The sequence below is a fragment of the Nocardia canadensis genome (assembly GCF_032656385.1).
In the GTDB taxonomy this organism is placed as follows: Bacteria; Actinomycetota; Actinomycetes; order Mycobacteriales; family Mycobacteriaceae; genus Nocardia; species Nocardia canadensis.
The window spans coordinates 1,082,356-1,130,037 of record NZ_JAVCWB010000002.1; the positions used below are offsets into that span (position 1 = coordinate 1,082,356).

General features: G+C 68.7%; 42 protein-coding genes, 2 tRNA genes and 1 rRNA gene. 30 read left to right on the forward strand and 15 right to left on the reverse strand.

Features of this window, described 5'->3' with window-relative positions:
* Positions 1-87: 87 nt before the first annotated feature.
* A complete protein-coding gene (locus Q7X29_RS08110; RefSeq protein ID WP_374104908.1) occupies positions 88-906 on the forward strand; it encodes a sulfurtransferase in 819 nt (272 codons plus the stop codon).
* Between the two features lie 105 nt (positions 907-1,011).
* Here the strand turns inward: Q7X29_RS08110 and Q7X29_RS08115 are convergent, their stop codons facing one another.
* Positions 1,012-1,698, reverse strand: a complete 687-nt coding sequence (locus Q7X29_RS08115; RefSeq protein WP_218720969.1) for an HNH endonuclease family protein — start codon at positions 1,696-1,698, stop codon at positions 1,012-1,014.
* Positions 1,699-1,743: 45 nt separating this feature from the next.
* The gene (locus Q7X29_RS08120; protein WP_218720970.1) at positions 1,744-2,106 is read right to left on the reverse strand and encodes a hypothetical protein; all 363 of its coding nucleotides are present in this window, start codon (positions 2,104-2,106) and stop codon (positions 1,744-1,746) included.
* Between the two features lie 200 nt (positions 2,107-2,306).
* Between Q7X29_RS08120 and Q7X29_RS08125 the strand changes: the two genes are divergently transcribed.
* Together Q7X29_RS08125 and Q7X29_RS08130 are read left to right on the forward strand one after the other, a co-directional pair.
* The gene (locus Q7X29_RS08125; protein WP_316573716.1) at positions 2,307-5,132 is read left to right on the forward strand and encodes a DEAD/DEAH box helicase; all 2,826 of its coding nucleotides are present in this window, start codon (positions 2,307-2,309) and stop codon (positions 5,130-5,132) included.
* On the forward strand, positions 5,132-5,881 hold the full coding sequence (locus tag Q7X29_RS08130) for an SWIM zinc finger family protein (RefSeq protein WP_316573679.1): 750 nt from the start codon (positions 5,132-5,134) through the stop codon (positions 5,879-5,881). The genes Q7X29_RS08125 and Q7X29_RS08130 overlap by 1 nt, the downstream gene beginning before the upstream one ends.
* Position 5,882: 1 nt before the next feature.
* On the opposite strand, the gene Q7X29_RS08135 is transcribed toward Q7X29_RS08130, so the two are convergent.
* The 3 genes from Q7X29_RS08135 to icmF all read right to left on the reverse strand — a co-directional run bounded on the left by Q7X29_RS08135 (position 5,883) and on the right by icmF (position 10,716).
* On the reverse strand, positions 5,883-6,290 hold the full coding sequence (locus tag Q7X29_RS08135; RefSeq protein WP_218721209.1) for a DUF3224 domain-containing protein: 408 nt from the start codon (positions 6,288-6,290) through the stop codon (positions 5,883-5,885).
* A gap of 34 nt (positions 6,291-6,324) precedes the next feature.
* Complete coding sequence (locus Q7X29_RS08140; protein ID WP_316573680.1) at positions 6,325-7,413, reverse strand: amidohydrolase family protein; 1,089 nt, start codon at positions 7,411-7,413, stop codon at positions 6,325-6,327.
* Positions 7,414-7,494: 81 nt separating this feature from the next.
* Positions 7,495-10,716 carry a fused isobutyryl-CoA mutase/GTPase IcmF gene (icmF, locus tag Q7X29_RS08145; protein WP_316573681.1) on the reverse strand — a complete coding sequence of 1,074 codons (3,222 nt, stop codon included), beginning with the start codon at positions 10,714-10,716 and terminating at the stop codon, positions 7,495-7,497.
* 135 nt (positions 10,717-10,851) lie between these two features.
* On the opposite strand from icmF, the gene Q7X29_RS08150 reads away from it, so the two are divergent.
* Entirely contained in the window at positions 10,852-11,808 is a 957-nt protein-coding gene (locus Q7X29_RS08150) for a DUF2157 domain-containing protein (protein ID WP_218721207.1), read from the forward strand.
* Between the two features lies 1 nt (position 11,809).
* Here the strand turns inward: Q7X29_RS08150 and Q7X29_RS08155 are convergent, their stop codons facing one another.
* Positions 11,810-12,361 (reverse strand): hypothetical protein, encoded by a 552-nt coding sequence (locus Q7X29_RS08155; RefSeq protein WP_316573682.1) that lies wholly within the window; start codon positions 12,359-12,361, stop codon positions 11,810-11,812.
* Between the two features lie 141 nt (positions 12,362-12,502).
* Here Q7X29_RS08155 and Q7X29_RS08160 point away from each other — a divergent pair, with 141 nt between their 5' ends.
* Positions 12,503-13,297 carry an enoyl-CoA hydratase gene (locus Q7X29_RS08160; protein WP_218721205.1) on the forward strand — a complete coding sequence of 265 codons (795 nt, stop codon included), beginning with the start codon at positions 12,503-12,505 and terminating at the stop codon, positions 13,295-13,297.
* Here the strand turns inward: Q7X29_RS08160 and Q7X29_RS08165 are convergent.
* Together Q7X29_RS08165 and Q7X29_RS08170 are read right to left on the reverse strand one after the other, a co-directional pair.
* Positions 13,294-14,355: an Hsp70 family protein gene (locus Q7X29_RS08165; protein WP_316573683.1), complete on the reverse strand. Its 1,062-nt coding sequence runs from the start codon at positions 14,353-14,355 to the stop codon at positions 13,294-13,296. The two genes, Q7X29_RS08160 and Q7X29_RS08165, sit on opposite strands and share 4 nt — an antisense overlap.
* 25 nt (positions 14,356-14,380) lie before the next feature.
* A complete protein-coding gene (locus tag Q7X29_RS08170; RefSeq protein ID WP_255588551.1) occupies positions 14,381-14,968 on the reverse strand; it encodes a MarR family winged helix-turn-helix transcriptional regulator in 588 nt (195 codons plus the stop codon).
* A 117-nt stretch (positions 14,969-15,085) separates the two neighbouring features.
* On the opposite strand from Q7X29_RS08170, the gene Q7X29_RS08175 reads away from it, so the two are divergent.
* Positions 15,086-15,157 (forward strand) — tRNA-Cys (locus tag Q7X29_RS08175).
* 39 nt (positions 15,158-15,196) lie between these two features.
* Here the strand turns inward: Q7X29_RS08175 and Q7X29_RS08180 are convergent.
* The 7 genes from Q7X29_RS08180 to Q7X29_RS08210 all read right to left on the reverse strand — a co-directional run bounded on the left by Q7X29_RS08180 (position 15,197) and on the right by Q7X29_RS08210 (position 21,510).
* Entirely contained in the window at positions 15,197-16,255 is a 1,059-nt protein-coding gene (locus tag Q7X29_RS08180) for an ABC transporter ATP-binding protein (RefSeq protein WP_218721202.1), read from the reverse strand.
* Positions 16,252-17,808: an ABC transporter permease gene (locus Q7X29_RS08185; protein WP_394358665.1), complete on the reverse strand. Its 1,557-nt coding sequence runs from the start codon at positions 17,806-17,808 to the stop codon at positions 16,252-16,254. The genes Q7X29_RS08180 and Q7X29_RS08185 overlap by 4 nt, the downstream gene beginning before the upstream one ends.
* A complete protein-coding gene (locus Q7X29_RS08190; protein WP_218721201.1) occupies positions 17,809-18,831 on the reverse strand; it encodes an iron ABC transporter substrate-binding protein in 1,023 nt (340 codons plus the stop codon).
* Between the two features lie 124 nt (positions 18,832-18,955).
* Positions 18,956-19,573: an Rv0361 family membrane protein gene (locus Q7X29_RS08195; RefSeq protein ID WP_316573684.1), complete on the reverse strand. Its 618-nt coding sequence runs from the start codon at positions 19,571-19,573 to the stop codon at positions 18,956-18,958.
* 110 nt (positions 19,574-19,683) lie between these two features.
* A tRNA-Arg gene (locus Q7X29_RS08200) sits at positions 19,684-19,756 on the reverse strand.
* Between the two features lie 111 nt (positions 19,757-19,867).
* Positions 19,868-20,611, reverse strand: coding sequence for a DUF305 domain-containing protein (locus tag Q7X29_RS08205; protein ID WP_316573685.1), 744 nt, complete (start codon positions 20,609-20,611; stop codon positions 19,868-19,870).
* Positions 20,611-21,510: a DUF3105 domain-containing protein gene (locus tag Q7X29_RS08210; RefSeq protein WP_218721198.1), complete on the reverse strand. Its 900-nt coding sequence runs from the start codon at positions 21,508-21,510 to the stop codon at positions 20,611-20,613. Before Q7X29_RS08210 ends, Q7X29_RS08205 begins: the two co-directional genes overlap by 1 nt.
* Before the next feature lie 89 nt (positions 21,511-21,599).
* On the opposite strand from Q7X29_RS08210, the gene argS reads away from it, so the two are divergent.
* The 24 genes from argS (at position 21,600) to Q7X29_RS08330 (ending at position 47,678) form a co-directional block, all read left to right on the forward strand.
* Positions 21,600-23,261, forward strand: coding sequence for an arginine--tRNA ligase (gene argS / locus Q7X29_RS08215; RefSeq protein WP_316573686.1), 1,662 nt, complete (start codon positions 21,600-21,602; stop codon positions 23,259-23,261).
* Between the two features lie 34 nt (positions 23,262-23,295).
* Complete coding sequence (lysA, locus tag Q7X29_RS08220; RefSeq protein ID WP_316573687.1) at positions 23,296-24,717, forward strand: diaminopimelate decarboxylase; 1,422 nt, start codon at positions 23,296-23,298, stop codon at positions 24,715-24,717.
* Positions 24,717-26,075 (forward strand): homoserine dehydrogenase, encoded by a 1,359-nt coding sequence (locus Q7X29_RS08225; protein ID WP_316573688.1) that lies wholly within the window; start codon positions 24,717-24,719, stop codon positions 26,073-26,075. Before lysA ends, Q7X29_RS08225 begins: the two co-directional genes overlap by 1 nt.
* A complete protein-coding gene (thrC, locus tag Q7X29_RS08230) occupies positions 26,072-27,166 on the forward strand; it encodes a threonine synthase (protein WP_316573689.1) in 1,095 nt (364 codons plus the stop codon). Before Q7X29_RS08225 ends, thrC begins: the two co-directional genes overlap by 4 nt.
* Positions 27,167-27,191: 25 nt before the next feature.
* Entirely contained in the window at positions 27,192-28,118 is a 927-nt protein-coding gene (thrB, locus tag Q7X29_RS08235) for a homoserine kinase (protein ID WP_218721213.1), read from the forward strand.
* A 340-nt stretch (positions 28,119-28,458) separates the two neighbouring features.
* Entirely contained in the window at positions 28,459-30,540 is a 2,082-nt protein-coding gene (gene rho, locus Q7X29_RS08240) for a transcription termination factor Rho (protein ID WP_316573690.1), read from the forward strand.
* Positions 30,541-30,753: 213 nt separating this feature from the next.
* On the forward strand, positions 30,754-30,984 hold the full coding sequence (rpmE, locus tag Q7X29_RS08245; RefSeq protein WP_022567395.1) for a 50S ribosomal protein L31: 231 nt from the start codon (positions 30,754-30,756) through the stop codon (positions 30,982-30,984).
* 219 nt (positions 30,985-31,203) lie between these two features.
* Entirely contained in the window at positions 31,204-32,283 is a 1,080-nt protein-coding gene (gene prfA / locus Q7X29_RS08250) for a peptide chain release factor 1 (protein WP_218721192.1), read from the forward strand.
* Positions 32,284-32,353: 70 nt separating this feature from the next.
* A complete protein-coding gene (gene prmC / locus Q7X29_RS08255; RefSeq protein WP_316573691.1) occupies positions 32,354-33,250 on the forward strand; it encodes a peptide chain release factor N(5)-glutamine methyltransferase in 897 nt (298 codons plus the stop codon).
* Positions 33,251-33,461: 211 nt separating this feature from the next.
* Complete coding sequence (locus Q7X29_RS08260; protein WP_218721190.1) at positions 33,462-34,127, forward strand: L-threonylcarbamoyladenylate synthase; 666 nt, start codon at positions 33,462-33,464, stop codon at positions 34,125-34,127.
* Between the two features lie 13 nt (positions 34,128-34,140).
* Positions 34,141-35,271, forward strand: a complete 1,131-nt coding sequence (locus Q7X29_RS08265; RefSeq protein ID WP_218721189.1) for an MraY family glycosyltransferase — start codon at positions 34,141-34,143, stop codon at positions 35,269-35,271.
* Between the two features lie 27 nt (positions 35,272-35,298).
* Positions 35,299-35,757: a hypothetical protein gene (locus Q7X29_RS08270; protein ID WP_218721188.1), complete on the forward strand. Its 459-nt coding sequence runs from the start codon at positions 35,299-35,301 to the stop codon at positions 35,755-35,757.
* A gap of 287 nt (positions 35,758-36,044) precedes the next feature.
* On the forward strand, positions 36,045-36,899 hold the full coding sequence (gene atpB / locus Q7X29_RS08275) for a F0F1 ATP synthase subunit A (protein WP_255588549.1): 855 nt from the start codon (positions 36,045-36,047) through the stop codon (positions 36,897-36,899).
* Positions 36,900-36,977: 78 nt separating this feature from the next.
* Positions 36,978-37,226 carry an ATP synthase F0 subunit C gene (locus tag Q7X29_RS08280; protein ID WP_019045404.1) on the forward strand — a complete coding sequence of 83 codons (249 nt, stop codon included), beginning with the start codon at positions 36,978-36,980 and terminating at the stop codon, positions 37,224-37,226.
* 5 nt (positions 37,227-37,231) lie between these two features.
* On the forward strand, positions 37,232-37,789 hold the full coding sequence (locus Q7X29_RS08285; protein WP_218721187.1) for a F0F1 ATP synthase subunit B: 558 nt from the start codon (positions 37,232-37,234) through the stop codon (positions 37,787-37,789).
* 19 nt (positions 37,790-37,808) lie between these two features.
* On the forward strand, positions 37,809-38,621 hold the full coding sequence (locus tag Q7X29_RS08290; protein ID WP_218721186.1) for a F0F1 ATP synthase subunit delta: 813 nt from the start codon (positions 37,809-37,811) through the stop codon (positions 38,619-38,621).
* A gap of 69 nt (positions 38,622-38,690) precedes the next feature.
* Positions 38,691-40,331 carry a F0F1 ATP synthase subunit alpha gene (atpA, locus tag Q7X29_RS08295; RefSeq protein WP_218721185.1) on the forward strand — a complete coding sequence of 547 codons (1,641 nt, stop codon included), beginning with the start codon at positions 38,691-38,693 and terminating at the stop codon, positions 40,329-40,331.
* Positions 40,332-40,393: 62 nt separating this feature from the next.
* Entirely contained in the window at positions 40,394-41,365 is a 972-nt protein-coding gene (locus Q7X29_RS08300) for a F0F1 ATP synthase subunit gamma (protein ID WP_218721184.1), read from the forward strand.
* 24 nt (positions 41,366-41,389) lie between these two features.
* The gene (atpD, locus tag Q7X29_RS08305) at positions 41,390-42,838 is read left to right on the forward strand and encodes a F0F1 ATP synthase subunit beta (protein WP_218721183.1); all 1,449 of its coding nucleotides are present in this window, start codon (positions 41,390-41,392) and stop codon (positions 42,836-42,838) included.
* Positions 42,839-42,844: 6 nt separating this feature from the next.
* Positions 42,845-43,222: a F0F1 ATP synthase subunit epsilon gene (locus tag Q7X29_RS08310; RefSeq protein ID WP_218721182.1), complete on the forward strand. Its 378-nt coding sequence runs from the start codon at positions 42,845-42,847 to the stop codon at positions 43,220-43,222.
* A gap of 174 nt (positions 43,223-43,396) precedes the next feature.
* Complete coding sequence (locus tag Q7X29_RS08315) at positions 43,397-43,825, forward strand: DUF2550 domain-containing protein (RefSeq protein WP_218721181.1); 429 nt, start codon at positions 43,397-43,399, stop codon at positions 43,823-43,825.
* Positions 43,822-44,400, forward strand: coding sequence for a cob(I)yrinic acid a,c-diamide adenosyltransferase (locus tag Q7X29_RS08320; RefSeq protein ID WP_218721180.1), 579 nt, complete (start codon positions 43,822-43,824; stop codon positions 44,398-44,400). Before Q7X29_RS08315 ends, Q7X29_RS08320 begins: the two co-directional genes overlap by 4 nt.
* A 79-nt stretch (positions 44,401-44,479) precedes the next feature.
* Positions 44,480-45,760, forward strand: a complete 1,281-nt coding sequence (gene murA / locus Q7X29_RS08325) for a UDP-N-acetylglucosamine 1-carboxyvinyltransferase (protein WP_218721179.1) — start codon at positions 44,480-44,482, stop codon at positions 45,758-45,760.
* A 401-nt stretch (positions 45,761-46,161) separates the two neighbouring features.
* Positions 46,162-47,678, forward strand: a 16S ribosomal RNA gene (locus tag Q7X29_RS08330).
* The last annotated feature ends 4 nt before the right edge of the window (positions 47,679-47,682 follow it).

Here is a 47,682-nt window from a genome sequence, read left to right on the forward strand (position 1 = left end):
GCGGCCATGTTCGGCACCGGTGAACCGCCCGCTCTGCGTAGGGTGGCGACGGGGGATTCGCAGGTACGACCGTGGTGAGGAGTGGCAGTGGGCGCGGTATTGATCTCCCCGGAGGAGCTCCGGGAAGAGCTGGCGGACAACAACATCCACCTGCTCGATGTGCGGTGGGCGCTCGGTGATCCGAACGGCCCGCAGCATTATCTCGACGGGCACATCCCGGGCGCGGTCTTCGTCGACCTGGAGACCGAACTCGCCGCCGCGCCCTCGCCCGCGCGCGGCCGTCACCCGCTCCCCGATCCGGGCACCTTCGAAAAGTGCGCGCGCAGTTGGGGACTGGGCGACGGTGAACCGGTGGTGGTCTACGACGCGACCGGCGGCATGGCCGCGGCCAGGGCCTGGTGGCTGCTGCGCTGGGCCGGGGTCGCCGACGTCCGCATCCTCGACGGCGGCCTGCCCGCCTGGACCGCCGCCGACGGCGAGCTCGCCACCGGCGCCGAGCCGGACCCGGCCACCGGCGACCTGGTGGTCCGTCCCGGTGCTCTGCCGGTGATCGACGCCGACGCCGCGGCGGGCTGGTCCGGCGTGCTCCTCGATGCCCGCGCGGGCGAACGCTATCGCGGTGAGGTGGAGCCGGTCGATCCGCAGGCCGGGCACATCCCCGGCGCGGTGAGCGCCCCGACCGCCGACAACCTCGACGACACCGGACGTTTCCACCCCGCCGACACCCTGCGCGCCCGCTTCGCCGCGTTCGGGGACGGCCCGGTCGCCGTGTACTGCGGCTCCGGCGTCACCGCCGCGCACCAGATCGCGGCCCTCGCCGTGGCGGGCATCCCGGCCGCGCTGTATCCGGGCTCCTGGTCGCAATGGTCCAACGACCCGAAGCGCCCGGTCGCGACGGGAGCCTAGGCCAGGCCGGAAGGTCGAGCGGGCGCCTCGCGCGCCGCGCTCGCGGACCCGCGCTCGCCGGCGCACCGGTGGACGGCTGATCGCGGCAGTCGCCGTCACCGGGGCTCAGGGGCAGCCGCGGGCGATGTCGTGGAGGGCGGCGTTGTCGGCGGCGGTGATCGGGAGGTCGTAGTCGACGGCGACCGTGAGGTACTTCGCGGCGTAGAAGCAGTGGTTGGCGCGGGCCGGGGGGAGCCAGTCGGCCGGGGTGTCGTCGCCCTTGGACTGGTTGGTGGTGGCCCCGGTGGCCAGCAGGTTCACCGACAGGTCGTTGGCGAAGCGCAGGCGCTGGGCGGGCGGCCAGCCGGCCGCGCCCATGTCCCAGGCGGCGGCCAGCGGGTAGACATGGTCGATCTGCACCCGGCCGCCGTCGGACTTGCGGAAGGTGATGTCGGCGCCGGTGTAGGGGTCGGTGAGCACGCCCTCGACGACGACGCAGCGGCCGCGCAGCACCACCTCGCGCAGCTGTCCGGCGAGGACGTTGTTGCGCGTATCGCAGCCGTCGTGGCCGCCCGGTGCGTCGGTGTCGTCGGACCAGGCGGTGCCGAACACGCACGCCTGGCCCGCCTTGCAGCCGCGTTCGTAGCCGCCGGGACGGGGGCGGGCCGCGATCACCCGCACCCGCTCGAGCAGCGCGGTCACCTCGGCACGCGTCGGACTCCCGGGTGCCGGGGTGACCGGTTCATCCGGGGTGAGAACGCCACAGCCCGCGACCGCGAGCACCATCACCAGCAGCCGCGCCCATGTCCACATACCTGCAGGTTGTAGCCGGAGGCACCGACAACAACCCGCGCGGGCTCACAACCAGGCGCGGGCGAGGATGTCGTCGGCGGCTACTTCGCTGGAGTTCGGCGGGAATCGCGTCGCCGCGATCGAGGACACGTGTGTGCCGTCGTGGCCGACCAGCCAGGATCCGCCACGGTCCTCGCATTCGGCGATCTTGGCGAACACGGTCAACAGGAAGGTGATCGACTCGCGCGGATCGGCCGTGTGGGCCAGACGCTGGGATTCGCCAGGTCTGGACAGGTCGAGCCACACCCCGGATTGGCCGTCCAGGCGCATGCCGACGATCTTTCCGGTGTCGATGAAAGTGAATTTGCGCCGTTCCCACGGGGTTGTCGGGGTATAGCTCTGCTCGAGAACCTGGAGCAGAATCGTCATCACTGCCCTCCGCACGCATACAAGGGGTTCATCGGCCGAGCCGGAGCGAGCCCGGTTCGCCTGGGTCGTTATGTAGTTGTCGCCGGTGGATGGTCCGGCCCGTGACCAGGGGATATCCAAGTATGTTCCGGGATCGGCGAGAAATCCAGGGGGAGGAGCCGCCGCGCCGGTTGTCGGTGCCGACTGCTTGGATGGAACCCATGCTGCACGGTCTGTGGTCCCCCGGGTCGGGCCTGCTGCTGTGGCACGACGGGGCGCCGGTGGCCGTCGGCTCGGTGCTGGGCGACATCCTCGAACGCGCCAGGTTCCGGCATCGCGCCGAGGTGCTCGTCGTCGATGCCGCGGGACGGCCCGATACCGCCGAGGTGCGCGCCCACGCGCTCGCGCCGCCCACGGCGGCCGTCGTGCTGCGCAGCAGACTCGGGCGCGAGCACATCTCCGGCGATCTGCGGTTCCTCGGCCATGTCGCCCGTGGCGTCGAACGATGGGTGCGGGCGGGCCGGGTGGTGCCGCAGGTCGAGCGGGCCGACGGCCAGTGGTGGGTGCGCTGGCGGCTGGTCGGCGGGCAGCGGCAGCGGGCGTGGCTGGCCGAGCTGGCCGCCGCGATGCCCGCCGCGCTGCGCGTGGCCGGGTCGCCGTCGGCTGTGCTGGACGACCTCGTCACCGAGCTCACCGACCCGATCGCGCGCGAGTACCTCGCCCACCGCACCATGACCCACCCGATGCTGCGGGCGCTGGTCGGCGACACCCCGCTCGAGGCGGGCTCCTACCGGCTGGCCGAGACCCTGGGGCAGTGGCGGGCCGGCTACGCCGCCGACGAGCCGGAACTCGTGCTGCGCCTGTGCGAACCCGACGGTGAGTTCGGCGCCGTCGACGAATCGGTGGCGCTGTGGCGCTTGCAGGTGTGCCTGCGCCCGGTCGACGACGCGCCCAAACCCGTTGTCCTCGACGATGACCCGGTCCTGGTCCGGACCGCCGCGGAGAAACTCGGGCACGCGCGCAAGGCGTATCCGCGCCTGCGCGACCTGCCCACCGACCCGCGCGGACTCGACCTGCTGCTGCCCACCGCGGTCGTCGCCGACCTGGTCGCGCACGGTGCGCACGCCCTGCAGGAAGCCGGTATCCGCCTGCTGCTGCCGCGCGCCTGGAACATCGCCGAGCCGAGCATGCGGCTGCGGGTGAGCAGTCCGGCCGCCGCCGAGACCACGGTCGGGCTGAGCGGATTGCTGTCCTACCGGTGGGAACTGGCGCTCGGCGACCTGGTGCTGACCAAGGCCGAGATGGAGCGGCTGATCCGCAGCAAGTCCGATCTCGTGCAGCTGCGCGGGGAATGGGTGCAGGCCGACCATCGGGCGCTGGCCGCGGCCGCCCGCTATGTGGCCCTGCACGCCGACGACACACCGATCACCCTGGCCGACATGATCGGCGAACTGGCCGCCGAACGCGTCGACGATGTGCCGGTCACCGAGGTCACCGCCGTCGGCTGGGCGGCCGAATTGTTCGCCGGGGAAGGCGAACCCGAGCCGGTCCCGGTGCCGGTCGGCCTCAAGGCCGAGCTCCGGCCCTACCAGGAGCGCGGGCTGAGCTGGCTGGCCACGATGAGCAGGCTCAACTGCGGTGCGATCCTGGCCGACGACATGGGCCTGGGCAAGACGGTGCAGGTGCTGGCTCTGCTCGCGCACGAGCGCGAATCGGCCGCGGTCGGCACCGGACGGGCCGACCCGGGAGATCGGGTCGGCCCCACCCTGCTGGTGTGCCCGATGTCGGTGGTCGGCAACTGGCAGCGGGAAGCGCAACGGTTCACCCCCGATCTGCGAGTGCTCGTCCACCACGGCCCTTCGCGGCTCACCGGCCCGGAATTCGCTGCCGCCGTGGCCGACGCTGATCTGGTGGTGACCACCTACGCCCTGCTGGCCCGCGACGCGACCCTGCTCGGCGAGCAGCGGTGGGAGCGGATCGTGCTCGACGAGGCCCAGCACATCAAGAACGCCGCCACCCGCCAGTCGCGCGCGGCGCGCGCGCTCACGGCGCGACATCGGCTGGCGCTCACCGGAACCCCCGTGGAGAACCGCCTCGAGGAACTGCGCGCGCTGTTCGACTTCGCCATGCCGAAACTGCTGGGCAGTCCGCAGTCGTTCCGGGCCAGGTTCGCCGTGCCGATCGAACGCGAACGCGATCAGCAGGCCGTCGAGCGGTTACGCCTGATCACCGACCCGTTCGTGCTGCGCAGGCTCAAGACCGATCCGGCGGTCATCAGCGATCTGCCGGAGAAGCTGGAGATGACGGTGCGGGCCAACCTCACCGTCGAACAGGCCGCGCTCTATCAGGCGGTGGTCGACGACATGCTGGCCAAGTTGAAGGACGCGAAGGGCATGGCCCGCAAGGGCGCGGTGCTCGGCGCGCTGACCAGACTCAAGCAGGTCTGCAATCATCCCGCGCACTACCTCGGCGACGGTTCGCCGATCCTGCGTCGCGGCAGTCACCGCTCCGGCAAGCTCGCCCTGGTCGAGGACGTGCTCGACGCGGTCGTCGCCGACGGTGAGAAGGCCCTGCTGTTCACCCAGTTCCGGGAATTCGGCGACCTGGTGCTGCCGTTCCTCACCGAGCGCTTCGGCACCCCCATCCCGTTCCTGCACGGCGGAGTGTCCAAGAAGGGACGCGACGAGATGGTGACCGGGTTCCAGCGGGAGAACGGGCCGCCGCTGATGCTGCTCTCGCTCAAGGCGGGCGGCACCGGGCTCAACCTCACCGCCGCCAATCACGTGATCCACCTGGACCGCTGGTGGAACCCGGCGGTGGAGAACCAGGCCACCGACCGCGCGTTCCGGATCGGTCAGCAGCGCGCGGTGCAGGTCCGCAAGCTGGTCTGCGTCGACACCATCGAGGAGCGCATCGACGAGATGATCAGCGGGAAGAAGCAATTGGCCGACCTGGCCGTCGGCGCGGGCGAGAACTGGATCACCGAACTGAGCACCGACGAACTGCGCGACCTGTTCACCCTCGGTGCCGAGGCGGTGGGCGACTAGTGGCCGATTTCAGTCAGTTCGGACCGCGCCGACCGGTCACCGGCGGCGCCAAGGCGCGCGGCGGGTTCGGCCGGACCTGGTGGGGCCGGTCCCTGCTGGAGGCGGTGGAGAAGGTCGCCGACGCGGGCAGGCTCTCGCGCGGGCGCACCTACGCCAGGGTCGGCCAGGTGGTGAACTACCGGATCGAGCGCGGTGCCGTCACCGCCGAGGTGCAGGGCAGCCAGCCCAGCCCGTTCACCTCGGTGCTGGCGCTGCGGCCGTTGCGTGCGGAAGAGATCGAGCTGCTGCTCGCCGAGATCAGGGAGGCACCCGGCATGCTCGCCGAGATCGCCTCCGGCGCACTGCCGCCCGCGTTGGGCCCGCACCTGCTGCCCACCACGGCGTCCGAACTCGACTTCTCCTGCAGCTGCCCGGACATGGGCTGGCCGTGCAAACACGTCGCCGCGGTCTGCTACCTGCTCGCCGAACGCCTCGACGAGCAGCCCAGCGAAATCCTCACCCTGCGCGGCCTCGACCTGGACACCCTCATCGGCGGCGTCGAGAAGTCCACCCGCACCACCGAATCCGCCGACCCCTACGGCGACGACCTCGACCTCCCCGAACTGCCCCGCATCGAATTCCGCGCCGTCATCGAGGACCTGGACCCGGTCCCCCTCCGCCGGGCCCTGCGCATGTCCACCGAAGACGAACAGACCGCGGCGACCGGCCTGCGCGAATTACGTTCCCTGTACCAGGAATTCGACAGCTGAGTCAGGGCAGGTCGTAGTCGAACCAGATGTGGTGGCCGCCGGTGGAATCGACGTAGAGGGCGCCGGTGCCGGTGATGCCGGTGAGTTCGCCGGTGCCACTGGCGGGGACGATGTGGAAGAACTCGTCGGTGCGATCGGTGCCGCCGGTGGTGGCGGAGTGGACGAAGTTGAACGCGCCGGACTTGCCTGCCAGGGTGCCCTCGAAGGACTCCATGGCGATGTAGGTGCCCGCGCCGGTGGACATGTCGAACGCCGCGGTGAACAGGGTCGCCGAGGTGCCGGTGATCTCGCCGGCGTAGACCTTCGTCATGAGCGTGACGCCGACCGGGAGCCCGGTGCCGATGGGCGGCTGGGGCTGCAGGTCGGTGGGGTCGAACGCGGTGACTTCGAACGTGCCGGTTGCTTTCATGCGGCGATGCTAAACGCGGCCACCGACACCGCGGTCACCGCTGCGCTGTCGTGTCGATGCGGTAGACCCGGACGGCATTGCCGCCGAACACCTTCCGCAGGTCCTCGGCGCTCGCCCCGGCGTCGGTGAGCACGCTCGCCACGGTCTCGACCGCGCCGGTGATGCTGGTGATCGGTTTGTCGACCGGGAAGTTGGAGCCCCAGATCAGCCGGTCGGCGCCGAAGGCCGTCAGCGCGTGGGTGAGCAGCGGTCGCACCCGGTCGATCAGGGTGGGCACCGGTGTCGGGACCCCGCGCGGCGGCACCGGGTGCCCGAGGACCGGCATCATCAGGCCGCTGACCTTGGCCACCACATTCGGCTGGGCGGCCAGATCGGTGAGGTCGTCGCGCCAGCGGTCGAACAGGGCGCCGCGCTGGGCGGCGGTGTGCCCGGTGTCCTTGCCGACCGGCCCGAAGATGCCCGCGGGCGTGCCCAGGTGGTCGAGCACGATGGTGACCTCGGGGAATCGCTCGGCCAGTGCCGTCACCTCGGCCAGCTGTCCCGAATAGACCCAGGCGTCGAAGGACAGGCCGCGCTCGGCGAGCAGGCCGAAGCCGTTCAGGAAGGCGGGGGCGGTCAGGTGGCCGTCGTGCGCCGCGAACGACTTCACGGCCGGGTCGGGGTGGTGGGCGACCATGGTCCTGATGCCGCGCAGCAGCGGCGAGGCCGACTGATGCGCGTCGAGCACCGCGCCGAAGTCCGCGGCGGCCGGATCGGCCGCCCCCACGATGAGGCTCAGCGGCGGGGTGTCGACGCCGAACGGCAGGCTGGCCACCCACCTTGTCTCGTCGGGCTTCCAGCCGGTCCATTCCACTTCGCAGTGCCCGATGCCGCGCACCGCCGTCGTCCCCAGGTCGGTGCGGTAATCGGCGGGCAGATAGGGGCCGGTATAGGCGGTGGGATCGCCGACGAATTCCCGGTCACGGCGGGGCGCCAGCTTCGCCGCGATATCGATCGACAGCGGCAGATAGCGCAGCAGGGTGGCGAGCTTGCTGAATTCGCGCGGGGTCGTGCGCGGGTCCCACTGATGGATGTGCGCATCGATGATGTCGAGGTCGGTCAGGTCCATTGCTGTACGTCCCATCGCCGCCGCTGGCAGTGTGCTGGCGGCAATTGTCACACGCGGGTGCCGGGTGTGGCTGGATTCGTGCTCGCGGCGATCGCTTCAGACGGTCCGTCGATACTGACCACCGACAGCGAAGAACGTATCGGTGACTTGCTGTAGGGTGCACACCCGCGCCGCGTCCATCAGCACCTCGAAGATATTGCCGTCGGTATGGGCGACCTCGGCCAATCGCGCCAGCGCGCGATGGGACTGTTCGGCATTCTCCTCGACGAACGTGCGCAACCGGTCCAGCTGGGAACGGCGCTCCCGCTCGGTGCCGCGGGCCAATTCCAGCGGGCCGTGCGCGGCGTCGTCGCCGTGACCGCGGAAGGTGTTCACTCCGACGATCGGCAGGGAACCGTCGTGTTTGCGCTGTTCGTAGCGCATCGACTCGTCCTGGATGCGTCCGCGCTGGTAGCCGGTCTCCATCGCGCCGAGCACGCCGCCGCGTTCGCTGATGCGCTCGAATTCCAGCAGGACCGCCTCCTCGACCAGGTCGGTGAGCTCGTCGATGACGAAACTGCCCTGCAGCGGATTCTCGTTGACCGCCAGCCCCCATTCCTTGGCGATGATGAGCTGGATGGCCAGCGCGCGCCGCACCGAATCCTCGGTGGGCGTGGTCACCGCCTCGTCGAAGGCATTGGTGTGCAGGCTGTTGCAATTGTCGTAGACCGCGATCAGCGCCTGCAGGGTGGTGCGGATGTCGTTGAACTGCATTTCCTGTGCGTGCAGCGAACGGCCCGAGGTCTGCACGTGATACTTCAGCTTCTGCGCGCGTTCGCCCGCGCCGTAGCGGTCGCGCATCGCGACCGCCCAGATCCGCCGGGCGACCCGGCCGATCACGGTGTATTCGGGGTCCATGCCGTTGGAGAAGAAGAACGACAGATTCGGCGCGAAGTCGTCGATCGCCAGTCCACGGGCGAGATAGGTCTCCACGTAGGTGAATCCGTTGGCCAACGTGAAGGCGAGCTGGCTGATCGGGTTCGCGCCCGCTTCGGCGATGTGATACCCGGAGATCGACACCGAATAGAAATTGCGGACGTCGTTGCGCACGAACCATTCCTGCACGTCGGCCATCATCCGCAGACTGAACTCGGTGGAGAACAGGCAGGTGTTCTGCCCCTGGTCCTCCTTGAGGATGTCGGCCTGCACGGTGCCGCGCACGGTCGCGAGCGTGCGCGCCCTGACCTCGGCGGCTTCGTCCGGGGTCGGCGGCCTGCCCTCGGCCTCGGTGAAGCGGCCCAGCGCCTGGTCGATCGCGGTATTGAGGAAGAACGCGAGGATGGTCGGGGCCGGTCCGTTGATGGTCATCGACACCGAGGTCGTCGGCGCGCACAGGTCGAAACCGTCGAACAGCGTGCGCATGTCCTCGACGGTGGCCACCGAGACTCCCGAGGTGCCGACCTTGCCGTAGATATCGGGTCGCTCGGCCGGATCGTGGCCGTAGAGGGTGACCGAGTCGAACGCGGTGGACAGCCGGGTCGCCTCGGCGTGGGCGCTGAGGACCTTGAACCGCCGGTTCGTGCGCGCCGGATCGCCCTCGCCGGCGAACATCCTGGCCGGGTCCTCGTTGTCGCGCTTGAACGGGAAAACCCCTGCGGTGAAGGGGAATCGGCCGGGCAGATGTTCCGCACGCAGGAAACGCAGCAGTTCGCCGTCGTCGGTGTAGCGGGGCAGGGCGACGCGGGGGATGCTCGAGCCGGACAGTGACTCGCGCCGCAGCGGGGTGCGGATCTCGCGATCGCGGACCCGCACGATCTGCTCCTCGCCCGCGTAACTCGCGGTGACGGCGGGCCATTCGGCCAGCAGCGCGGCCGACGCGGGGGAGAGGTCGCTGCGCGCGGCTGTCAGCAGGTCGGCGACGGCGGCGTCGTCGGGCAGTTCGTCGTGCACCAGCCGCAGGCGCTGAATGCGCTGGGCCGCGGCCACGTCCCGGACGGTGTCCGCGTGGTAGTCGCGCACGGTCTCGGCGATCTCGGCCAGGTAGCGGACCCGTGCCGGCGGCACGAGCTGGGCGAACCGGGTGGAGACCTTGGTGTCGACGCGGGGCAGCGCGCCTTGCTCGAGCGGAAGTCCGTGTTCGGCGAGCAGCCCGGTCAGGTGCTGATAGAGGGCGGTGACGCCGTCGTCGTCGAAGGTGGCCGCGCTGGTGCCGAAGACCGGCATATCAGCCGGCTGCGCGCCGAATTCGGCCCGGTTGCGGATCAATTGGCGCGCCACGTCGCGGACCGCGTCGGCCGCGCCACGGCGCTCGTACTTGTTGATCGCGACCACGTCGGCGTAGTCGAGCATGTCGATCTTCTCTAGCTGGGAGGCGGCGCCGAACTCGGGCGTCATCACATACAGCGCCACGTCGACGTGGTCGACGATGCCCGCGTCGCCCTGGCCGATGCCCGGGGTCTCCAGGATCACCAGGTCGTGGCCCGCGGCGCGGCAGGCGGCGATCATGGTGTCGATGTCGTCGGGCAGTTCGTGATTGCCGCGGGTGGCCAGCGAACGGAAATACACGTGGTCGCCGTCGAGCGCGTTCATCCGGATGCGGTCGCCGAGCAGTGCGCCGCCCGCCCGGCGCCGAGTCGGGTCAACGGCGAGGACCGCGATGCGCAGCTTGTCCTGCTGGTCGGTCCGCAGCCTGCGCACCAATTCGTCGGTGAGCGAGGACTTTCCGGAGCCGCCGGTGCCGGTGATGCCGAGCACCGGCACCCGGCGCTTGCTCGCCGCCGCGAGGATCGCCGCCCGGTCCGGCGTGGACAGCGCGCCCTGCTGCAGACAGGTGATGGTGCGCGCCAGGGCATTCCGGTCGCCGGTGTAGAGGGCATCGAGGTCGGGCGGGGTGGCGGCCCGGTCGATATCGCACGCCCGGACCAGCTCGTTGATCATGCCGGGCAGACCGAGGCGCTGGCCGTCCTCCGGGGAGAAGATCCGCACGCCGATGCGCGCCAGCCGCTCGATCTCCTCGGCGACGATCACGCCGCCGCCCCCGCCGAAGATTCGCACGTCGCCCGCGCCCGCCTCGCGCAGGGCCGTGGCGAGGTACTCGAAGAACTCGATGTGCCCGCCCTGGTACGAGCTGACCGCGACGCCTTGGACGTCCTCCTCGATCACCGCGTCGACGATCTCGCGCACCGATCGGTTGTGGCCGAGGTGGATCACTTCGGCGCCCTGGGCCTGCAGGATGCGCCGCATGATGTTGATCGCCGCGTCGTGCCCGTCGAACAGGGCCGCCGAGGTCACGAATCGCACGGGATGGACCGGCACATGCAGGGCGCTGGACTCGCTCATGACTGCCTCCGCAGCAGATAGTACGACCAATACTAGGACGTCCAACTAATTGTAGTATGAACTGCGTCACTCCGGCGCGAAACGCGGCCCGCGGGATTCGGCCGAATCGCGCACCCCGGTCGACATACTCGACGGATGGTTCGCGAACACAGGGTGGGCGTGGCGTTGGAGCGGCTGGTGGCGGCGGGCGTGATCAGCGGCGACCAGCGCGGGGCGGTATTGCGGGCCGTGGAAGCCGAGGAGCGGGCGGGCCGGGCGAGTGCGGGCCGGATGATCGCCGAGATCGTCGCCTATCTCGGGGCGGGCCTGGTGGCCGCCGGGGTGGCGCTGTTCCTCGGGCTGGCCTGGTCGGACGTGGCGCAGACCGGGCGGGTGGTATTGCTGCTGGTCGTGGCCGGGTGCGCGGTCACCGGCGCGGTGCTGCTGGCCGGTGGGTGCGACGGGATCTTCCGACGGGTGCCGATCGCGTCGGCGGGGCGCAGCAGGCTCGCGGCGGTGCTGCTGGTGCTGGCCGCGGTCATGGTCTGCGGCGCGGTGGTCACGGCCTTCGGAGACGACGCCGAGATCGCGGCCGCGATCGCGGGACTGCTCGTCGCGATCCTCGGATATCTGCTGGTGCCCACCGTGCTCGGCATGGTCGCGATGGGCGGGTTCGGCGTCGCGAGCGTGGTGACCACGGCTTCGGCGGTGCTCGACTACCGCTCCGCCTGGCCCGGCGTGGTGCTGATGCTGCTCGGCGCGGTGTGGGTCGGGCTCGCCTGGGCCCGGCTGTTCGTCGCCGACTGGGCCGGGTACCTGATCGGCGGCGTGATCCTGGTGAGCGGGGCGCAGTCGGTGACGCCCGGGGAGTCGCTGTGGCGGCCCGCGCTGACCGCGCTGGTCGGGGTGGCGTGCCTGCTGCTGTACGCGCTGCGGCGCGAGCCCGTTCTCGTGCTCGGCGGCGCGGCGGCGGTGGCGATCGCGGTGGGGCAGACGGTGGCCGAGCGGACCGACGGCGGGCCGGTCGCCGCGAGCGTGGTGCTGGCCATCGGCGCTGTCGTGCTGACCGTCGGTGTGGTCGTGCTGCTCGCCGGATCGAAACAGCCGGACTGAGTCAGCGGATCAGCGTGGTCTCCTGCGCGCGGATCGTGCGGAAGAACCGCGGGCCCACGTCGGAACCGTTGTGGTTGTAGCTGTCGATGATCTCGGCGAGTTCGTCGGCCAGGCGGCGCAGGTCCGCGGTCGCGGTGGTGCGGTCGAACTCGTCGGACTCCCAGCCCCACGCGGGTGGGATGTCGGTGATGGTGACGACGATCTGATCGGCGAACGGCGTGCTCACCGCCACCGTGAGCTCGGCGGGCGCGGCCGCGAGTGGGCTGTGCACCGTGAGCTCGCCCGGACCGCCGACGACGGCGAACGTGCGAGCGAAGGCGATGTCGTCGCGGACCGACTCGACGATCGACGCGGTGCTCGCGTGCCTGCCCGGCCGGTGATGCCTGGCGCCGTACACCCGATCCGGTGCCGCGGCGGACACGGTGTCGCCGTGCGTCTTCCGCAGAATCCGGTCGAGCATGCGCTGGGCTGTGGCCCGCTCGTCCGCGCCGGTGTTCTCGTGCTCGATCAGCGCGCGCAGGCGGCTGATCCGCGCGAAATGGTCGGTGCCCATGCCCCCGATTGTGCCGCAGCGGATCCGGAATATCGGGCACTGCGCCACGCCTACTTGCGGGTTTGCCCGCGTGGCCGGTGGGCGGCCGGGCTCGGTATCGTCTGCACCATCCGTGACCACTGAAGAACAAGAGGGTGCCTGGTGACCGATTTCGAGACGATTCTGCTGGAGCGCAAGGGCGGCGGCGAGGGCAAAGGCGGGGTCGGCTGGATCACGCTGAACCGGCCCAAGGCACTCAACGCGCTCAACGCGCAGGTCCTCGCGGACGTCATCGCCGCGCTCGACGAGCTCGACGCCGACGACTCGATCGGTGCCGTCGTGATCACCGGATCGGAGAAGGCCTTCGCGGCCGGGGCCGACATCAAGGAGATGGCGGACAAGTCCTACATGGACATGTTCGCGTCCAACGCCTTCGCGGGCTGGGACCGGCTGGCCAACTTCCGCAAGCCGACCATCGCCGCGGTCGCGGGCTTCGCCCTCGGCGGCGGCTGTGAGCTGGCGATGCTGTGCGACATCCTGATCGCCGCCGACACCGCCAAGTTCGGTCAGCCCGAGATCAAGCTCGGCGTGATCCCCGGCATCGGCGGCTCGCAGCGGCTGACCCGCGCGGTCGGCAAGGCCAAGGCCATGGATCTGATCCTGACCGGCCGCACCCTGGGTGTCGAGGAAGCCGAGCGAGCCGGGCTGGTGTCGCGGATCGTGCCCGCCGACCAGCTGCTCGACGCCGCGCTCGAGACCGCCCAGACCATCGCCTCGATGTCGCTGCCGGTCGCGATGATCGCCAAGGAAGCGGTCAACCGGGCCTTCGAGACCACCCTCACCGAGGGCGTGTTGTTCGAGCGCCGGGTGTTCCACTCGCTGTTCGCCACCGACGATCAGAAGGAAGGCATGGCCGCCTTCGTCGAGAAGCGCACACCGAACTTCACCAACAGCTAGTTCTGTCTCAGCCGCAGCGAACCATCGGTGAGCTGGGCAGTGGTCGGCGCGGTTCCCGGTTCGGGGGACCGCGCCGACGAGTCGTCGGTGCCGAGCAGTCCGGCGACCGTGCCGCCGAGCGTGGCCGTCACCGCCATCGCGGCGAGGAGTTTTCGCCGGCCGGGTCGCGGCTGGGCCTCGCGGGTGACCACCGCGCTGCCCGGCCGCAGCCGCGGCATCCGCAGGCGAGCGGGGCGCTGCGCGGCCAGCAGGACCGCGCCGCGCGCCGAGACGTAATCCGGCTCGGGGTCGTAGACGATCGGCAGCCCGATGCGGTGGGCCAGATCGGCGCGCAGCGACGGATTGCGGGTACAGCCGCCGAGCAGCACCAGCGCACCCGGCCGCATCCCCGTCTCCTCGACCACCTGACGCACGAACGAGGCCGAATGATGCAGACCCGCCTCGCACAGCTCGGCCAGATCGCTGCGGGTCACCACGGCGCGGCCGCCGGTATCGGCGTCGGTCGCCGTCACCACCCTGGCCCGGCTCAGCGACTCGCGATGCTCCCTGGTGGTGCGCGCGTCGGCCAGCACACCGCCGCGCGCGAGCTGCCAGCGCAGCAGCGCGTCGTAGCCGTCGCCGCTGAGTACCGTGCTGCGCCTGCTCGCCAGGATCGTGTCGGTGCGGCAATCGGCATGGGTGACAGTCAGGCCCGAGCAGCCCAGGTCGTAGAGGATCACCGAGTCGGAGTCCGGCAGCATGCCGGTGAAGCGCAGATAGCGCAGCTGCGCCAGCGGCTCGTCGACGATGCCGACCTCGGACTTACCGACCGCCGCCCGGATCGCGTCGGCGTGCGACTCACTGCGGCAGGTGACCGCCGTGGCGGTGACACACTCACCGCGCGCCAGTGCCGCGACCCGCATCCGGCGGATCACCGACAACACCGCTTCGTCGACCGAGCCGCCCGCCCTGCGCGGTAGCCGGAGCCGGTCCACCGGTGGCAGGTGCGGCTGATCGGAGTGGGTCAGCACGGCGCGGGCACCACCCGCACCCGCCGATACCCCCAGGACCAGCACCATGCGCTACATCGTGGACCAATTTCGGCTAGCTGCCAAGCGAGTCGCGCGGTGATTCGCCCGTCGGTTGCCAGGTCGCGTGGAATGCGAGGTTTTCGGTGTCGGGAGCCTCGTAGTCGCCCGCCTCGTGCCGGAATTCGGCGAGCAGGGTCAGCAGGGCGCGGATCCGGTCCGGCGGCAGGCCGGGCTCGGCGAACACCTGCGCGTTCAGTGCCGCGGTCGCCTCGGCGACCGATGTCCTTCCCGCATCGGTGATTTCGATCAGCGTCGCGCGCCGGTCGCTCGGATGCGGCACCCGGACCACCAGGCCTGCCGCCTCGAGCCGGTCCACGGTATTGGTCACGCTGGTCGGATGCACCTGCAGGCGCGCGCTGGCCTTGGCCATCGGCAGCGCGCCCGTCTTGCTGAAGCTGAGCAATTGCAGCAGCTCGTAGCGGGAGAACGTCAGCCCCGAGGGTTTGAGCGCCTCGTCGACCCTGGCCATCACGATCTGCTGGGCCCGCACCAGCGACGTCACCGCGGCCATTCCGTCGGCCACCGCGCCCCAGCCGTGCCCGGTCCATTGCCGGTGCGCTTCGGCGATCGGGTCATGCGGAAGCGGTCGTGGCCGAGACATGGCATTGATCATCGCATAGGGCCAGGTCGCTGCCGCCCAGTCGGCGAACCGGCATTTCGCTCAGGCCGAGCGCAACCCTGGGCAACGTGGGCCGAACCGGGCACTCTCTAGGACGAGGCGGGCGTGGCTGAGTGGTTGAGGCAACGGTCTGCAAAGCCGTTCACGCGGGTTCGATTCCCGCCGCTCGCTCTGGTCGGAATAGGCGTTTCACCCGCCCGGGTGGAGCGCCTATTTCTCGTAGGCAGTCCCGGAACCCTGCACGGTCAGGCGCACGCGATCGCCGCGCGCGGGTGCCGCGATGCCGGTGCGGCGGACCGTGACGGTCCCGGCGCCCTCGGCCAGCTCGATGGTCAGGATGACATCGGGACCGCGGAAGTCGACCTCGGTCACCGTCCCGCTGTGCTCGGCGGTGACGACCTCGGCGGTGAGTTGTTCGGGCCGCAGCATCAGGGTGGTCTCGCCGGTGGGGGCGTCGCGCTGGACCGGGACCGCGCCGAGCGCGGACTTGGCGACGTCGGCCTCGCAGAGTGCGTCGAGCAGAATGCAGTCGCCGAGGAAGCGGGCGGTGAACAGGTCGGCCGGATGGTGATAGACCTGCTCGGGCGGGCCCACCTGGGTGAAGCGGCCGTCGCGCATGACGGCCACCTGTTCGGCGAAGCTCAGCGCCTCCTCCTGATCGTGGGTGACCAGGATGCTGGTCATGCCCGCGGCGCGCAGGGTGTCGGCGACCGCCTGGCGGGTGGTGGCGCGCAGGCCGGTGTCGAGGGCGCTGAAAGGCTCGTCGAGCAGCATCAGATCGGGCTTGCGGGCCAGTGCCCGGGCCAGCGCCACCCGCTGCTGCTGGCCGCCGGAGAGCTGGTGCGGCGTGCGATCGGCGTAACCGGGATCCAGCGACACCATCGCCAGCAGCTCGACGACGCGGTCGCGGTCGCGGTGACGGCGCAGCCGATCGCCCAGCCCGCGCCAGCCGGTGTGCAGGCCGTAGGCGATGTTGTCGGCGACGCTCAGGTGCGGGAACAACGCACCGTCCTGCGCGACGTAGCCGATCCGCCTGCGCTGTGGTGGCAGGCAGACATCGTGGCGCACAACGGTTTCCGCGCCCAGCTGCACGGTGCCCGTCTCGGGCGCCTCGAAGCCGGCGATCACCCGGAGCAGCGTCGTCTTGCCGCAGCCCGACGCGCCGACGACGGCCGCGGCGGTGCCGTCGGGGACGTCGAGATCGATGTGGTCGAGGACCCGCGTCGAGCCGAAGGTCTTCGACACCGCGCGCACGAGAAGCCGACTCATACCCCGGCCGCCTTTCTGGACTGGGTGAACAGCACATAGGTCACCGGGATCGCGGCGACGATCATGATCAGCGCGTACGGTGCGGCGCCGGCGTAGTCGAGTTCGCCCGACAGGCCCCAGAACTGCATGGCCAACGTGCGAGTTCCATTGGGCGCCAGCAACAGTGTCGCGGTGAGCTCGGTGGACACGGCGACGAACACCAGCGCCGCGGCCGAGGCGGCGGCGGGCGCGGTCATCCGCAGGGTCACCCGGAAGAACGTGGCCGAGGCCGATTCGCCCAGCGAGCGCGACACCTCCTCCAGTCCGACCGGCACCTGCGCCAGCCCGGCCCGCACGCTCACCAGCGCGCGGGGCAGGAACATCAGCGCGTAGGCGATCACGACCAGCGTCACCGTCTGATAGAGCGGCGGGGTCCAGCGGATGGTGACCGTCACCAGCGCGAGCGCGATCACGATGCCGGGCAGCGAGCTGGTGATGTAGTTCGCGCCCTCGATCACCCGGGCGAACCTGCTGGTCGAGCGCACCGCGATCCACGCGACGGGGAACGCGCACAGGGCGGTGATCAGCGCGGCCGCCGCCGCCAGACCGATCGTCTGGCCCAGCGCCTGCCCGATCACCGCGGTGTCCCAGACCGCCGCGCCGCCCAGCCACAACCAGCGCCCGATCGTCCACAGCGGCACGCCGAGCGCGCCGCCGACCACCGCGACCAGCACGCCGAACAGCGGAATCCGCCACCAGCCCAGGGCGATCGGCCGCGCCGCGCGCTGCGCGCCCGCGCCCAGCCTGGCGTAGCGCGCGTTCCCGCGCAGCAGCGCCTCGCCGCCGAGCAGCGTCAGACAGCACAGGACGAGCACACCGGCCAGCATGCTGCCCGCGGGTCCGGCGAAACTGCTCTGGTACTGCTCGAAGATCGCGGTGGTGAATGTGTCGTAGCGCAGCATCACGAACGCGCCGTACTCGGCGAGCAGGTGCAGACCGATCAGCAGCGCGCCGCCCAGGATCGCCAGCCGCAACTGCGGCACCACGATGCGCCAGAACACTTCCACCGGCCCCGACCCGAGGGCGCGCGCCGACTCCTCGACGGCCGGATCGAGGCGGCGCAGCGTGGCGGCCACCGGCAGATACACCAGCGGGAAGTACGACATCGTGGCCACGATGACCGCCGCCGACAGCCCGTACATCGACGGGAACGCGCTCACCCAGCCGTAGCTGTTGACGAACGCGGGCACCGCCAGCGGCGCGACCAGCACCGGACCCCACCACGCCCGGCCCGGCACGTCGGTGCGCTCGACCAGCCAGGCCAGCCCGACCCCGAGCACCACACACACCGGAACCGTCCACACCACCAGCGCGACGGTATTGGTGAGCAACTCGCCGACCCGTGGCCGGAACACCAGCGCGGCGGCTTCACGCAGGCCGGTGTCGAACAGCACCGAGACGATGTAGCCCAGGGGAATGAAGGTCGCCGCCGTCAATGTCAGCGCGACGAGCGTGACGAACACCCCGGGCCTGCCGACCCGGGGTGCTGTCGTCGATGCGGTCCGCAGGGCCACTTACAGCAGTCCCGCCTCGGTCATCAGCTGGGTGACCTTCTTCGAATCGAGCTTGCTGGGATCGATCGCCGGCGCCTGCAGGTCGGCCAGCGGTGGCAGCGCGGGGTTCGCGGCGACATCGCTCGCCACGGGGTACTCCATCGACGTGCCGTCGCGCAGGATCTCCTGGCCCTGCTTGCCGGTGATGTAGGCCAGGAACTTCTGCGCGGCCTCCTGCTTCTTGCTCGACTTCAGCACGCCGCCGCCGGACACGCTGACGAAGGCGCCGGGGTCCTGGTTCTTGAAGTAGTGCAGCGCGGTGTTCGCGCTGCCTTCCTTGGTGTTGGCCTGATCGCGGTACCAGTAGTAGTGGTAGATCACGCCGCCCTCGGGGTTGCCCGAGTTCACCGCCTTCATGGTCGCGACGTTGTTCTGCAGCGAGGTCGCGTTGGCCTTCATGCCCTGCAGCCAGGAGCGGGTCACGTCCTCGCCCTTCAGCGCGAGCAGGCCCGCGACGATCGCCTGGAAGTCGGCGCCGGAGGTGCCCGCGCCCCAGCGGCCCTTCCACTGCGGCTGCGCCAGGTCGAGCAGCGAGGCGGGCAGGCCCGCGGTCGGCAGCTTGTCCTTGTTGTAGACGAAGACCGTGGCACGCGCCGCGACACCGGTCCACTTGCCGGTCGACGGGCGGTACTGGGCGGGGACCTGGTCGAGGGTGGCCTTGTCGACGTCGGCGAACAGGCCCGCGTTCTCGACCAGTGCCATGGCCGGGGAGTTCTCGGTGAGGAAGGCGTCGGCGGGGGAGTTGGCGCCCTCGGCGACCAGCTGGTTGCCCAGCGCGGTGTCGCCACCCTGACGCAGGACGACCTTGATCCCGGTCTCCTTGGTGAACGCCGCGGCCCACTCCTTGGTGAGCGACTCGTGCTGGGCGTTGTAGACGGTGATCTCGTCGGCGTCGCCCGAGGAGGACGAGCAGGCGCTCACACCGAGCGCCGCCACCGCGATCGCCATCAGCCCGGCCAGGGGTTTCCAACTACGCGACGTCATCGCCGTCCTTCCACACAGGTACCCCATCCTATGATGAGGCTTACCTAAGCAAGATACCCCGCCTGACGTGCGTGGACGCAACGGCGGCCCGCCCCGGGTTCGGGACGGGCCGCCGGGGGCTCGATCAGTGCTTGGTGGCCGGCGCCGAGCAGATCTTCCAGGTGCCGTCTTCCTTCTTCAGATGCTCTTCGGTGCTGTCCTCGGTGTCGGGCTCCTCGCCCGCGACCGAGAGTGTCAGCTTGCCGACCACCGTCGCCTTGGCGGTGTCACCGGTGATGACGATGTCCTCGACGTTGTCGATGGTCACCGAGACCGTCGCCGAATCGAACTGCTGCCGCTGCTCGGGCGAGAGGTTGGCGATCTCGGCCCGGTCGGCCTCGCAGGCCAGCTCCGCCGCGGCGATGAACCCGTCCGCGTCGAGCGTGTCGTAGAAATCGCGGATCGCGACCTCGATCTTCTTGTCGTCCGAGGACAACGGGGTGCGCCCCTGGAGCGTCAGCACCACCCCGGTGACCAGCGCGCCGATCACCACCAGCGCGACCACGCCCAGCGCGATGAACAACCCGGTCCGCTTCTTCTTCGGCGGCTGCTGGGGCGGGAACACGTCCGGCGCTCCGGGCGGCCCCGGGGGCGGCGTCTGTCCCGGCCCGAACCCGGCGTGCGGGTACCCGGGCGGTCCCGAGGGCATCCCGGGCGGCTGCTGCCCGAACGGTGGTTGCTGTCCTTCTGGCGGATTCGTCAAGCCTCGCTCCTATGTCATCGGGGCGAGGCCCCGAAACCTGTGGAACCGTGCGTGAACAACCTGATTTCAAACGAACGAGGCCCCGACCGAACGGACGGGGCCTCGAAATGTGCCCTCGGCAGGATTCGAACCTGCGGCCTTCTGCTCCGGAGGCAGACGCTCTATCCCCTGAGCTACGAGGGCGGGATAGATGCCGGTCGCGGTGAGGCGATCGGGCAGCGACAGCGTATCGCATCGAGTGCGGTGCGCCAAAAACGGTGCCGGACCGGGCGGTTGACCCGGTCCGGCACTCGATCAGCTCAGTGGGAGCGGGCTGGCGCCGCGGGCGGCCAGCATGCTCTCCATCAACTGGGACTCGCCCGCTTGGGTCTTGGACATCTGCGCGGCCAGGGTGCGCACCTCGGTGGTGTCGGCGTGCTCGGCGGCGTAGTCGAGCATCGGCACACCGCCCTGGTGGTGGCGCAACATGAGCTGCAGGAACAGGGTGTCCATCGCGGCGCCGGTGGAGCGGCGCAGCGTCGTCATCTCCTCCTGGCTGGCCATGCCGGGCATCGACGTCATCGGGCCCGCCATCGCGTGCCCGGTGGTCGTCGCGGCACCGTGGCCGTGCGCGCCCGCGCCGTGGTCGGTCATCCAGCCCATGTAGCCGTCGACGTTCTGGTTCGGCTCGCCCCACAGCTGCAACCAGCCCTGCATCCGGCCGATCTGGTTCTGCTGGGTGGTGAGGATGTCGTAGGCGAGCCTGCGCACGTCGTTGTCGGTCGAGCCGATCAGCGCCGCGCCCGCCATGTCGACGGCCTGCGCGTGATGGGCCGACATGTCCTGGCTGAACCCCACGTCGACAGGGCCCGGCGCCGGAGTATCGGCCTCGTTCAGCGGCATCCGCAGCAGCACGCCCGCGACGGCGCCCAGCAGCAGCAGGCCGATCGCGCCGAGCACCAGGATCGCCCCGGCCGGGCGACGCGCGCCCGCCTCGGCCGCGGTGTCCTCGGGCTCGGGCGCGGTGTGGTCGGGGTCGACCGCGCTGTCGGTTCCCACTACTGGCCCGCGGGCTGGGTGCCCGGCATCTGGAAGCCGTCGGGCAGACCGGGCAGACCCGCGCCGCCGGGCAGACCGGCACCCGCGCCGAGCTCGGACTGGTCCTGGGTCAGGCCCTTGCCGTCCATCGGCACGGCCTCGGGGCCGTAGGGCGCCGGGTCGAACGGCGGCGGGTTGTTGGCGTCGAAGATCGGGTTCGAGCAACTCGCGCCGACCTCGGGGTAGGCGTAGGGGTTCTCGCGCAGGGCGGAGATGAACTGCTTGATCCGCGCGTCGTCGGCGGAATCGAGCTTGAGCTGGTGACCCCACGACTGCAGCGCGATCGGCGCGTCGAGTCCCGGGTAGGGCGACATCAGCGAGTACTGGCGGCCCTTGACGTAGTTCGACAGCTTCTCCACGCCCGCCGCGTCGACCTTGTCCGGGTTGTAAGCGATCCAGACCGCGCCGTGCTCGAGCGAGTGGACCGCGTTCTCCATCCGGATCGGCTTGGCGTAGACGGTGCCGGTGCAGTTGGCCCACGCGCCGTCGTGCGGGCCACCGTAGGCGGGCGCCTTGTCATAGGCGACGCGCTGGGCCGCGGTCACGTGCAGACCGGCCGGGTACTCCTGCTTGACGACGCCGCTGATCTTGGCCGAGGGGTCCTGGTTCTCCTTGGACGGCACCCATTCCTTGAGGTCGGTCTGGGCTTCCCGGATCGCGGCCTGGTCCAGGTACTTGGGCACCAGGCTGTAGGCCAGCAGGCCGATCAGCGCGACGATCGCGACACCGGCGCCCAGCAGGGCCCAGGGCACGTCGCGCTTCTTGTGCGGAAGGTTGCCCTTGCCGGGTTTGCGGGACGGAGACGACTTCCCCGCGGCCCGGACGGCCTTGGCTGATGTGGCGCTGGTCCTGCTCGGCATCGCTCGTTGTGCTCTTTCGACGTGTGGATCGGGACGTTCGTACCGGGCGGTCGTGGTTGCGAGGCGCCCAGCCAATAGGATAGAGACTCGTGACTCCAGCTGACCTTGCAGATCTCCTTCGCACCACCGCCGCGAAGGTGCTTGTCGAACGCGGACTGGACTCGTCGGTCCTGCCCGAGCAGGTCACAGTGGAGCGTCCGCGCAACCCCGAACACGGCGACTATGCCACGAATGTGGCGATGCAGGTGGCCAAGCGCGTGGGAACCAATCCGCGCGAACTCGCGGGCTGGCTGGCCGAGGCGCTCTCGGCGACCGATGGCATCGATGTGGCCGACGTCGCGGGTCCCGGCTTCCTCAACATCCGCCTGGCCGCCTCGGCGCAGGGCGCGATCGTCGCGCAGATCCTGGCCGCGGGCGAGAAGTTCGGCACCGGCGCCGCCCTGTCCGGCACCAAGATCAACCTCGAGTTCGTCTCCGCCAACCCGACCGGCCCCGTGCACCTCGGTGGCACCCGCTGGGCTTCCGTCGGTGACGCGCTGGGCCGCATCCTGGCCGCGCAGGGCGCCGACGTGACCAGGGAGTACTACTTCAACGACCACGGCGCCCAGATCGACCGCTTCGCCAAGTCGCTGGTCGCGGCCGCGCTCGGCGAGCCGACCCCCGAGGACGGCTACGCGGGCGAGTACATCCAGGAGATCAGCGCGAGCATCGTCGCCGCGCACCCCGACGCGCTCACCCTGCCCGCCGACGAGCGGCACGAACTGTTCCGGCGCGAGGGCGTGCAGCAGATGTTCGCCCAGATCAAGCAGGATCTGCACGACTTCGGCACCGATTTCGACGTGTACTTCAACGAGAGCGAACTGTTCGCCTCCGGCGCCGTCGAGCGGGCCGTCGAGGAGCTCAAGAACTCCGGCAACCTGTACGAGAAGGACGGCGCCTGGTGGATCGCCTCCACCGAATACGGCGACGACAAGGACCGCGTCGTCCTCAAGAGCGACGGCAACGCCGCCTACATCGCCGGTGACATCGCCTACTTCCAGAACAAGCGCGCGCGTGGCTTCGACCTGGCCATCTACATGCTCGGCGCCGACCACCACGGCTACATCGGCCGGTTGAAGGCCGCCGCGGCCGCCTTCGGCGACAACCCCGACACCGTCGAGGTGCTGATCGGGCAGATGGTGAATCTGGTCCGCGACGGCCAGGCCGTGAAGATGAGCAAGCGCGCCGGCACCGTGGTGACCCTCAACGACCTGGTCGAGCAGATCGGCGTCGACGCGGCCCGCTACTCGCTGGTGCGCTCCTCGGTGAACTCGAGCATCGACATCGATCTCGACCTGTGGACCAAGGCGAGCAGCGAGAACCCGGTCTACTACGTGCAGTACGCGCACTCGCGGACCAACAGCATCCTCGGCAATGCCGCCAAGTACGCCGAGTTCGCCACCGTCGCACCGGATTTCGCGCTGATGACCTCGGCGCGCGAAGGCGACCTGATCCGCACCCTCGGTGATTTCCCGCGCGTGGTCGCCACCGCCGCCGAGACCCGCGAACCTCACCGCATCGCCCGCTACCTCGAAGAACTGGCCGGTGTCTACCACCCCTTCCAGTCCGACGACGACATGCGCGTGCTGCCCAAGGGTGACGACGCCGTCACCCCGCTCAACGCCGCCCGGCTCGAACTGGTCAAGGCCACCCGCCAGGTGCTGGCCAACGGTTTGGCCCTGCTCGGCGTCAGCGCACCGGAGCGCATGTGACCACCGGCAAGCTTTTCAGGAAGGACGCACAACTGTGAGTGGTGCACACCCGGCCGGTCCCCGGCACGCAGAGATCCCGCACGCCCCGAGCCTGCCCGAGCGCCCGACCGATCCGCGCGAGATGATCGACCTGCCCGCCAACGTGTGGCCGCGCAACGCCGCTCGTGGCGAGGACGGCGTCGTGCGGGTGGCCGGGGTGCCGATCACCGAGCTGGCCCAGCAGTACGGCACCCCGCTGTTCGTCGTCGACGAGGACGATTTCCGCTCCCGCTGCCGCGACATGGTGCGCGCTTTCGGGCCCAACGCCCGCGTGCACTACGCGTCCAAGGCGTTCCTGTGCGGTGAGATCGCGCGCTGGATCCGTGACGAGGGGCTGTCGCTGGACGTCTGTTCCGGTGGCGAGCTGGCCATCGCGCTGCACGCCGGTTTCCCGGCCGAGCGCATCGCGCTGCACGGCAACAACAAGTCGGTGCCCGAGCTCGAGGCCGCGGTCGCCGCGGGCGTCGGCCACGTGGTCGTCGACTCGCTCTACGAGATCGAGCGGCTCGAAGCGGTCGCCGGTGCCGCGGGCGTAGTGCAGGACGTGCTGGTCCGGGTCACCGTCGGTGTCGAGGCGCACACCCACGAGTACATCTCCACCGCGCACGAGGACCAGAAGTTCGGTTTCTCGATCGCCGGTGGCGACGCCATGGAGGCGCTGGCCCGCGTCTTCGAGGCCGACAACCTGCGCCTGGTCGGTCTGCACAGTCACATCGGCTCGCAGATCTTCGAGCTCGACGGCTTCGAGATCGCCGCGCGCCGCATGCTCGGCCTGCTCCGCGAGGCCATCGACAAATTCGGTATCGAGCGCACCGCACAGATCTCCACCCTGGATCTGGGCGGTGGCCTCGGTATCTCGTACCTGCCGAGCGACAACCCGCCGCCGCTGGACGAGTTCGCCGCCAACCTGCGCGGTCTGGTCGCCGCCGAGGCCGCCCGCGCCGGGCTGCCCGAGCCGACCATCGCCGTCGAGCCGGGTCGCGCCATCGCGGGGCCGGGCACCGTCACGCTCTACGAGGTCGGCACCATCAAGGACGTCGAGCTCGACGGTGGCGCGCGTCGTCGCTACGTCAGCGTCGACGGCGGCATGAGCGACAATATCCGTCCCGCGCTGTACCAGGCCGATTACGATTGCCGTCTGGTCTCGCGCTCGTCGGACGCCCATGCGGTCGTCGCGCGTGTGGTCGGAAAGCATTGCGAGAGTGGCGATATCGTCATTCGTGACACCTGGATGCCTGCCGATGCGGGCCCCGGTGACCTGGTCGCCGTCGCGGCGACCGGCGCGTACTGCTACTCGATGTCGAGCCGCTACAACCAGCTCACCCGGCCCGCGGTGGTCGCGGTGCGCGACGGTGCGTCGCGACTGATTCTGCGCCGGGAAACGGTGGCGGACCTGCTCAGCCTGGAGGTGGAATGATGAACGCATCGCGGAGCGATTCGATCGGGGACGCGGGGCGCCCGCTGGGTGTCGCCGTGCTCGGCATGGGCACAGTGGGTACCGAGGTCGTCCGCGTGCTGCGCGACCACGCCGACGACCTGCGCTCGCGCGTCGGCGCGCCGCTGGTGCTGCGCGGCGTGGCCGTACGCGACCTGAGCAAGGACCGCGGCCTGCCCGCCGAACTGCTCACCACCGACGCCGAGGCGCTGGTCGCCCGCGACGATGTCGACCTGGTGGTCGAGGTCATGGGCGGCATCGATCCCGCCCGTGCGCTGATCGGCGCCGCCCTGAGCGGGGGCAAGTCCGTCGTCACCGCCAACAAGGCGCTGCTGGCCGACTACACCGGTGAGCTGGCCGCCGCCGCCGAGCGCAGCCGCGCCGACCTGTACTTCGAGGCCGCCGTCGCCGGCGCGATCCCGGTGGTCCGTCCGCTGATCCAGTCGCTGTCGGGTGACCGGGTGAACCGCGTGGTCGGCATCGTCAACGGCACCACCAACTTCATCCTCTCCGCGATGGACGAGACCGGCGCCGCCTACGACGACGTGCTCGCCGAGGCGACCGAGCTGGGCTACGCCGAGGCCGACCCCACCGCCGACGTCGAGGGCTTCGACGCCGCCGCCAAGGCCGCCATCCTGGCTTCGCTGGCCTTCCACACCCGCGTGACCGCGGCCGATGTGTATCGCGAGGGCATCTCCAAGATCACCGCCGAGGATCTGGAAACCGCCTCCGCCGTCGGCTGCACCGTGAAGCTGCTCGCCATCTGCGAGCGCGTCGCGGCCGGTCCGGGCGAGCCCACCTCCGCCGAAGGCGGCAAGGACCGCGTCTCGGTGCGGGTGTACCCGGCGCTCATCCCGCGCAAGCACCCGCTGGCCTCGGTCAACGGTGCGTTCAACGCCGTCGTCGTCGAGGCCGACAACGCCGGTAGGCTGATGTTCTACGGTCAGGGCGCCGGTGGCGCGCCGACCGCCTCGGCCGTGCTCGGCGACCTCGTGATGGCCGCCCGCAACAAGTTCTACGGTGGCCGCGCTCCCGGCGAGTCGGTCTATGCTGAGCTGCCGATCGCGCCGATCGGGGACACCCCCACCCGCTACCACGTGAACCTGCAGGTGGCGGACCGGCCCGGCGTGCTCGCCGCGGTGGCCGACACCTTCGCCCAGCACGGGGTGAGCATCTCCACCGTGCGTCAGCAGGGGCACGGCGACGGCGCCCGGCTCGTGGTCGTCACCCACCATGCGGTGGAGTCCTCGCTGGCCGATACTGTCGCGGCATTGGCGGACATGGATTCCGTCACCTCCGTGACCAGCGTTCTCAGACTGGAAGGCACCGAAGAATCATGAGCACCACTGGCATCGCCCCCCAGCTCGGCGTGCACTCGCGCTGGCCGGGTCTGATCGCGGCCTACCGCGACCGGCTGGCCGGTGCGGCCGACTGGGAGCCGGTCACCCTGTTCGAGGGCGGTACCCCGCTGGTCCCCGCGACGCACCTGTCCGAGCTGACCGGGTGCGAGGTGTACCTCAAGGTCGAGGGTGCCAACCCCACCGGTTCCTTCAAGGACCGCGGCATGACGATGGCGATGACCGACGCGAAGTACCGCGGCCAGAAGGCCGTGCTGTGCGCCTCGACCGGCAACACCTCGGCCTCGGCCGCCGCCTACGCCACCCGCGCGGGCATGGAGTGCGCGGTGCTGATCCCGCAGGGCAAGATCGCGATGGGCAAGCTGGCCCAGGCCGTGATGCTGGGTGCGAAGATCATCCAGGTCGAGGGCAACTTCGACGACTGTCTCGAGCTGGCCCGCAAGGTCACCTCGGACTTCCCCGAGGTCGGGCTGGTGAACTCGGTGAACCCGGCGCGGATCGAGGGGCAGAAGACCGCGTCGTTCGAGATCTGCGATGTGCTGGGCAAGGCGCCCGATGTGCACGTGCTGCCGGTGGGCAACGCGGGCAACATCACCGCCTACTGGCGTGGGTACCGCGAGTACCACGCCGACGGCATCACCTCGGGGCTGCCGCGCATGCTCGGCGTGCAGGCCGCCGGTGCGGCCCCGCTGGTCAACGGCGCGCCGGTGCGTGATCCCGAGACCGTGGCCACCGCGATCCGGATCGGCGCCCCGGCGTCGTGGAACGGGGCGATGGAGGCCAAGGAGCAGTCCGGTGGCGCGTTCCGCGCGGCCACCGACGAGGAGATCCTGGCCGCCTACCGGCTGGTCGCGGCGACCGAGGGCGTCTTCGTCGAGCCCGCGTCGGCGGCGAGCGTGGCCGGTCTGCTGGCCGCTCGCGCGGACGGCTGGCTGGATTCGGGCCTGACCGTGGTCTGCACGGTGACCGGCAACGGTCTCAAGGACCCCGACAACGCGCTGGCCGGCATGCCCGAGGTCAAGCCGATCGCCGTCGACCCGGTGGCCATCGCCCACGAGCTCGAGCTGGCCTGAGTTGAGCGCACGCGAGAGCAGGCTGATGACCGCTACCCTGCCCGCCGGTCTCGAAGTGACCGTGCGCGTTCCCGCTTCCACGGCCAACCTCGGTCCCGGATTCGATTGCCTGGGAATGGCATTGGGTCTCTACGACGAGATCGTGGTGCGCACCACCGATTCGGGTCTCGAGATCCGGGTCGAGGGTGAGGGCGCCGACGACGTGCCGTGGGGCCCAACGCATCTGGTGGTGCGGGCGATCGAACGCGGACTGGAATCACTCGGTGTCTGGGCCGACGGCCTCGACGTGGTGTGCCGCAACGTGATTCCGCACTCGCGCGGCCTCGGTTCCAGTGCCTCGGCCGTGGTCGGCGGCCTGGCCGCCGGCGCCGGGCTGGCCGCCAAGTTCGATCCCGACCTGCGGCTGGACGGCGCGCAGCTGGTGCAGCTGGCCTCGGAGTTCGAGGGTCATCCCGACAACGCCGCGGCCAGCGTGCTCGGTGGAATCGTCGTGTCGTGGACCGAATCCGATGCCGAGCAGAATCGCGCCTATCGGGCCGTGCGGCTGACCCCCGCCGCGGCGCTGCGCCCGGTGGTGCTGATCCCGCAGGAACGCTCGTCCACCGCGCACACCCGCGGGCTGCTGCCCGAGCAGGTGCCGCACGGTGACGCCGCGTTCAACGTCAGCCGGGCCGCGCTGGCCGTCGTCGCGCTCACCGAACGCCCCGATCTGCTGATGCCCGCCACCGCCGACCGGCTGCACCAGACTCAGCGTGCTCCCGCGCTACCGCTCACCACGACCTGGATCGAGCGACTGCGGGCCGCGGGAATTCCGGCCACCGTTTCCGGCGCCGGTCCGACGATTTTGGCGCTCGCCACCGAAGATTTCCCCGATGACCTGCGCAAACAGGCGGAAGCGGACGGGCTGCGAGTGGTCGAGCCCGGCATCGCCGACGGCGTCGCGATCGACTGACGGCGTGCCTGCCTTGCCGTTGTTCGCAATTGGCAGCTATTCTGTGCAAGTCCGTACATCGTGCGCATCAGACGCCGGTGCTTCATCAGGGCAATCGCTCCAGCAGGCTCCAGGCTCGAGCCTCCACACCATGGAGGTGCTGCGACGCCGAGAAGCCGCTCAACTGGAATGATCTCTCCTCACCACTGTCTTCTGGTGGCGAAGCCTCCGGTCCGGCGGGGCGGGTAGTACGGCACAGGCGTCCGGTCGGACGCATAATCCGAGCTCGGCACAGGGTGCCGGGTCTACGGAACGAACCCTCGATTCAGCACACGGCATTCGAGGGAAGGAAAGGATTTCCGTGACAGATACGGACCTGCTCGCGACACCCGGGGTGGAATCCAACCCTACGAACTCGGGCGGCCGCGAAAGTGAATCCGGACAGATTTCGAAAATGAGCGAACACACCGACGTCGCACGATCGGGGCTGACTGGAATGCTGTTGCCGCAGTTGCGCGCATTGGCGGGGGAGCTCGGTATCCGAGGCACCTCCGGTATGCGCAAGGGCGATCTCATCGCCGCTATCAAGGAAAACCAGGCCGGAGCGCCTGCGAAGGCGGGTAAGCCCGCCGAGGCCGCCGCCGTGACGGCCGACGCGCCCGCCGCCAAGAGCGAAGCGCCCGCCAAGGCGGAAGCGCCCGCCAAGACCGAGGCGCCCGCCAAGGCCGACAAGCCGGCCAAGGCCGACAAAGCCGAGCCCGCCGAGAAGCAGGTCGCCGCGGTCGTGACCGAGCAGGCCCCGGCCGAGCAGGGGACGGCCGAGACCAAGACCGCCGAGTCGACCGAGGATTCCGGTCGCGAGGGCGGTCAGCGTGGCCGTGGCAGGCAGCGTCGTGGCCGTGACCAGGCCCGTTCCGGCGGTGGCGAGAACGCCCAGGCCGAGAACCGCGCCGAGGAGACCAAGCAGGCCGACAAGGCCGACGGTGGCGAGCAGGGCGAGCGCAGGCGTGAGCGTGGCGAGCGCAACGGCGGCGACCGGGGCGAACGCGCCGGTGGCGACCGTGGCGAGCGCACCGGTGGCGATCGTGGTGAGCGCAACCAGAACGAGCGCAACCAGAGCCAGAACGGCAACAACGCCGGGAATCGCGGTCCCCGCGACGACCGCGGTGGCGACGACGAGGAAGGCGGCCGCGGTCGCCGGGGTCGCCGGTTCCGTGAGCGTCGTCGTGGTCGTGACCGCGACGGTGGCGCCGGTGGCGGTGGCGGCGAGGCCCGCGACTTCGAGATCCGCGAGGACGACGTCCTGCAGCCGGTCGCCGGCATCCTGGACGTGCTGGACAACTACGCGTTCGTGCGGACCTCCGGCTACCTGGCCGGCCCGAACGACGTGTACGTCTCGATGAACCTGGTGCGCAAGAACGGCCTGCGCCGCGGTGACGCGATCACCGGTGCGGTGCGCGCCCCGCGCGACGGCGAGCAGAGCAACCAGCGCCAGAAGTTCGACCCGCTGGTCCGCCTGGACACCGTCAACGGCGGCGAGGTGGAGGCGGCCAAGCGTCGTCCCGACTTCCAGAAGCTGACGCCGCTGTACCCGAACCAGCGTCTGCGTCTGGAAACCACCCAGAACAAGCTGACCACGCGTGTGATCGACCTGATCATGCCGATCGGCAAGGGCCAGCGCGCGCTGATCGTGTCCCCGCCCAAGGCGGGTAAGACCACGATCATGCAGGACATCGCCAACGCGATCGCGATCAACAACCCCGAGTGCTACCTCATGGTCGTGCTGGTCGACGAGCGTCCCGAAGAGGTCACCGACATGCAGCGTTCGGTGAAGGGTGAGGTCATCGCCTCCACCTTCGACCGGCCGCCGGCCGACCACACCTCGGTCGCCGAGCTCGCCATCGAGCGGGCGAAGCGCCTGGTGGAGATGGGCAAAGACGTTGTCGTGCTGCTCGACTCGATCACCCGATTGGGCCGCGCGTACAACAACTCCTCGCCCGCCTCGGGCCGCATCCTCTCCGGTGGTGTCGACTCGACCGCGCTGTACCCGCCCAAGCGGTTCCTCGGCGCGGCGCGCAACATCGAGAACGGTGGCTCGCTCACCATCATCGCCACGGCGATGGTCGAGACCGGCTCCACCGGTGACACGGTGATCTTCGAGGAGTTCAAGGGCACCGGCAACGCCGAGCTCAAGCTCGATCGCAAGATCGCCGAGCGGCGCGTGTTCCCGGCGGTGGACATCAACCCGTCCAGCACCCGCCACGACGAGCTGCTGATGTCGCCCGACGAGATGGCCGTGGTGCACAAGCTGCGGCGCGTGCTCTCGGGCCTGGACTCGCACCAGGCGATCGATCTGCTGATGGATCGGCTGCGTAAGTCCAAGAACAACCTCGAGTTCCTGATGACGGTCTCCAAGACCGCACCGGGCGCACTCGACGAGTGACGCGACGGGGGCCCGCTACGGCGGGCCCCCGCTGCGTTTCCCGGCCGGGAACAAACCTGTGGCCGGGGGTGTTTTCGGAGGGTGCGGCCAGGTCTGGCATACTGGATCGCTGTGTGTCTGCGAGTTCGCAGACATCCCGCCTAGTCGGTTCCGGTTCACGTATCCCGCGCTCCAGCGGTGTACGACCCGGCGACCATTATCGAGAGGACGCCCATGAAGGCAGGAATCCACCCCACGTATGTCGACACCACCGTTGTGTGTGGTTGCGGCAACACCTTCCAGACTCGCTCCACCAAGGAGTCCGGCCAGATCACCGTCGAGGTCTGCTCGCAGTGCCACCCGTTCTACACCGGCAAGCAGAAGATCCTCGACACCGGCGGCCGCGTCGCTCGCTTCGAGGCTCGCTACGGCAAGCGCGCGGGCAAGAAGGCCGACGCCAGCTAGTTGCCTCACCCGACGCCCGGTTCTGCTTTCGCAGGCCGGGCGTCGGTATTTTCGGCGGCGCGAGCGCCGCGGGGTCTCGGCCTTTCGGCCTCGATTCTTCCCTCCTCCGCTCAGTCGCTTCGCTCCTTCGCTCCGTCAGTCCAGAATCGAGGCGGCCGAGACGGGCCTTCGGCCCACCAGACTCCGCAGCCGCTACCTCCCCAGTAGGAGTTCACCGACATGGCCGATCAGACGGCCCCTTCCGCCATCGACGACATTCTGGCCGAGTACGCCGGCCTGGAGACGCAGCTGGCCGATCCGTCGTTGCACAACGACGCCGGTGCGGCCCGGCGGGTGGGCAAGCGATTCGCCGAGCTGGCGCCGGTGATGTCGACCTACCGCAAGCTCGAGTCGGTGCGCGACGATCTCGAGGCGGCCCGTGAGCTGGCCGCCGACGACGCCACGTTCGCCGCCGAGGTGCCCGGCCTGGAAACCCAGCTGGTGGAGCTCGAGCAGGCACTGGCCGATCTGCTCGCTCCGCGCGACCCGCACGACGGCGACGACGTGGTGCTCGAGGTGAAGTCCGGTGAGGGCGGCGAGGAATCGGCGCTGTTCGCCGCCGACCTGGCCCGCATGTACATCCGCTACGCCGAGCGGCACGGCTGGAAGGTGGAGACGCTCGACGTCACCTATTCCGACCTGGGCGGCTACAAGGACGCGACGCTGTCGATCAAGAGCAAGGACGCGGCCCGCGACGGCGTGTGGTCGCGCTTCAAGTTCGAGGGTGGGGTGCACCGCGTGCAGCGCGTGCCCGTGACCGAGTCGCAGGGCCGCATCCACACCTCGGCCGCCGGCGTGCTGATCTACCCCGAGCCCGACGAGGTCGAGCAGGTGCAGATCGACGAGACCGACCTGCGCATCGACGTCTACCGGTCCTCCGGCAAGGGCGGCCAGGGCGTCAACACCACCGATTCCGCGGTCCGCATCACCCACCTGCCCTCCGGCATCGTGGTGACCTGCCAGAACGAGCGGTCGCAGCTGCAGAACAAGGCGCGCGCGATGCAGGTGCTCGGGGCTCGGCTGCAGGCGCTGGCCGAGGAGCAGGCCGAGCAGGAGGCGGCGGCCGGTCGGGCCAGCCAGATCCGCACGGTGGACCGTTCCGAGCGGATCCGCACCTACAACTTCCCGGAGAACCGGATCGCCGATCACCGCATCGGTTTCAAGGCGCACAACCTCGACGCCGTGCTCGACGGTGACATGGACGCGCTGCTCGACGCGCTCGGCAAGGCCGACCGCGACGCCCGGATGGCAGCCGAGTAGCCGGGATGAGCGCTCAGCGCCCGGACCGGGCAACGCGCGCCACGCTCGCCACCAGGGAGGACGCTCGCGCATGCCGGACGACACGGTGACCGAGCGGGTCCGGTTGCGTCCGCTGATCGTCGCGGCCGCCGAGCGACTGGCCGCGGCGGGCGTGGCCTCGCCCCTGCCCGATGCGGAGAACCTGGCCGCGCACGTGCTCGGGATCGACCGGATGCGGTTGGCGCTGCATCCGATGGTCGAGCCGGACGAGGCCGCGCGATTCGCCGCGCTGGTCGATCGGCGGGCCACGCGAATCCCGTTGCAGCACTTGACCGGCACGGCCGCGATGGGCGAGATCGACCTCGCCGTGGGTCCCGGGGTGTTCGTGCCGCGCCCGGAGACCGAGCTGCTGTTCGCCTGGGCACTGGCCTGGCTGGAGACGCTGCCCCACGACCACGCGCCGCTCGTCGTCGACCTGTGCACCGGGTCGGGCGCGCTGGCCCTGGCCATCGCGCATGCCCGCCCGGATGCCGAGGTCCACGCCGTCGAACTCGACCCCGACGCCCTGACCTGGGCCCGCCGCAACGTCGACGACCGCATCGCCGACGGCGACACCCCGATCACCCTGCACGCCGACGACGTCACCGACCCGGCCCTGCTCACGGCCCTGTCCGGCCGCGTCGACCTGGTCGTGTCGAACCCGCCCTACATCCCGGAGGCGGCGGTCCTCGACCCCGAGGTCGCCGACCACGATCCGCACCGCGCCCTCTTCGGCGGCCCCGACGGCCTCGATGTCATCCGCCGGATGGTCCCCACCATCGCCCGCCTGCTGCGCCCCGGCGGCGCCACCGCGATCGAACACGACGACACCAACGGCGGGGGAGTGGCGGCCCTGCTCGCCGCGGCCGATTTCACCGGCATCGTCGAACACGCCGACCTCGCCGACAAGCCCCGCTTCGTCGTCGCGACAGTGCCCAGCAAATCCTGAGTCCTGATCGAACGACGTGCCAGGGCCGACGAGGTCCGCCCCCGAGTCCCGGCAGCACACTTCCAGCAGGAAACGAATTCCGTGCTCGCGCATGCGCCGCGGGCGTATCCCGGGGACGCCCAAAAGTCCCCCCACATTCCGCCGTCGGCCCGACAGCTAGACTCTTGCCGCATCCACAGACCAGCAAGAAACGCGGAGAGGCGGACAAGCCGTGAGTACCGTCTATGACTGTGCCGAGCAGGATTCGCGGGCCGCTGGGCTGACCGCGGCGACCAGCGCGCTGAAGTCGGGGCGGCTCGTGGTCATGCCGACGGACACGCTGTACGGCCTGGCGGCCGACGCGTTCGACGCCGACGCGGTGGGCGCGCTGCTGGCCGCCAAGCGGCGCGGTCGCGATATGCCCGTCCCGGTGCTCGTCGGGTCGTGGCACACCATCGATGGACTGGTGTTCTCGGTGCGCCCGCAGGCGCGCGAGCTGATCCGGGCGTTCTGGCCGGGCGCGCTGAGCCTGGTCGTGCAGGCCGCGCCCTCGCTGGCGTGGGACCTGGGCGATACCCGGGGCACGGTGATGCTGCGGATGCCGCTGCATCCGGTAGCGCTGGAACTGCTGCGCGAGGTCGGTCCGCTGGCCGTGTCGAGTGCCAATGTGTCGGGGCAGCCCCCGGCCAGCACCGTCGAGCAGGCGCGCGAGCAGCTGGGTTCGCTGGCGAGTGTGTATCTCGACGGCGGTCCCGCCGAGCACGCGGTGGCGTCGACGATCGTCGATCTGACCGCGGATCAGCCGCGGGTGTTGCGGGAAGGTGCGGTGGCGGTGGCCGATGTCGCGGAGGTCCTCGGTATGGCGCCGGATGCCCTGATCAGCCCCGCGCAGCGGTGATCGCACGCATCCGATGAGCACGGTCGTTCCCCTGCGCGAGCTGGTGCTCGTGCTGCTCGTCTCCGCCACGGTGACGTTCCTGGCCACCGGCGGCATCCGGGTGCTCGCCATCGCGTTCGGCGCGGTCGCGATTCCGCGTGAGCGCGATGTGCACGTCACGCCGATTCCGCGGATGGGCGGTGTCGGCATGTATGTCGGCGTGGTCGCCGCGGTGTTGTTCGCACACCAATTGCCCGCACTGCGGCGCGGTTTCGATTACGCCCCCGATATTCCGGCGGTCCTGGTCGCGGCGACGATCATCGTGCTGGTCGGCATCGTCGACGACCGGTGGGGCCTGGACGCGCTCACCAAATTCGCCGGGCAGGTGACCGCCGCGGGCGTGATGGCCGTGATGGGCCTGAGCTGGTACGTGATCTACGATCCGTTCAACGACACCACCGTCGTCCTGGACGCGCTGCAGGGCGGCCTGGTGACGGTGGGAATCACCGTCACCCTGGTGAACGCGATGAACTTCGTCGACGGCCTGGACGGCCTCGCCGCGGGCCTCGGCTTGATCTGCGCCGGCGCGGTTTTCGTGTTCTCCGTCGGTTTGCTCTATGACCAGGGCGGTTCGGTCGACACCTATCCGCCCGCGTTGCTGGCCGCCGCGCTGGCCGGCGCCTGCCTGGGATTTCTGCCGCACAATTTCTCGCCCGCCCGAATCTTCATGGGTGATTCCGGCTCGATGATGATCGGATTGATGCTGGCCGCGGTTTCCACCGGTGCCTCGGGTCGAATTCCGCTGCAGGGCTACGGCCCGCGCGACATTGTGGGTTTGCTCTCGCCGCTGTTGCTGGTGGGTGCGGTGATGTTCATTCCGGTGCTCGATCTGTTGCTGGCGATCGTGCGCCGCGTGCGCGCCGGCGTGAGTTTCTCCACACCGGACAAAATGCATCTTCATCACCGATTGCTACAGATCGGACATTCACAGCGACGCGTTGTGCTGTTGATCTATTTGTGGGTCGGCGTGCTCGCCTTCGGCGCGGTGGGGACCTCGCTGATGGATCGGCGCCTGGTGGTGCTGCTGGTGGCGGGTGGATTGGTGTTCGCCCTGGTAGTGACCGCGATCCCCTCGATGCGTCGGATGGAGTCGGCCAATCGCTGAGAAGCGGCCGAAGGTAAAGTACGGCCCGTGAGCTTTACACCCACCCCCGTGCCAGGACCCGACGCCCCCCTGCGAACCGCGCTGCGCTACGGCCTGATCGGGCTCGGTGTCCTCGTGGTCGTCTCGGTGGTGATCGGCACCCTCGTCGCGGGTATGCCGGGTCTGTGGGGCGCGCTGCTGGGCGCGGCGATCGGCGGCGGGTTCATCCTCACCACCGTGGTGGCCGTGCTGCTGGGCGCCAAGCTGCCGCCGAGCACGGCGGGCCTGGTCATGCTGGTCAGCTGGGTCGGCAAGCTGCTGATCGCGCTGGTGATCGTCGGTGTGCTCAACCAGTTCGACTTCTACAGCAGGCCCACGCTGTTCTTCACCGTGGTCGGAGCCCTGCTCATCGTGCTGGGCGCGGAGACGTATGGCGTTGTGAGCGTGAAGGTTCCGTACGTCACGACACGCGCGGGAGACGACGAAACGGCTTCCGAGCAGGAATAATCCCACCCAGCTACACACTGTCGTAGATAGCTTGGTAAAGTGTTGGTAAGCAAGCACCCAAGCTGGAGGCGCTGCCCAGGATGACTCGGGGCATTGCCTCGGGTTACCAGGGGGGATCGCCAAGATCCTGCCCGGTGCCGCTATGCTTACTGCCGATCCGGGTGGAATGTGCCCGGTTGAAGCATGTCGACGATGTCGCCGACGCCCGAACAGAAGCTTTACGGGGTTACACCGTACGAGCAACTGTCGAATTTCGAGCCGACCAGAGTCGACCCCATTGATCGTCAATGTCCGATCGAACCGCGGGAATGACCGTCGTACCCGCGGCCCGAACACGGGAGAGAACGCTGAGCGTCATCACTTTGGCGGCGGGCGAGTTCCACGCGCCATCGCTGTCCGACTTCTTCCCTCCAGCAGTGCTGTTCGAGGGTACGCCGTTCGAACTCGACCGCCTGATGCTGATCCGGCTGCTGATGACCGCCGTTGTGGTGCTCGTCTTCGTGCTGGCTTTCCGCTCGCCGAAGATCGTGCCGCGCGGCCTGCAGAACGTGATGGAAACCGCGGTGGTTTTCGTCAAGGAGCAGATCGCCGACGAGGTACTCGGTAAGGAAACCGGTAAGCGGTTCCTCCCGCTGATCGCGACGATCTTCTTCACGGTTCTGTTCCTGAACTTCTCCAGCATTGTTCCGTTCCTGAACATCTCGTCGAATGCGCGAGTCGGCATGCCGCTGGTGCTCGCCGCGATCGCGTACATCGCGTTCAACTACGTGGGCATCCGCAAGTACGGCTTCTTCAAGTACATGCGCTCCAGCATCGTCGTTCCGGATGTGCCGCCCGCCCTGCACGTGCTGCTGATCCCGATCGAGTTCGTCTCGACGTTCATCCTGCGCCCGTTCACGCTGACCGTCCGACTCATGGCGAACATGCTGGCCGGCCACATCATGCTGGTGCTGTTCTTCAGCGCCACCTGGTTCTTCCTCTTCGATGCCACCGCGTGGATGAAGGTCTTCACGCCCTTCTCGCTGCTGGCAGGCATCGGCTTCACGCTGTTCGAGCTGCTGGTCATCTTCCTGCAGGCGTATGTGTTCGCCCTGCTGACCGCGGTGTACATCAGCCTCGCGCAGCACGCCGCCGACCACTGACCTGAATCCACACCAGTACTGCCAAACCTGCTACACACGCCGACCGGCGGGTGAGCAACAGAAAGGGAAAGAAGACTCATGAGCCTCGCTTACCTGGCCCAGGAAGCCGCGACCACCGAGAGCACCTTCAAGGGCTTCGGCGCCATCGGCTACGGTCTCGCCGCGATCGGCCCCGGCATCGGCGTGGGTATCGTCGTCGGTAAGGCCATCGAGGGCTTCGCCCGTCAGCCCGAGCTGGCCGGCCAGATCCGTACCAACATGTTCCTCGGTATCGCGTTCACCGAGGCCCTGGCGCTGATCGGCCTCGTCGCCGGCTTCATCTTCTGATTCCGATGCGCGAACTCATCACGCTCGCTGCCGAAGGGGGAGAGGATGTGAATCCTCTCATTCCCGAAACGTACGACATCGTCTGGTCGATCGTCTGCGTCGCCATCATCGGCGTGCTCTTCTGGAAATACGTGATCCCGCGTGTGACCAAGACACTCGATGAGCGTGCCGACAAGATCGAAGGCGGTATCGCCAGGGCCGCAGCCGCGCAGGAAGAGGCACAGCAGACGCTGCAGCAGTACCAGCAGCAGCTTGCCGACGCCCGGCTCGAGGCCGCACGTATCCGCGAGGATGCGCGCACCCAGGGTCAGCAGATCCTCGCGCAGATGCGCGCGGATGCCCAGGCCGAAAGCGACCGTATCGTCGCCGCCGGTCACTCCCAGCTGGAAGCCCAGCGCCAGCAGATCCTGACCGAGCTGCGCTCCGAGGTCGGCCGCACGGCCGTCGACCTGGCCGAGAAGATCATCGGCCAGTCTGTCTCGGACGAGGCCAAGCAGGCGGCGTCGATCGACAAGTTCCTCAGCGAACTCGACGACACCGACGCCATCGGGGTCGGAAGGTAACGACGCGAAAGTGAGAAGCATGTACGCAGCGAGCCGCGAGGCCAGCTCCCGGTCCCGGGAGGCGCTTCGGGCCGCTCTGACCGGAAGCGAAACTGTTGCGGCCACAACGGGGTCGGAACTGTTCGCCGTTGTCGCCGTGCTGGACGACCAGCGTTCGCTGCGTGTGGCGCTCGCGGACGTGTCGGTGCCGGGTTCGGCGCGCGCTGAACTCAGTGAGCGGATCTTCGGCGGCAAGGTCAGCGCTGCCACGCAGGCAGTGCTGACCACCGCGGTGGCCCAGAACTGGTCGCGCACCCGCGATCTGGTCGACACCCTGGTGCTGCTCGGGCAGGAGGCTCTGCTGGAGTCCGCTGCCGACGGCGGCCGGCTGGACGCGGTGGAGGACGAGCTGTTCCGGCTCGGTCGCATCATCGCCGACAACCCGCAGCTGGAGCAGGCACTGTCCGATCAGGGCAAGCCGGCCGCGGCGCGGCGTGAGCTGATCGAGCGGCTGCTGACCGGCAAGGCCGAGCCGATCACCCTGACGCTGGCCGAGCAGGCGGTGACCCGACTGCGGACCAACAACATCGGCGTCGCCTTCGGCGCCCTGTCCGATCTGGCGGCGGCCCGTCGTGACCAGATCGTCGCCCACGCGCACGCCGCGGTCGAGCTGTCCGATCAGCAGAAGGAGAAGCTCTCGGCTTCCCTGCAGCGGATCTACGGCAAGGCGGTCACCGTGCACGTGCAGGTCGACCCGACGCTGCTGAGCGGCGTCGTCGTGCGCGTCGGAGACGACGTCATCGACGGCAGCGCCACCGGCCGACTGGAGAAGCTGCGCCGGGCGCTGTCCTGATCAAGGACAGCTCACCGCAGTAATTCTCCAACCCCCGACATTCGAGACCACAGCGAGAGCAGGAACAACATGGCGGAGCTGACGATCTCCTCCGACGAGATCCGTAGCGCGATCGAGAGCTACACCCAGAGCTACACCCCGGAAACCTCCATCGAAGAAGTCGGCCTCGTGACCGACACCGGCGACGGCATCGCGCACGTCAGCGGTCTGCCTTCGGCGATGGCCAACGAGCTGCTCGAGTTCCCGGGCGGCGTCCTGGGCGTCGCGCTGAACCTCGAGGACACCGAGATCGGTGCCGTCATCCTCGGCGAGTACGCCTCGCTGGAAGAGGGCCAGCAGGTCCGCCGCACCGGCGACGTGCTGTCGGTTCCCGTCGGCGACAAGTTCCTCGGTCGCGTCGTCAACCCGCTCGGCCAGCCGATCGACGGCCTGGGCGAGATCGAGGCCGACGACCGCCGCGTGCTGGAGCTGCAGGCCGCGACCGTGCTGGAGCGCCAGCCGGTCGAAGAGCCGCTGGCCACCGGTATCACCGCGATCGACGCGCTGACCGCCATCGGCCGCGGCCAGCGTCAGCTGATCATCGGCGACCGTAAGACCGGCAAGACCGCCGTCGCCGTCGACGCGATCCTGAACCAGAAGGCGAACTGGGAGTCGGGCGACCCCAGCAAGCAGGTTCGTTGCATCTACGTCGCGATCGGCCAGAAGGGCTCCACCATCGCGGGCGTCAAGACCGCGCTCGAGGAGCACGGCGCGATGGAGTACACCACCATCGTCGCGGCCCCGGCCTCCGACTCCGCCGGCTTCAAGTGGCTGGCTCCGTACACCGGTTCGGCCATCGGCCAGCACTGGATGTACCAGGGCAAGCACGTCCTGATCGTGTTCGACGACCTGACCAAGCAGGCCGAGGCGTACCGCGCCATCTCGCTGCTGCTGCGTCGTCCGCCGGGCCGCGAGGCGTACCCCGGTGACGTCTTCTACCTGCACTCCCGCCTGCTGGAGCGTTGCGCGAAGCTGTCCGACGAGATGGGCGGCGGCTCGATGACCGGTCTGCCGATCATCGAGACCAAGGCCAACGACGTCTCGGCGTTCATCCCGACCAACGTCATCTCCATCACCGACGGCCAGGTCTTCCTCGAGTCCGACCTGTTCAACAAGGGCGTCCGCCCGGCGATCAACGTCGGTACCTCGGTCTCCCGTGTCGGTGGCGCCGCCCAGACCAAGGCCATGAAGAAGGTCGCCGGTTCGCTGCGTCTGGAAATGGCGCAGTACCGCGAGCTGGAGGCGTTCTCCGCCTTCGCTTCCGACCTGGACGCCGCCTCGCTGGCGCAGCTGGAGCGCGGTGCCCGCTGGGTGGAGCTGCTCAAGCAGAACCAGTACTCCCCGGTCGCCGTCGAGGATCAGGTCGTCTCGATCTACCTGGTCGACGCCGGCTACTACGACTCGGTGCCGGTCGGCGACGTGCGTCGCTTCACCGCCGAGCTGCTGGAGCACCTGCACAGCGCGACCCAGTCGTCCTTCGACGCGCTCGAGGGTGGCCGCAAGCCGCTCGACGGCGAGGCCGCCGACGCGATCAAGTCGGAGACCGACAAGTTCAAGGAAGGCTTCCTGGCTTCCGACGGCAGCCGTGTCGTGAACGAGGCCGCTGCCGGCGATCTGGACCACGAAGAGGTCGAGTCGCTGTCGGTCACCCGCAAGCACGTCGACAAGTAAGCCGGGTCAGGACTGATGTCGGCATATTCCGATCTGGCGAATGAAGGGAGTGTGAACCGCTAGTGGCAAGTTTGCGTGAATTGCGCTCCCGCATTCGTGGTGTGAATTCGATCAAGAAGATCACCAAGGCTCAGGAACTGATCGCGACCTCGCGAATTTCCAAGGCCCAGGCCAGGGTTGCGGCGGCCAAGCCGTACGCCGAGGAGATCACCAAGGTCCTCGGTGAGCTGGCGAGCGCCTCGAAGAACCTGTCGCACCCGCTGCTGACCGAGCGTCCCAACGCTCGTCGGGCCGCTGTCCTGGTGATCACCAGTGACAGCGGTATGTGCGGTGGCTACAACTCGAACGTGCTCAAGCGCGCCGAGGAGCTCATGACCACGCTGCGTGGCGACGGCAAGGAGCCGGTGCTGTACGTGATGGGCAACAAGGGCCTCACGTACTACAAGTTCCGCAACCGTCCGTTCCAGGCGTCGTGGACCGGCTTCTCCCAGCAGCCGAAGTACACCGATGCCTCGGCCGCGTGCCAGCACCTGGTCGAGGCCTTCATGGCCGGCTCCGACAACGAGGTTCCCTCGCTGGACGGCACCGGGACCATCGCGGGCGTCGACGAACTGCACATCGTGTACACCAAGTTCGTCTCGATGCTGACCCAGACCCCGGAGGTGCGCCGCTTGGCGCCGATCCAGGTGAGCTTCGTCGACGAGAAGTACGAGCTCGGCGAGGACATCGTCTCGGATTCGCCGAACGCGGTGGTCACGGCGCAGTACGAATTCGAGCCGGACGCCGATGTGCTGCTGGGCGCTCTGCTGCCCAAGTACGTCAACACGCGTATCTACGCATCGTTGCTCGAGGCAGCGGCATCCGAGTCCGCGGCTCGGCGCACCGCAATGAAGGCGGCGACCGATAACGCCAACGAGCTGGCCAGTGTGCTCCAGCGCGAGGCGAACTCGGTGCGTCAGGCCCAGATCACGCAGGAAATCAGCGAAATCGTCGGCGGCGTGAACGCGCTGGCGTCGAGCTCGGACCGCGACTAGAAGCGCAGGAAGAGAACCAATCTAATGACCGCAGCTGTCACTCAGGACAACGCGACCAAGGCGGGCGCAACCGCCGGCCGCGTCGTCCGTGTCATCGGCCCCGTCGTGGACGTCGAGTTCCCGCGTGGCGCCATCCCCGAGCTGTTCAACGCTCTGCACGCCGACATCAAGCTCCCGTCGGTGGCCAAGACCCTGACCCTCGAGGTCGCGCAGCACCTCGGCGACAACATCGTGCGCACCATCTCGATGCAGCCGACCGACGGCCTGGTCCGTGGCGCGAGCGTCACCGACTCGGGCAAGCCGATCTCGGTGCCCGTCGGCGACATCGTCAAGGGCCACGTGTTCAACGCCCTCGGTGACTGCCTCGACTCGCCGGGCCTCGGCCGCGACGGCGAGCAGTGGGGCATCCACCGCAAGCCCCCGAGCTTCGACCAGCTCGAGGGTAAGACCGAGATGCTCGAGACCGGCGTCAAGGTCATCGACCTGCTGACCCCGTACGTCAAGGGCGGCAAGATCGGTCTGTTCGGTGGTGCCGGTGTCGGCAAGACCGTTCTGATCCAGGAGATGATCACCCGTATCGCTCGCGAGTTCTCCGGCACCTCGGTGTTCGCGGGCGTCGGTGAGCGTACCCGTGAGGGCACCGACCTCCACCTGGAAATGGAAGAGATGGGCGTCCTCCAGGACACCGCCCTCGTCTTCGGCCAGATGGACGAGCCGCCGGGCACGCGTATGCGCGTGGCCCTGTCCGCGCTGACCATGGCGGAGTACTTCCGCGATGTCCAGCACCAGGACGTGCTGCTCTTCATCGACAACATCTTCCGTTTCACCCAGGCCGGTTCCGAGGTCTCGACCCTGCTGGGTCGTATGCCCTCCGCCGTGGGTTACCAGCCGACGCTGGCGGACGAGATGGGTGAGCTCCAGGAGCGCATCACCTCGACCCGTGGTCGCTCGATCACCTCGCTGCAGGCGATCTACGTCCCCGCCGACGACTACACCGACCCGGCGCCGGCGACCACCTTCGCCCACCTCGATGCGACGACCGAGCTTTCGCGCCCGATCTCGCAGAAGGGCATCTACCCGGCCGTCGACCCGCTGACCTCGACCTCTCGTATCCTCGAGGCGTCGATCGTCGGTGAGCGCCACTTCCGGGTCGCCAACGAGGTCAAGCGGATCCTGCAGAAGTACAAGGAGCTGCAGGACATCATCGCCATCCTCGGTATGGACGAGCTCTCCGAAGAGGACAAGGTCCTCGTCGGCCGCGCCCGTCGTCTGGAGAAGTTCCTCGGCCAGAACTTCATCGTGGCCGAGAAGTTCACCGGTCAGCCGGGTTCGGTCGTGCCGCTGGAGCAGACCATCGACGACTTCGATCGCGTCTGCAAGGGCGAGTTCGACCACTTCCCGGAGCAGGCGTTCAACTCCTGCGGTGGTCTCGACGACGTCGAGGCCGCTGCGAAGAAGATCGCCGGGAAGTAGTCCACCATGGCGGAAATGACAGTTGATCTCGTCGCCGTCGAACGCAAGCTCTGGTCCGGCCAGGCGACGTTCGTCAGCGCGCAGACCACCGAAGGTCAGATCGGCATCATGGCGGGCCACGAGCCGCTGCTCGGTCAGCTCGTCGAGGGCGGCACGGTGACCATCGTGTCGACCGACGGCGATCGGATCGTGGCCGCGGTGCACGGCGGTTTCTTCTCGGTCACCGCCGACACCGTGCGGGTGCTGGCCGAGTCCGCGGAACTCGCGGGTGAGGTCGACGTCGACGCGGCGCGCAAGGTGCTGGCCGACGCGAGCGCCACCGAGGTGGAGCTGCGGGTCGCTCAGGGCCAGGTGCGCGCGGTCGAGGCGACCGTGACTGCCTGATCTGTTCACCGAACGACACACTGTCGGCGACGAACTCCGGTTCGTCGCCGACAGTGCTGTTTCCGGCCGTATTACCGATCCCGCCGGAGTGGCCCACATCGGGCGTGATTGAATGACGGCGGGGGTGTCTTCGACACCAGCTGAGCGAAAGGGCGTACGGCATTGCAAACCGGGATGGTTCTCCTGATCATTCTGGTGCTGACGCTCGTGTTCGTAGCAGGTGCTTCGACTTACCGGCTGGTGATGCTGCGCCGGGGCGGCACGGCCGCGCTGCTGCGGGTATTGCCCGCGCGCGGCGGCCAGGGCTGGCGGCACGGTCTCATCCGCTACGACGAGGATCGCCTCGTCTTCTTCAAATTGACCAGCCTCAAGTTCGGTCCGGACTCCACCGTGCACCGGCAGGGCCTCGAGATCGTCGAACGCCGCGCGCCACAGGGCGACGAATTCGACATCATGAGCGAGGACATCGTGGTGGTAGCCGTCACCGATCCGCACAGCAGCTTCGAGCTCGCGCTCGACCGCGGATCGATGGCGGCTTTTCTGTCGTGGGTGGAGTCGCGGCCGTCCGATCGCGCCCGCCGGACCAGGGGAGGCCAGGCATGAGCGTCCATCTCACCCGGATCTACACCAGGACCGGCGACGACGGCACCACCGGTCTGAGCGATTTCTCGCGCGTCCCCAAGACCGATCCCCGGCTGGTGGCCTACGCCGACTGCGACGAGGCCAACGCGGCACTCGGCGTCGCGGTCGCGCTCGGCGCGCCGGAGCCCGCGGTGCTCGCGGTGCTGCGCCAGGTCCAGAACGACCTTTTCGACGCGGGCGCGGATCTGTCGACCCCCGTGGTGGCCGAGCCGAAGTACCCGCCGTTGCGCATCACCCAGCCCTACATCGATCGGCTGGAGAAGTGGTGTGACGAGTTCAACGAGGGCCTGGCACCGCTGAATTCGTTCATCCTGCCCGGCGGCACGCCGATTGCCGCACTGTTGCACACGGCACGCACCGTGGTCCGGCGCGCCGAGCGTGCGGCGTGGGCGGCGGTCGAGGCCCACCCCGACGACACCAGCGTGTTGCCCGCCAAATACCTCAATCGCCTGTCGGACCTGCTGTTCATCCTCAGCCGTGCGACCAATCCCGAGGGCGACGTGCTGTGGCAGCCGGGTGGCGGAGCCGAGCGCTGAAAGCCACTCGGTGGCGCCAGGATCGGTCGGTTTGGCGTCGGGGGGCGTGTCGTCGGGCAACGGTCGATAAGCTGGCGGGGTGAGCGAACGGTTTCTGGTCTCCGGCGGTAATCAGCTCGTCGGCGAGGTCGCGGTCGGCGGCGCGAAGAACAGCGTGCTGAAGCTGATGGCCGCCGCTTTGCTGGCCGAGGGTACGACCACCATCACCAACTGCCCGGACATCCTCGATGTCCCGCTGATGGCCGAGGTGCTGCGTGGTCTCGGCTGCGACGTCACGATCTCCGACGACGAGAGCGGAGACCGCTCGGTCTGCACGATCGTCACCCCGCCGGAGCCGAAATATCACGCCGACTTCCCGGCGGTGACCCAGTTCCGCGCCTCGGTGTGTGTGCTCGGTCCGCTGATGGCGCGCTGTAAGCGCGCGGTCGTCGCGCTCCCGGGCGGTGACGCGATCGGCTCGCGGCCACTGGACATGCACCAGCAGGGCCTGCGCCTGCTCGGCGCGACCAGCGAGATCGAGCACGGATGCGTGGTCGCCCGCGCCGACGAGCTGCAGGGTGCGCGCATCCGCCTCGACTTCCCGTCCGTCGGCGCGACCGAGAACATCCTGATGGCCGCGGTGCTGGCCGAGGGGGAGACGGTCATCGACAACGCGGCGCGCGAGCCCGACATCGTCGACCTGTGCACCATGCTCGTGCAGATGGGTGCGCGGATCGACGGTGCCGGTTCCTCGGTGCTGACCGTGCAGGGCGTCAAGAGCCTGTCACCGACCACGCATCGGGTGATCGGCGACCGTATCGTCGCCGCCACCTGGGGTATCGCCGCGGCGATGACCACCGGCGATGTCCGGGTGACCGGGGTCAACCCCAAGCACTTGGCGCTGGTGCTGGACAAGCTGCGCTCGGCCGGCGCGCGGATCTCCTACGAGCCCAACGGTTTCCGTGTCGTGCAGGCCGAGCGCCCGCGCGCGGTGAACTTCGCGACGCTGCCGTTCCCGGGCTTCCCGACCGACCTGCAGCCGATGGCGATCGGCCTGGCCGCCATCGCCGACGGCACGTCGATGATCACCGAGAACGTCTTCGAGGCGCGGTTCCGCTTCGTCGAGGAGATGATCCGGCTCGGCGCCGATGCCCGCACCGACGGTCATCACGCGGTGGTCCGCGGTATCCCGCGGCTGTCCAGCGCGCCGGTGTGGTCCTCCGACATTCGCGCCGGCGCCGGTCTCGTACTGGCCGGTCTGGTCGCCGACGGCGTCACCGAAGTCCACGATGTCTTCCACATCGACCGCGGCTACCCGAAGTTCGTCGAGCAGATGCAGGCGCTGGGTGGACAGGTCGAGCGCGTCGATACGCCGAAATAGCCGGTCTGACCAGGCGATTTGACTTCGCGTTCGTCGGTGCGTAACTTTATTCGAGTCAGAGCGACGCGGTGACGCTGAGCGCCTGATTGATCATTTAGCCAGACTCACTCCTTCCGAATTTGCTTCGGTCGGGTTGCCTGCGCTAGGTTGGAACAGTTGCCCTGCGGAAGCCCCTGCGAAATGTTGCGGGTGGATGCTTGTGCGTGTGTTCTTTGAGAACTCAATAGTGTGTCGATGAATGTCAGTGCCAATATTATTATTGGTTCCGGCCTCTCATACCCCCCGGTTGACGAGGTCGGACATTTTGAATGTCAGCAAACTTTTGCTGGTGTTCGGCATTGCTAGGTTTTCGGACTCTAGTTTAGATATTTCTGATTCGCCTTCGGGTGTTTCAAGAGTCTTCAACGGAGAGTTTGATCCTGGCTCAGGACGAACGCTGGCGGCGTGCTTAACACATGCAAGTCGAGCGGTAAGGCCCTTCGGGGTACACGAGCGGCGAACGGGTGAGTAACACGTGGGTGATCTGCCTCGTACTTCGGGATAAGCCTGGGAAACTGGGTCTAATACCGGATATGACCACAGGATGCATGTCTTGTGGTGGAAAGATTTATCGGTACGAGATGGGCCCGCGGCCTATCAGCTTGTTGGTGGGGTAATGGCCTACCAAGGCGACGACGGGTAGCCGGCCTGAGAGGGCGACCGGCCACACTGGGACTGAGACACGGCCCAGACTCCTACGGGAGGCAGCAGTGGGGAATATTGCACAATGGGCGAAAGCCTGATGCAGCGACGCCGCGTGAGGGATGACGGCCTTCGGGTTGTAAACCTCTTTCGACAGGGACGAAGCGCAAGTGACGGTACCTGTAGAAGAAGCACCGGCCAACTACGTGCCAGCAGCCGCGGTAATACGTAGGGTGCGAGCGTTGTCCGGAATTACTGGGCGTAAAGAGCTTGTAGGCGGTTCGTCGCGTCGTTCGTGAAAACTTGGGGCTCAACCCCAAGCTTGCGGGCGATACGGGCGGACTAGAGTACTTCAGGGGAGACTGGAATTCCTGGTGTAGCGGTGAAATGCGCAGATATCAGGAGGAACACCGGTGGCGAAGGCGGGTCTCTGGGAAGTAACTGACGCTGAGAAGCGAAAGCGTGGGTAGCGAACAGGATTAGATACCCTGGTAGTCCACGCCGTAAACGGTGGGTACTAGGTGTGGGTTTCCTTCCACGGGATCCGTGCCGTAGCTAACGCATTAAGTACCCCGCCTGGGGAGTACGGCCGCAAGGCTAAAACTCAAAGGAATTGACGGGGGCCCGCACAAGCGGCGGAGCATGTGGATTAATTCGATGCAACGCGAAGAACCTTACCTGGGTTTGACATACACCGGAAACCTGCAGAGATGTAGGCCCCCTTGTGGTCGGTGTACAGGTGGTGCATGGCTGTCGTCAGCTCGTGTCGTGAGATGTTGGGTTAAGTCCCGCAACGAGCGCAACCCTTATCTTATGTTGCCAGCGCGTAATGGCGGGGACTCGTGAGAGACTGCCGGGGTCAACTCGGAGGAAGGTGGGGACGACGTCAAGTCATCATGCCCCTTATGTCCAGGGCTTCACACATGCTACAATGGCCGGTACAGAGGGCTGCGATACCGTGAGGTGGAGCGAATCCCTTAAAGCCGGTCTCAGTTCGGATCGGGGTCTGCAACTCGACCCCGTGAAGTTGGAGTCGCTAGTAATCGCAGATCAGCAACGCTGCGGTGAATACGTTCCCGGGCCTTGTACACACCGCCCGTCACGTCATGAAAGTCGGTAACACCCGAAGCCGGTGGCCTAACCCTTGTGGAGGGAGCCGTCGAAGGTGGGATCGGCGATTGGGACGAAGTCGTAACAAGGTAGCCGTACCGGAAGGTGCGGCTGGATCACCTCCTTTCTAA

What these genes read in the sequence shown, in the direction of transcription:
- Q7X29_RS08115 (WP_218720969.1), bottom strand. Translation starts at nt 1,698, where the DNA reads ATGTGGACATGGGCGCGGCTGCTGGTGATGGTGCTCGCGGTCGCGGGC.
- Q7X29_RS08210 (WP_218721198.1), bottom strand. Translation starts at nt 21,510, where the DNA reads ATGCCGAGCAGGACCAGCGCCACATCAGCCAAGGCCGTCCGGGCCGCG.
- Q7X29_RS08225 (WP_316573688.1), top strand. Translation starts at nt 24,717, where the DNA reads ATGAACGCATCGCGGAGCGATTCGATCGGGGACGCGGGGCGCCCGCTG.
- Q7X29_RS08190 (WP_218721201.1), bottom strand. Translation starts at nt 18,831, where the DNA reads ATGACGTCGCGTAGTTGGAAACCCCTGGCCGGGCTGATGGCGATCGCG.
- atpD (WP_218721183.1), top strand. Translation starts at nt 41,390, where the DNA reads ATGACCGCAGCTGTCACTCAGGACAACGCGACCAAGGCGGGCGCAACC.
- Q7X29_RS08120 (WP_218720970.1), bottom strand. Translation starts at nt 2,106, where the DNA reads ATGACGATTCTGCTCCAGGTTCTCGAGCAGAGCTATACCCCGACAACC.
- Q7X29_RS08310 (WP_218721182.1), top strand. Translation starts at nt 42,845, where the DNA reads ATGGCGGAAATGACAGTTGATCTCGTCGCCGTCGAACGCAAGCTCTGG.
- Q7X29_RS08180 (WP_218721202.1), bottom strand. Translation starts at nt 16,255, where the DNA reads ATGAGTCGGCTTCTCGTGCGCGCGGTGTCGAAGACCTTCGGCTCGACG.
- Q7X29_RS08170 (WP_255588551.1), bottom strand. Translation starts at nt 14,968, where the DNA reads ATGTCTCGGCCACGACCGCTTCCGCATGACCCGATCGCCGAAGCGCAC.
- prfA (WP_218721192.1), top strand. Translation starts at nt 31,204, where the DNA reads ATGGCCGATCAGACGGCCCCTTCCGCCATCGACGACATTCTGGCCGAG.
- Q7X29_RS08155 (WP_316573682.1), bottom strand. Translation starts at nt 12,361, where the DNA reads ATGGGCACCGACCATTTCGCGCGGATCAGCCGCCTGCGCGCGCTGATC.
- Q7X29_RS08320 (WP_218721180.1), top strand. Translation starts at nt 43,822, where the DNA reads ATGAGCGTCCATCTCACCCGGATCTACACCAGGACCGGCGACGACGGC.
- Q7X29_RS08150 (WP_218721207.1), top strand. Translation starts at nt 10,852, where the DNA reads ATGGTTCGCGAACACAGGGTGGGCGTGGCGTTGGAGCGGCTGGTGGCG.
- Q7X29_RS08125 (WP_316573716.1), top strand. Translation starts at nt 2,307, where the DNA reads ATGCTGCACGGTCTGTGGTCCCCCGGGTCGGGCCTGCTGCTGTGGCAC.
- Q7X29_RS08280 (WP_019045404.1), top strand. Translation starts at nt 36,978, where the DNA reads ATGAGCCTCGCTTACCTGGCCCAGGAAGCCGCGACCACCGAGAGCACC.
- Q7X29_RS08315 (WP_218721181.1), top strand. Translation starts at nt 43,397, where the DNA reads ATGGTTCTCCTGATCATTCTGGTGCTGACGCTCGTGTTCGTAGCAGGT.
- rpmE (WP_022567395.1), top strand. Translation starts at nt 30,754, where the DNA reads ATGAAGGCAGGAATCCACCCCACGTATGTCGACACCACCGTTGTGTGT.
- prmC (WP_316573691.1), top strand. Translation starts at nt 32,354, where the DNA reads ATGCCGGACGACACGGTGACCGAGCGGGTCCGGTTGCGTCCGCTGATC.
- Q7X29_RS08290 (WP_218721186.1), top strand. Translation starts at nt 37,809, where the DNA reads ATGTACGCAGCGAGCCGCGAGGCCAGCTCCCGGTCCCGGGAGGCGCTT.
- thrB (WP_218721213.1), top strand. Translation starts at nt 27,192, where the DNA reads ATGACCGCTACCCTGCCCGCCGGTCTCGAAGTGACCGTGCGCGTTCCC.
- Q7X29_RS08165 (WP_316573683.1), bottom strand. Translation starts at nt 14,355, where the DNA reads ATGGTGCTGGTCCTGGGGGTATCGGCGGGTGCGGGTGGTGCCCGCGCC.
- atpB (WP_255588549.1), top strand. Translation starts at nt 36,045, where the DNA reads ATGTCCGATCGAACCGCGGGAATGACCGTCGTACCCGCGGCCCGAACA.
- Q7X29_RS08140 (WP_316573680.1), bottom strand. Translation starts at nt 7,413, where the DNA reads ATGGGACGTACAGCAATGGACCTGACCGACCTCGACATCATCGATGCG.
- Q7X29_RS08265 (WP_218721189.1), top strand. Translation starts at nt 34,141, where the DNA reads ATGAGCACGGTCGTTCCCCTGCGCGAGCTGGTGCTCGTGCTGCTCGTC.
- atpA (WP_218721185.1), top strand. Translation starts at nt 38,691, where the DNA reads ATGGCGGAGCTGACGATCTCCTCCGACGAGATCCGTAGCGCGATCGAG.
- Q7X29_RS08285 (WP_218721187.1), top strand. Translation starts at nt 37,232, where the DNA reads ATGCGCGAACTCATCACGCTCGCTGCCGAAGGGGGAGAGGATGTGAAT.
- Q7X29_RS08135 (WP_218721209.1), bottom strand. Translation starts at nt 6,290, where the DNA reads ATGAAAGCAACCGGCACGTTCGAAGTCACCGCGTTCGACCCCACCGAC.
- icmF (WP_316573681.1), bottom strand. Translation starts at nt 10,716, where the DNA reads ATGAGCGAGTCCAGCGCCCTGCATGTGCCGGTCCATCCCGTGCGATTC.
- thrC (WP_316573689.1), top strand. Translation starts at nt 26,072, where the DNA reads ATGAGCACCACTGGCATCGCCCCCCAGCTCGGCGTGCACTCGCGCTGG.